Annotated in this window: 44 protein-coding genes, 3 pseudogenes, 1 riboswitch and 2 other annotated features (1 of these 50 running past the window's edge); of the genes and pseudogenes, 38 read left to right on the forward strand and 9 right to left on the reverse strand. The window is 34.7% G+C overall.

Translation table 11 applies throughout. The annotated features are described in order from the left end of the window. Positions 1-172 precede the first annotated feature (172 nt). From AC3WVA_RS11435 to AC3WVA_RS11445, 3 genes are all read left to right on the forward strand, one after another. Entirely contained in the window at positions 173-901 is a 729-nt protein-coding gene (locus AC3WVA_RS11435) for an SDR family oxidoreductase (RefSeq protein ID WP_492321998.1), read from the forward strand. A 186-nt stretch (positions 902-1,087) separates the two neighbouring features. After that, the gene (locus AC3WVA_RS11440; RefSeq protein WP_098881069.1) at positions 1,088-1,753 is read left to right on the forward strand and encodes a DUF6944 family repetitive protein; all 666 of its coding nucleotides are present in this window, start codon (positions 1,088-1,090) and stop codon (positions 1,751-1,753) included. 204 nt (positions 1,754-1,957) lie between these two features. Next, positions 1,958-2,170 carry a YqaE/Pmp3 family membrane protein gene (locus tag AC3WVA_RS11445; protein WP_078418528.1) on the forward strand — a complete coding sequence of 71 codons (213 nt, stop codon included), beginning with the start codon at positions 1,958-1,960 and terminating at the stop codon, positions 2,168-2,170. 64 nt (positions 2,171-2,234) lie between these two features. Here the strand turns inward: AC3WVA_RS11445 and AC3WVA_RS11450 are convergent, their stop codons facing one another. Next, complete coding sequence (locus AC3WVA_RS11450; RefSeq protein ID WP_075395659.1) at positions 2,235-2,441, reverse strand: KTSC domain-containing protein; 207 nt, start codon at positions 2,439-2,441, stop codon at positions 2,235-2,237. Between the two features lie 469 nt (positions 2,442-2,910). Here AC3WVA_RS11450 and AC3WVA_RS11455 point away from each other — a divergent pair, with 469 nt between their 5' ends. Next, the gene (locus AC3WVA_RS11455) at positions 2,911-5,379 is read left to right on the forward strand and encodes a transglycosylase domain-containing protein (RefSeq protein WP_492321916.1); all 2,469 of its coding nucleotides are present in this window, start codon (positions 2,911-2,913) and stop codon (positions 5,377-5,379) included. Positions 5,380-5,570: 191 nt separating this feature from the next. On the opposite strand, the pseudogene AC3WVA_RS11460 reads toward AC3WVA_RS11455, so the two are convergent. After that, positions 5,571-5,851 (reverse strand): annotated as a pseudogene (locus AC3WVA_RS11460) (hypothetical protein). A 238-nt stretch (positions 5,852-6,089) separates the two neighbouring features. Here AC3WVA_RS11460 and AC3WVA_RS11465 point away from each other — a divergent pair. The 8 genes and pseudogenes from AC3WVA_RS11465 to AC3WVA_RS11500 all read left to right on the forward strand — a co-directional run bounded on the left by AC3WVA_RS11465 (position 6,090) and on the right by AC3WVA_RS11500 (position 15,758). Further along, a complete protein-coding gene (locus AC3WVA_RS11465) occupies positions 6,090-7,235 on the forward strand; it encodes an MFS transporter (RefSeq protein WP_098881071.1) in 1,146 nt (381 codons plus the stop codon). Between the two features lie 15 nt (positions 7,236-7,250). Continuing rightward, positions 7,251-7,442 (forward strand): annotated as a pseudogene (locus AC3WVA_RS11470) (HesB/YadR/YfhF family protein). 463 nt (positions 7,443-7,905) lie between these two features. Beyond that, positions 7,906-9,027 carry a citrate synthase gene (gene mmgD / locus AC3WVA_RS11475; protein ID WP_048528943.1) on the forward strand — a complete coding sequence of 374 codons (1,122 nt, stop codon included), beginning with the start codon at positions 7,906-7,908 and terminating at the stop codon, positions 9,025-9,027. 98 nt (positions 9,028-9,125) lie between these two features. Further along, a complete protein-coding gene (gene prpD, locus AC3WVA_RS11480; protein ID WP_048528945.1) occupies positions 9,126-10,562 on the forward strand; it encodes a 2-methylcitrate dehydratase in 1,437 nt (478 codons plus the stop codon). An 18-nt stretch (positions 10,563-10,580) separates the two neighbouring features. Next, positions 10,581-11,489, forward strand: a complete 909-nt coding sequence (gene prpB / locus AC3WVA_RS11485; protein WP_098881072.1) for a methylisocitrate lyase — start codon at positions 10,581-10,583, stop codon at positions 11,487-11,489. Between the two features lie 154 nt (positions 11,490-11,643). Beyond that, positions 11,644-13,353, forward strand: coding sequence for an acyl-CoA dehydrogenase FadE (locus AC3WVA_RS11490; protein WP_098881073.1), 1,710 nt, complete (start codon positions 11,644-11,646; stop codon positions 13,351-13,353). Between the two features lie 16 nt (positions 13,354-13,369). After that, positions 13,370-14,260, forward strand: a complete 891-nt coding sequence (locus AC3WVA_RS11495; RefSeq protein WP_048528955.1) for an NAD(P)-dependent oxidoreductase — start codon at positions 13,370-13,372, stop codon at positions 14,258-14,260. Between the two features lie 37 nt (positions 14,261-14,297). Continuing rightward, positions 14,298-15,758, forward strand: coding sequence for a CoA-acylating methylmalonate-semialdehyde dehydrogenase (locus AC3WVA_RS11500; RefSeq protein WP_048528957.1), 1,461 nt, complete (start codon positions 14,298-14,300; stop codon positions 15,756-15,758). Between the two features lie 70 nt (positions 15,759-15,828). Here AC3WVA_RS11500 and AC3WVA_RS11505 read toward each other — a convergent pair whose 3' ends face one another. Then, on the reverse strand, positions 15,829-16,461 hold the full coding sequence (locus AC3WVA_RS11505) for a LysE family translocator (RefSeq protein WP_048528959.1): 633 nt from the start codon (positions 16,459-16,461) through the stop codon (positions 15,829-15,831). Between the two features lie 191 nt (positions 16,462-16,652). Beyond that, a complete protein-coding gene (locus tag AC3WVA_RS11510) occupies positions 16,653-17,708 on the reverse strand; it encodes an enoyl-CoA hydratase/isomerase family protein (RefSeq protein WP_492321917.1) in 1,056 nt (351 codons plus the stop codon). Between the two features lie 316 nt (positions 17,709-18,024). Here AC3WVA_RS11510 and AC3WVA_RS11515 point away from each other — a divergent pair, with 316 nt between their 5' ends. The 5 genes from AC3WVA_RS11515 to AC3WVA_RS11535 all read left to right on the forward strand — a co-directional run bounded on the left by AC3WVA_RS11515 (position 18,025) and on the right by AC3WVA_RS11535 (position 23,891). Continuing rightward, complete coding sequence (locus tag AC3WVA_RS11515; RefSeq protein ID WP_048528963.1) at positions 18,025-18,282, forward strand: hypothetical protein; 258 nt, start codon at positions 18,025-18,027, stop codon at positions 18,280-18,282. Positions 18,283-18,465: 183 nt separating this feature from the next. Next, the gene (locus AC3WVA_RS11520; RefSeq protein WP_071758179.1) at positions 18,466-18,705 is read left to right on the forward strand and encodes a DUF2584 family protein; all 240 of its coding nucleotides are present in this window, start codon (positions 18,466-18,468) and stop codon (positions 18,703-18,705) included. A 15-nt stretch (positions 18,706-18,720) separates the two neighbouring features. Beyond that, the gene (locus tag AC3WVA_RS11525; protein WP_048528967.1) at positions 18,721-19,878 is read left to right on the forward strand and encodes an exonuclease SbcCD subunit D; all 1,158 of its coding nucleotides are present in this window, start codon (positions 18,721-18,723) and stop codon (positions 19,876-19,878) included. Beyond that, positions 19,875-22,964, forward strand: a complete 3,090-nt coding sequence (locus AC3WVA_RS11530) for an AAA family ATPase (RefSeq protein WP_492321918.1) — start codon at positions 19,875-19,877, stop codon at positions 22,962-22,964. Before AC3WVA_RS11525 ends, AC3WVA_RS11530 begins: the two co-directional genes overlap by 4 nt. Before the next feature lie 627 nt (positions 22,965-23,591). Then, a complete protein-coding gene (locus AC3WVA_RS11535) occupies positions 23,592-23,891 on the forward strand; it encodes an ArsR/SmtB family transcription factor (RefSeq protein ID WP_000214794.1) in 300 nt (99 codons plus the stop codon). Between the two features lie 58 nt (positions 23,892-23,949). Here the strand turns inward: AC3WVA_RS11535 and AC3WVA_RS11540 are convergent, their stop codons facing one another. Next, positions 23,950-24,135, reverse strand: coding sequence for a YkvS family protein (locus AC3WVA_RS11540; protein WP_000646791.1), 186 nt, complete (start codon positions 24,133-24,135; stop codon positions 23,950-23,952). A 477-nt stretch (positions 24,136-24,612) separates the two neighbouring features. Here AC3WVA_RS11540 and AC3WVA_RS11545 point away from each other — a divergent pair, with 477 nt between their 5' ends. The 10 genes and pseudogenes from AC3WVA_RS11545 (at position 24,613) to AC3WVA_RS11590 (ending at position 41,213) form a co-directional block, all read left to right on the forward strand. Next, positions 24,613-25,815, forward strand: a complete 1,203-nt coding sequence (locus AC3WVA_RS11545; RefSeq protein ID WP_098345721.1) for an L-lactate MFS transporter — start codon at positions 24,613-24,615, stop codon at positions 25,813-25,815. A gap of 634 nt (positions 25,816-26,449) precedes the next feature. Further along, positions 26,450-27,220 carry a 2,3-dihydro-2,3-dihydroxybenzoate dehydrogenase gene (gene dhbA / locus AC3WVA_RS11550; RefSeq protein WP_098345720.1) on the forward strand — a complete coding sequence of 257 codons (771 nt, stop codon included), beginning with the start codon at positions 26,450-26,452 and terminating at the stop codon, positions 27,218-27,220. 26 nt (positions 27,221-27,246) lie between these two features. Next, positions 27,247-28,446, forward strand: a complete 1,200-nt coding sequence (gene dhbC, locus AC3WVA_RS11555) for an isochorismate synthase DhbC (protein WP_048528977.1) — start codon at positions 27,247-27,249, stop codon at positions 28,444-28,446. Positions 28,447-28,458: 12 nt separating this feature from the next. After that, positions 28,459-30,069 carry a (2,3-dihydroxybenzoyl)adenylate synthase gene (locus tag AC3WVA_RS11560; protein ID WP_098345719.1) on the forward strand — a complete coding sequence of 537 codons (1,611 nt, stop codon included), beginning with the start codon at positions 28,459-28,461 and terminating at the stop codon, positions 30,067-30,069. A 36-nt stretch (positions 30,070-30,105) separates the two neighbouring features. Beyond that, positions 30,106-30,999, forward strand: a complete 894-nt coding sequence (locus tag AC3WVA_RS11565) for an isochorismatase family protein (RefSeq protein ID WP_098881077.1) — start codon at positions 30,106-30,108, stop codon at positions 30,997-30,999. 31 nt (positions 31,000-31,030) lie between these two features. After that, complete coding sequence (gene dhbF, locus AC3WVA_RS11570) at positions 31,031-38,188, forward strand: non-ribosomal peptide synthetase DhbF (protein WP_492321919.1); 7,158 nt, start codon at positions 31,031-31,033, stop codon at positions 38,186-38,188. Next, on the forward strand, positions 38,185-38,409 hold the full coding sequence (locus tag AC3WVA_RS11575) for an MbtH family protein (protein ID WP_000184072.1): 225 nt from the start codon (positions 38,185-38,187) through the stop codon (positions 38,407-38,409). The genes dhbF and AC3WVA_RS11575 overlap by 4 nt, the downstream gene beginning before the upstream one ends. Further along, positions 38,409-39,852: pseudogene (locus AC3WVA_RS11580) on the forward strand (MDR family MFS transporter). Before AC3WVA_RS11575 ends, AC3WVA_RS11580 begins: the two are co-directional and overlap by 1 nt. 33 nt (positions 39,853-39,885) lie before the next feature. Beyond that, a complete protein-coding gene (sfp, locus tag AC3WVA_RS11585; protein WP_492321920.1) occupies positions 39,886-40,635 on the forward strand; it encodes a 4'-phosphopantetheinyl transferase Sfp in 750 nt (249 codons plus the stop codon). Positions 40,636-40,670: 35 nt separating this feature from the next. After that, a complete protein-coding gene (locus tag AC3WVA_RS11590; protein ID WP_048528993.1) occupies positions 40,671-41,213 on the forward strand; it encodes a hypothetical protein in 543 nt (180 codons plus the stop codon). Positions 41,214-41,250: 37 nt separating this feature from the next. Here the strand turns inward: AC3WVA_RS11590 and AC3WVA_RS11595 are convergent, their stop codons facing one another. After that, positions 41,251-41,523: an HU family DNA-binding protein gene (locus AC3WVA_RS11595; protein ID WP_001043907.1), complete on the reverse strand. Its 273-nt coding sequence runs from the start codon at positions 41,521-41,523 to the stop codon at positions 41,251-41,253. A 205-nt stretch (positions 41,524-41,728) separates the two neighbouring features. Here AC3WVA_RS11595 and AC3WVA_RS11600 point away from each other — a divergent pair, with 205 nt between their 5' ends. Further along, positions 41,729-42,496 carry a DUF3891 family protein gene (locus tag AC3WVA_RS11600; RefSeq protein ID WP_048528994.1) on the forward strand — a complete coding sequence of 256 codons (768 nt, stop codon included), beginning with the start codon at positions 41,729-41,731 and terminating at the stop codon, positions 42,494-42,496. Between the two features lie 14 nt (positions 42,497-42,510). Further along, positions 42,511-43,035 carry a DinB family protein gene (locus AC3WVA_RS11605; RefSeq protein ID WP_492321921.1) on the forward strand — a complete coding sequence of 175 codons (525 nt, stop codon included), beginning with the start codon at positions 42,511-42,513 and terminating at the stop codon, positions 43,033-43,035. Positions 43,036-43,135: 100 nt separating this feature from the next. Here the strand turns inward: AC3WVA_RS11605 and AC3WVA_RS11610 are convergent, their stop codons facing one another. From AC3WVA_RS11610 to AC3WVA_RS11620, 3 genes are all read right to left on the reverse strand, one after another. After that, complete coding sequence (locus AC3WVA_RS11610; RefSeq protein WP_071758189.1) at positions 43,136-44,329, reverse strand: S8 family peptidase; 1,194 nt, start codon at positions 44,327-44,329, stop codon at positions 43,136-43,138. A 226-nt stretch (positions 44,330-44,555) separates the two neighbouring features. Then, positions 44,556-45,923, reverse strand: a complete 1,368-nt coding sequence (locus AC3WVA_RS11615) for an alanine/glycine:cation symporter family protein (RefSeq protein WP_048529000.1) — start codon at positions 45,921-45,923, stop codon at positions 44,556-44,558. A 107-nt stretch (positions 45,924-46,030) separates the two neighbouring features. After that, a riboswitch (glycine riboswitch) is annotated at positions 46,031-46,150 on the reverse strand. 217 nt (positions 46,151-46,367) lie between these two features. Next, a complete protein-coding gene (locus AC3WVA_RS11620; protein WP_048529005.1) occupies positions 46,368-46,943 on the reverse strand; it encodes a hypothetical protein in 576 nt (191 codons plus the stop codon). Positions 46,944-47,075: 132 nt separating this feature from the next. Between AC3WVA_RS11620 and AC3WVA_RS11625 the strand changes: the two genes are divergently transcribed. The 9 genes from AC3WVA_RS11625 to AC3WVA_RS11665 form a co-directional block, all read left to right on the forward strand. Next, entirely contained in the window at positions 47,076-47,450 is a 375-nt protein-coding gene (locus AC3WVA_RS11625) for a hypothetical protein (protein ID WP_071758190.1), read from the forward strand. Positions 47,451-47,643: 193 nt separating this feature from the next. After that, positions 47,644-48,264, forward strand: coding sequence for a YdbC family protein (locus AC3WVA_RS11630; RefSeq protein ID WP_098345709.1), 621 nt, complete (start codon positions 47,644-47,646; stop codon positions 48,262-48,264). 186 nt (positions 48,265-48,450) lie between these two features. Beyond that, positions 48,451-49,158, forward strand: a complete 708-nt coding sequence (locus AC3WVA_RS11635) for a pseudouridine synthase (protein ID WP_071758191.1) — start codon at positions 48,451-48,453, stop codon at positions 49,156-49,158. Positions 49,159-49,283: 125 nt separating this feature from the next. Continuing rightward, positions 49,284-49,505: a binding site (T-box leader), on the forward strand. A 35-nt stretch (positions 49,506-49,540) separates the two neighbouring features. Further along, positions 49,541-49,763: a binding site (T-box leader), on the forward strand. Positions 49,764-49,807: 44 nt separating this feature from the next. Next, on the forward strand, positions 49,808-51,727 hold the full coding sequence (gene thrS, locus AC3WVA_RS11640; RefSeq protein ID WP_098347563.1) for a threonine--tRNA ligase: 1,920 nt from the start codon (positions 49,808-49,810) through the stop codon (positions 51,725-51,727). Positions 51,728-51,978: 251 nt separating this feature from the next. Beyond that, entirely contained in the window at positions 51,979-52,746 is a 768-nt protein-coding gene (locus AC3WVA_RS11645) for an ABC transporter ATP-binding protein (protein WP_098347562.1), read from the forward strand. 11 nt (positions 52,747-52,757) lie between these two features. Further along, a complete protein-coding gene (locus AC3WVA_RS11650) occupies positions 52,758-54,641 on the forward strand; it encodes an FtsX-like permease family protein (protein ID WP_098347561.1) in 1,884 nt (627 codons plus the stop codon). A gap of 272 nt (positions 54,642-54,913) precedes the next feature. After that, positions 54,914-55,945 (forward strand): alpha/beta hydrolase, encoded by a 1,032-nt coding sequence (locus AC3WVA_RS11655; RefSeq protein WP_098880978.1) that lies wholly within the window; start codon positions 54,914-54,916, stop codon positions 55,943-55,945. Positions 55,946-56,167: 222 nt separating this feature from the next. Continuing rightward, positions 56,168-57,430: an MFS transporter gene (locus tag AC3WVA_RS11660; protein WP_341013622.1), complete on the forward strand. Its 1,263-nt coding sequence runs from the start codon at positions 56,168-56,170 to the stop codon at positions 57,428-57,430. 50 nt (positions 57,431-57,480) lie between these two features. Next, positions 57,481-57,671 carry the beginning of an ABC transporter permease subunit gene (locus AC3WVA_RS11665; RefSeq protein ID WP_141539654.1) on the forward strand. The gene runs 676 nt beyond the window's last position, so the window shows 191 of its 867 coding nt (coding positions 1-191); its start codon is at positions 57,481-57,483; its stop codon lies off the right edge, out of view.

Consider the following 57,671-nt stretch of genomic DNA (forward strand, 5'->3'; position numbering starts at 1 on the left):
TCAGCTGTAAATTTAGCCATAGAAAAACTGCACCTCCAATTGTTAGACTGTGTCTAACAATTGGGGTGCAGTTCATATCGTTACTCTTTTTACTTATATAAAAACTCCTTCTAAAGTATGAAATGAGTTGATACTTTAGTAATTGGCTGAATAAAAAAGAAGATAATAAAATATTGTAAAGGAGGAGAGAGGCTTGAAACGAAATAACAGTGGGAAAAGTGTAATTATTACAGGAGTGACGCAAGGGTTAGGTCGTGCAATGGTTGATCGATTTCATGAATTGGGATGGAATATATATGGCTGTGGACGTTCAAAAGATAAAATTGAAGAATTGAAAAAATATTACGGTAATACACATGATTTTCAAATAATTGATGTTTCAGATTCTCAGCAAGTAAGCGATTGGGCAAATTATATACTTCATAGAAATAGAGCACCTGATTTGTTAATAAATAATGCATCGATTGTTAATAAAAATGCGCCACTCTGGAAAGTAACTGCTCAAGAATTCGAAAATGTAATGAATATAAACGTAAACGGTGTAGTAAATGTAATAAGAGCGTTTGTCCCAGCAATGATAGCTAGGAAAGAAGGAATGATTATTAATATGAGTTCTAGTTGGGGGAGAGAAGGAGAAGCTGAGCTAGCGCCATATTGTGCCTCAAAGTTTGCGATTGAAGGCATCACGAAATCTTTGGCACTGGAACTGCCTTATGGTATGGCTGTTGTTGCTTTAGATCCGGGCGGAAGTATTAGTACCCCGATGCTGTATTCGTGTGCACCGCAGTATGTAAACGATTCACCCACACCTGAAATGTGGTCCCATCATGCCATTCAATATATATTGAATATAACAATAGATAAAAATGGAGCTTCATTGGCATGTCCAGAATGTATGTAAATATAAATTGAAATGGCATATTTTTAGTACTGCACACTTTGTCTAAAAAAGTACCTATAAGGTGCTTTTTTGTATGATTAGCACATTATTGAATGCACAAAATTACATATAGAAAATAAATATGAGTTAAAGGATGCCATTTCTGTATTTCAAAAGTAGTAGAAAATTTCTAAATAGGTGATAAAAATGAACCCAAGCGGTTTAAAAGTGACAGGAGCATGGTTTCAAGTAGGCGGAAATCTTACAGCGGCAATTGGGACGACAAGAGGATTTATCGGAGAAGAGAAAGTTGAATCAAATCTTGTAATTGTAGGAAGCTCATTACAAGCCCTCGGATATATATTGCAAATTATAGCGAGTAATGAAACTGAAGATGAAGGTAAAAGTGACAGAGAGAATCAAAATACGTGTTTGAAAAATAAAAGTGAAATGCTTGATAAAATGGGCATTGAGTTATTTGCATTAGGGAATATATCAAGTGTAATAGGAACATATTTTAATATAAATGAGCCATTGAAAGAGAATGATTATCTTATAATTGTCGGGAACAGTTTACAATCGATTGGTGCATTTTTAGGAGTGGAAGTGGCATTGCTTGAGATAAAAGCAGTACAGAGAATTATAATATTAGGTAATTCTCTACAAAGTTTAGGTGCTGGACTTCAAGCATATCAAGGTATTATTAATATATCAAATAACGAAATTGAAAAGGAGGACAGTACGGTTGATAAGAAAAATGAGAGAATAATAGCACTCATTGGTGTTTGGATACAAGCGATAGGAACGGCTATTTCTGCTATTGGGCTAACTTTAATAGAAAAAGAAGAAAGGTTAGAAAAAATAATTATATGAAATTGTTCATATAAAGGAGATGTGTAAAATTTCAATTTTACATAAGTAGAAAAGTTGAAGTAGTAGGTTTTTTTGTATTAGAATAGAATATATAGCAGTAAAAAAGATAGTAGTGGCAAATGAAAAATAAAAATGCGAAAAAATGGTTTTATTAGCGTTAAATAGAAGAGAGATTAAAAATACAAAGCAAGGAGTTTTCAAGCGATGATGTATTTGTTGGCAATTCTGCTTCCACCTGTAGCCGTATTATTTTGTGGGAAACCATTTCAAGCAATAATTAATTTCATATTAACATTAATATTTTGGGTTCCAGGAGTTATCCATGCGATATTAGTTGTACACGATAAAAAAGCAGATCGGCGATTAAAAAAACAAATTCAAGCATATGATGACATGAATAAGAGAAATAGAAGATAGCTGAGTCTTGAAATGAAAAAAGAAAGGGGGGATTACCTCCTTTCTTTTTTCATTTTGTTTAAGTTTAAATTTTAGTATAGCGGAAAGAATTTTTAATATAAGTATTGTGATAATTCGTTTTAGAATGTGCGTTTAATAAACCGGTGTAAATGTTTTCAGGCACGTTAAAGAAATCGTACATTCCATTCTTTAATTGAATACGTAAAATCATAGAAAATGGATTATAACCAACAGCAACTAAATTTTTTGAAATCACGGGAGATAGCTCCATTATTACGCAACTCCTCACTTTTCATTTTTTATTATTTCTTGTAGATGTTGAGGTTGTAGTGTTGAAATCCTTATAAATAAAGAGTTATTATACTTATATGCAATATATTAAATGTTCGTTATACGTAATTATAAGGAAGTTCACACGAAGTACATATCGTTGTGCTATTTTTATTTCACCTTTGATTTATAAATAAGAAAATATTGACCATTTGAAAAAAAGGTATATTATTTATACGAGGTATTAAAAATTCACTTTTTACATTCTATGCTTAAAGGGGCAGCATTATTAGGAAAAATAGAAGTGAAAATAGTTTGTATAAGAAGTATTCTAAAATTTATAATCTGTGAATTAGGAAAATATTGAATGCTCCAGGTCAATATACTTTCTTAATTAAATTCAGTTTAGAAAGTGACCTCAATATTTTTAAGTAAATCAACGGGAGAATTGAAAGGCAGGAGAAAGTAACATGTCAGAAAATTATCGTTCTCGAGAGGAGCGACGACAAGTTAAAAAGAAAAAACAGCCAGCTTCTAAAACACAAAAACCAAAAGGTAAAACATCGTTCTTTCGTAAGTTTTTAATTACTTGTTTATTACTTGGTATTGTTGGTTTAGTGGCGGGGGTTGCAACCTTCTTCGTAATGATTAAGGACGCGCCAAAACTTGAGAAAGCAAAACTTGTTAATCCGTTATCCTCAAAAATTTATGATAAAAATGGCGATTTGGTATATGAATACGGGAAAGAGAAACGGACGAATGTTACGTATGATCAAATTCCTAAATTAGTAGAAAATGCATTTTTAGCAACAGAAGATGCACGTTTTTATGAGCATAGCGGAGTAGACTTCAAAGGTACTGCCCGTGCAGTTTTGGTGAGTCTTAAAGGAGATTACGGTTCGCAAGGTGGAAGTACGATCACGCAACAAGTTATTAAAAACTACTTCTTATCGATGGAAAAAACATCAAAACGTAAAGTTCAAGAAATATATTTAGCGTATAAGCTAGAACAACAATATTCAAAACATGAAATTTTAGAAATGTATTTAAATAAAATTAACTTAGGAAACCGTTCATATGGTATCGCAACAGCAGCACAAAACTACTATGGTAAAGAATTGAAAGAGTTAACATTACCAGAAGTTGCGATGCTTGCAGGTTTACCGAAAGCACCGAATAACTATGATCCAACAAAAACGGAAAATATTCAAAGAGCAACAGAAAGAAGAAATGTTGTACTAGGGTTAATGAATCGACATGGCTATATTACGAAGGCAGAAATGGAAGAAGCTTCGAAAGTTGAAGTGACAAAGGGACTTAAGACAGCAACGGAACTTCAAGCAATGCCACATACTGCATTTATGGATGCAGTAGTTAAAGAGGTAGAAAAGGAAATACCAGATGTTAATATTGGATCAGATGGTTTAGAAATCTATACAACATTAGACCCGAAAGCACAGGAATTTGCTGATAAGATTTTAAATGAAAATATTATTAATTATCCAAATGATAAATTCCAAGGTGCTTTCACATTTATGGATACGAAAACAGGTGAGGTTCGTGCTATAGGTAGTGGGCGCGGTGAAAATAAAGCAGTATTTAAAGGACATAATATGGCAATTGAATTAGACCGTGCAGCAGGTTCAACTATGAAGCCAATCTTTGATTACGGTCCTGCAATTGAATACTTAAAATGGGCTACGTATCATCAAATTGATGATTCTCCATTTAAATATTCAACTGGACAAGAACTTCGAAATGCTGACAGAAGTCATTTAGGCCCAATTACTATGCGTGAAGCGTTAAAAATGTCACGTAACGTTCCAGCAGTTAAAACTGCAAAAGAAGTAGGACTTAATAAATCAAAGGAATTCTCTGAGAAATTAGGTATTACATTCAATAAAGCGCCGGCAGAATCTACAGCTATTGGTACAAACGAAGTATCACCAACTGAAATAGCGGGTGCTTATGCGACATTTGGAAATGGTGGAAAGTATGCAAAACCGCATTTTGTTAAGAAAGTAGTTTATCCAGACGGCAAGTCACAAAGTTTTGAGCAAAAACCAAAACAAGTTATAGCTGACTCTACAGCATATATGATTACTGATATGCTTCGTTCAGTAGTGACATCAGGTACTGGTACAGCAGCAAATATAAGTTCTTTAGATGTGGCTGGAAAAACAGGTACAACAAACTATGATTCAAAACAATTAGCGAAATTTAATATTCCGGAAAGTGCAACTCGTGATAGTTGGTTTGCAGGTTATACGCCGCAATATACGATGGCAGTATGGACTGGGTATATGAAAGATGGTAAAGACGAGTATATTAGTAGTAAAAATACGAAAATTGCACAGTTGATCTTTAAAGAAATGATGAGCGAGATGGCTACAGATAAATCAAGATTTAAAATGCCAAGTAGTGTAATTCAAGAAGGTAGTGAGCTGCGTATAAAAGGAGAAAAACGTGATTCTTCTCCAAATACGAGCGTACCGGATACAACGGAAAAACCAAAACAAGATCAACAGCAAAAAACTGAAGAAGAGAAAAAGCAAGAAGAATTAAAGAAACAAGAAGAACTTAAAAAACAAGAAGAATTAAAAAAACAAGAGGAACTGAAGAAGCAAGAAGAACAAAAGAAACTAGAAGAGCAAAAGAAACAAGAAGAAAAGAAACAAAATGAACAAAATAATGGAAATGGTCAAGGAACGACACCTCCAGCAAATAACGGAGGAGGCCAAGGGAATACGACACCTCCAGCAAATAATGGAGGAGGCCAAGGGAATACGACACCTCCAGCAAATAACGGAGGAGGCCAAGGGAATACAACACCTCCAGCGAATAACGGAGGAGGTCAAGGAAATACAACTCCACCAGCGACCACACAACCAGAGACTGGCGGTAATGCAGGAGAGGCCCCTGTTAATAATGGGCAGTAAGAAAAATTTATCCCGCATTTAACGGGCAGTAAGACCCCCACCTCAAAATTCAGCGAAAGCAAAGAAGTTAGGTGGGGGATCAACTGCCCGTAAAAGCCCGATTGGTGAGGGCTGATTAAAGTTTCACTTTATAAAAATATTAAAAAGCACTTAAGATTTGTATACATTACATTCTTAGGTGCTTTTTTCGTTTAAATGTTAAAAGTACCATAGAAATTTTGGGAATAAATAGAAGGGGAATGATAAAAAACTTGAGTCTGAGGTAGTGGAGGTAACTTTGGCTTTGAAAGATAGTACTACTTGGATGTGCGCCATGATGCCAAAATGAGGGAGTAACTTGAGCTGGAATTTGATATTGTTGCCAAGTTGTAGGAAGTTCAATTCATACATCGGAACTAGCTGTATGGACGGCTGGAACGTGTATCCCAGGAGTCGAAGGAACGACGGCGGATATTCTTGAAGATACCCACATAAAAATAATCACTCCTAAGTTGTGATAATAAAGTAGTATATTCTTTTTACACATATAAAGGTACATATAGGTAGGACTTTAGGCTAATGTATACGTATAAAGTTGTAAGACCAATTTAAATTCATGGTGGACCATTTATTATAAAAAGATACATCTATTTACGGAGGGAAAAGGAACTAAGAAAATGTAAAATGGAGGTGTTAATTGCAAGAATATACGTGTTTATGGAGGAATTTTAATGGAACGATTATGGACGAAATCATTTATTCAAATGACTTTCGCGATGTTATTTTTATTTACAGGATTTTATTTACTTGTACCAACGCTGCCTCTCTTTATTAAAGAGATAGGTGGTAATGAATCACAAGTTGGACTTATGATGGGGATGTTTACAATAGCTGCAGTTATAATACGACCGATTATTGGAGGAATGTTAGATCAATATGGTAGAAGATCTTTTATTATTTTCGGACTCATCTTTTTTGGGATAACGATGTATTCTTATAATTTAGCATCGACTATTATTCTTTTAGCTGTTTTACGTGTGATTCACGGAGTAACATGGGCTGTTTCCACAACAGCTGTTGGAACAGCGATAACTGATATCATTCCAGATTCACGCCGTGGTGAAGGTATGGGTTGGTACGGGATGGCTATGACAATTGCGATGGCAATTGGCCCAATGATTGGATTATCGGTTGTACAACATTATTCATTTCACGGCCTATTCTTGTTAGCAACTCTTTTATCCTTTATGGCAGTCTTATTATCACTCATGACGAAAATGCCATTCACACCACAAAAAGAAAAAGGGAAAATACAACTGTTTGAAAAGTCCGTTTTATCCATTACGATTGTTGTTTTCTTTTTATCATTCGCATATGGAGGGATTACGACGTTTTTACCGCTATTTGCATCGTCAATTGATGTAAATCCTGGGACATTCTTTCTTGTATATGCAGTTGCTTTAACAATTGTAAGACCAATTTCAGGAAGACTATTAGATAAGTATGGAGAAGGATTTATCATACTCCCGGCACTATGCATTACAATTATCGCAATAGTTGTATTAACACTTTCAAATAGTTTAATGAGTGTAATTATCGCCGCTGCATTATACGGTGTTGGATTCGGTTCAGCGCAGCCGGCATTGCAAGCAGCGATGATTACAATTGTTGATCCGAGTAAAAGAGGAGTCGCTAACGCTTCATTCTTTACTGCATTTGATTTAGGAATAGGACTTGGTGCGATTTTACTTGGAGTTGTTTCGCAAATGTTTGGTTACCGTATTTTATTTGCAGGTAGTGCAATTTCAGGATTAATTGCTTTGATTATTTTTGTCATTTTTGTAAAACAGCGCTTAGTTAAAAAAGAATTCGCTTAAACGGGAGTAACAAAGATGAAAATTACAATTGAACATGACGCTCTACAATGGTTTAAGGAAGAATTACGAATATAACATGATTGTAATTCAATGCAGCATGGATATTCTTTAGGGATAGTTTCTAAGAAACCAGATGGGGAAATTGTATCAGTTGAGTAAGAAGTCATTCTATTTTTTGTGGATGTTGATGAACTTTGGTACTTTTAAAACTATCATTTAGTTGTAGGTTAGTACGAGGGAATGAAAGCAATTTAATTTAATTATGTAAAATAATAACTTTTTTAAAAATAAATAAGTTTTATATGAAAATTATATTGAAGAGATAGTGAAATAAATATCATGTAGAAACGAGTTGTATATGTGTACAACTCGTTTTTATTTATTTTCTTAAAAAAATCGGAAGAATGATATATTTAGCGGGATTTTTTGAACCATCCTTATATTTTGTTTTAATAAAAACTGAAAAGAAGTCTGTCCTTTCTTTATAAAATATGAAAATTATTTTTGAAAAATTGTATTATTACATCCGAAAAAGTATAGGAAACATATCATTATAAAATAAATTGAAATCTTCTAAAAACTCTGATACATTGAAATAGAAATGTAGTTTCATAGTATTGTAAAGGCTTACAGTTATGTGCACGAAGATCTATTAGGATTGGAGGAAATAATGATGAAAGCTGAAGAAAAATTTTCCCCGGGATTAGATGGTATAGTGGCAGCGGAGACGAAGATTTCGTTTCTTGATACAGTGAAAGGTGAAATTGTAATTCAAGGGTATGATTTAATCGAACTCTCAAAAACAAAAGAGTATTTAGACATTGTGCACCTTTTATTAGAAGAACATCTACCGAATGAGGATGAAAAAGCAACACTTGAAAAGAAATTAAAAGAAGAATATGCGGTACCAGAAGGTGTATTCAACGTGCTAAAGGCATTACCGAAAGAAACGCACCCTATGGATGGGTTACGTACAGGTGTGTCCGCATTAGCTGGTTACGATAATGATATCGAAAATCGCTCTTTAGAGGTGAATAAAAGCCGAGGGTACAAGCTATTAAGTAAAGTACCAAACATTGTAGCAAATAGCTATCATATTTTAAATAATGAGGATCCAATTGAACCTCTTAAGGAATTATCGTATAGTGCGAATTTCTTCTATATGTTAACTGGTAAGAAACCGACTGAACTTGAGGAGAAGATCTTTGATCGTTCCCTTGTTTTATATAGTGAACATGAAATGCCAAACTCTACATTTACAGCGCGCGTAATTGCATCAACACAATCGGATTTATACGGTGCTCTAACAGGTGCGGTTGCATCCTTAAAGGGAAGCTTACATGGCGGTGCGAATGAAGCTGTTATGTACATGCTTTTAGAGGCTGGCAATGTTGAGAAGTTTGAAGAGTTATTACAGAAAAAATTATATAACAAAGAAAAAATTATGGGCTTTGGACACCGTGTTTATATGAAGAAAATGGATCCAAGAGCACTTATGATGAAGGAAGCTTTAAAACAGTTATGTGATGTAAAAGGTGATTATACACTATATGAAATGTGTGAAGCTGGAGAGAAAATCATGGAGAAGGAAAAAGGCATTTATCCAAATCTTGATTATTATGCAGCACCAGTATATTGGATGCTTGGTATTCCAATTCAATTGTATACACCAATTTTCTTTAGCTCAAGAACAGTAGGACTATGTGCACACGTAATTGAGCAACATACGAACAATCGATTGTTCCGTCCACGTGTAAATTATATTGGCGAGCGACATGTACTTAGTAAATAAGAACAACTGGGGAGTTGTTAGCGCCGCCCGCCAGATGGGTGTTTGACCGACACCCATCATTAATAATAACGAATTTTCGACAGAAAGGGAAGGATAGCATGATTAAAACAAATGAAATTAAACAAAAAGATGCATTATTAGAAGAGATTACGGATTATGTATTAAATAAAGAGGTAACTAGTGCAGAAGCATTCAGTACTGCTCGTTACGTATTACTTGATACACTTGGATGCGGAATTTTAGCACTACAATATCCAGAGTGTACGAAATTATTAGGACCAGTTGTACCAGGAACAATCGTGCCAAATGGTACACGTGTACCAGGAACGTCATATGTACTTGATCCAGTGAAGGGTGCATTTAATATCGGATGTATGATCCGTTGGTTAGACTATAACGATACTTGGCTTGCAGCAGAGTGGGGACATCCATCTGATAACTTAGGCGGAATTTTAGCAGTGGCAGATTATATTAGCCGTGTTCGTATTTCAGAAGGAAAAGAACCGTTAAAAGTACGTGAAGTATTAGAAATGATGATTAAAGCACATGAAATTCAAGGTGTACTTGCTTTAGAAAACAGCTTAAACCGTGTTGGTCTTGACCACGTTTTATACGTAAAAGTAGCAACGACTGCTGTAGTTGCAAAAATGCTTGGCGGAACACGTGAAGAAATCTTTAATGCATTATCACATGCGTGGATTGATAATTCTAGTCTTCGTACATATCGTCATGCTCCAAACACAGGCTCACGTAAATCTTGGGCAGCAGGTGATGCAACGAGTCGCGGTGTTCATCTTGCAATGACTGCTCTAAAAGGTGAAATGGGTTATCCAACAGCTTTATCTGCACCAGGCTGGGGATTCCAAGATGTATTATTTAATAAACAAGAGTTAAAATTAGCAAGACCACTAGAGTCATATGTAATGGAAAATGTATTATTTAAAGTTTCATATCCAGCAGAATTCCATGCACAAACAGCTGCAGAATGTGCTGTGAAATTACATCCGGAAATTAAAGAAAGATTAGATGAAATTGATCGTATTACAATTACAACTCATGAATCAGCTATTCGTATTATTGATAAAGAAGGTCCATTAAATAACCCAGCTGATCGTGATCATTGCTTACAATACATTACGGCAATTGGTTTATTAAAAGGAGATATCGTCGCGGACGATTATGAGGATGCAGTAGCAAATGATCCACGTGTAGATGAATTACGTAATAAGATGGTCGTTGTTGAAAACAAACAGTACAGTTTAGACTATCTTGACCCGAACAAGCGCTCAATCGCCAACGCTGTTCAAGTTCATTTCAAAGATGGCACTGTAACAGAAAACGTGGAATGTGAATATCCACTTGGTCACCGTTTCCGTAGAGACGAAGCAATTCCAAAAGTTGTTCAAAAATTCACTGCAAATATGGCAGGTCATTATTCTAGCAAGCAACAAGAACAAATTCATGAAGTTTGTTTAAATGAAGAGAAGCTAGAAAATATGAATGTAAACGAATTTGTAGATCTATTCTTAATTTAATAATAGGGGGAATTTAGAATGGCTTGGGTTGTGAATAAACAGTCAACACAAGAGGAGCTTGCGAATCGCTTCCGAGCTTTAGTGGAAGCAAATGAAATATTGCAAATTCCTGGTGCTCATGACGCAATGGCAGCTTTAGTTGCGAGAAATACAGGATTCTCAGCTCTTTATTTATCAGGAGCAGCTTATACTGCGAGTAAAGGACTACCTGATTTAGGAATCGTGACGTCTACTGAAGTAGCAGATAGAGCAAGAGACCTAGTAAGAGCTACAGACTTACCAGTTCTTGTTGATATTGATACAGGATTTGGTGGTGTTTTAAACGTAGCGAGAACAGCGGTAGAAATGGTAGAAGCGAAAGTTGCAGCTGTTCAAATTGAAGATCAACAATTACCAAAGAAATGTGGACATTTAAATGGTAAGAAACTCGTTACGACAGAAGAATTAGTTCAAAAGATTAAAGCGATTAAAGAAGTCGCACCAAGCTTATATATTGTAGCGCGCACAGATGCTCGCGGTGTAGAAGGCTTAGATGAAGCAATCGATAGAGCGAACGCTTATGTAAAAGCAGGTGCAGATGCGATATTCCCTGAAGCACTTCAATCAGAAGAAGAGTTCCGTCTATTTAATAGTAAAGTAAATGCACCTTTACTTGCGAATATGACTGAATTTGGGAAAACGCCGTATTATAGTGCAGAGGAATTTGCGAATATGGGCTTCCAAATGGTTATTTATCCTGTAACTTCACTTCGCGTTGCAGCGAAAGCGTATGAGAATGTGTTTACTTTAATTAAGGAAACAGGTTCTCAAAAAGATGCACTTTCAAATATGCAAACGAGAAGTGAATTATATGAAACAATTTCATACCATGACTTTGAAGAACTAGATACAGGAATTGCAAAAACAGTATTATCAGAGGATCAATAGATAAAACAACTAAGGCGATGAGAATACATCTTTGGCAAAACGAACTGCTTGATGTGAAAATTCATCGCCTTCTGTTTTCAAAAATAAGAAATTCCACTCATCGTAGACGAGCATACGTAGTAGCAAGTAAGGCCGAAATGATAGGGGGATTCAGATGGAGAAAACGAAGTTACCGTGGGATGAATTTTTTTCACTTAATAAAGATGTGAATCATAGTTTCTTTACGCCAGAAGATTTTTCAGGAGATGAAGATTTAATTGCAAAAACGACAGAACAATTCGTTAAACAAGAAATTGTTCCACAAATGGAGAATATTGAACAACATAACTATAAAGTTTCTCGTAAATTATTTGGGAAAGCTGGAGAACTTGGATTATTAAGTATCGAGGTTCCAGAAGAGTATGGTGGATTTGAGTTAGGAAAGGCAGTTTCAGGGCTTGTAGCAGAAAAAATGGGATACGCTGGTGCATTTAGCGTTTCATTTAATATACACGCAGGTGTAGGTACATTGCCTTACATATATTACGGAACGAAAGAACAAAAAGAAAAATATTTGCCGAAAATTGCGTCTGGAGAATGGATTGGAGCTTATGCTTTAACTGAGCCGAATGCTGGTTCTGATGCTTTAAGTGCAAAAACGAGTGCAGTATTAAATGAAGATGGTACTGCTTGGAAGTTAAATGGTGAAAAGCAGTGGATTACAAATGCTCATATGGCAGATGTATACGTTGTTTTTGCGAAGACAAATAAAGGAATGACAGCGTTTATTGTCGAAAGAACATGTGAAGGTGTATCTATTGGACTAGAAGAAAAGAAAATGGGGATTAAAGGTTCTTCAACGGCTACTCTTATTTTAGAAGATGTTGTCATCCCTGTTGAAAATGTTTTAGGGGAAGTTGGGAAAGGGCATCACGTAGCTCTAAATATTCTAAACTTTGCTAGATTAAAGCTTGCTTTTGGAAATATTGGAACAGCAAAACAAGCAATTGGTTTATCGGTTCAATATGGAAAAGAGCGAAAACAGTTCCAAACGGAATTAGTAGATTTTACGATGATTCAAGAGAAAATTGCAAATATGATCATTGCTACATATGGAGCAGAAAGTGCAGCTTATCGTACAGCTGGTGTAATTGATGCAGCAATTCATGAGAGTGATGAAGATCTTATGAAGAAAATGTCTCAATTTGCAATTGAATGTGCACTTAATAAAGTAAATGCTTCTGAAACATTAGGTCAAATCGTAGATGAAGCTGTACAAATTCATGGTGGTTACGGTTATATGCAAGAGTACGAAGTAGAACGATTATATCGTGATGCTAGAATTAGTCGTATTTTTGAAGGAACGAACGAAATTAATAGATTAACAGTTGCCAAAATGTTAATGAAGCAAATGGAACAAATTGAAGATACAGAAGTAGAGATTGATGTAGCAAATATCGAAAGAAACCATCGTTACATTTTATTAGCGAAAAAATTGTTGAAACAATCTTTGAAAACGCTCTCTAAAACTCCAGGATTAAAAATTGATCAAGAGCAAGAATATTCACGTGTATTATCAAATATGTTAACGGACGTGTACGTCATGGAATCAGCATTTTTACGTACGAGTAAAGCTATTAGTAAAAATGGTGAAGAGAAAGAGCGTACGAAACAAATGATAACTGACGTTATTTGTGAAGAAGGCTATCGCAAAGTAGAAGAAGAGGCGATTTCTATACTTTCAGCGGCTGTTACAGAAGAACAAGATCGACACGTGATTTTAGCTGAAATTCGTCAATTATTAGTGCCTTTATACACGAACGTATTTACAAAAAAGAGAGAGATTGCGAAAGCTATTATAAATCGCGGAAAGTATATTGTGTAAATAGGAGGAAAGCGATATGAAAAAGATTGGTTTTATCGGTTTAGGTAACATGGGTCTTCCAATGTCTAAAAATTTAGTTAAATCAAGTTACACAGTATACGGTGTGGATTTAAATAAAGAGGCTGAAGCTTCCTTTGAAAGTGAAGGAGGAATTATTGGCTTATCAATCTCAAAGCTAGCAGAAACATGCGATGTGATTTTTACAAGTTTACCTTCACCTCGTGCTGTTGAATCAGTTTATTTTGGGGAAGAAGGATTATTTGAAAATAGTCATTCGAATGTAGTTTTAATTGATACAAGTACTGTATCTCCACAATTAAACAAACAGTTAGAAGAAGCTGCCAAGGAAAAGAAAGTAGACTTTTTAGCAGCACCTGTTAGTGGTGGGGTAATTGGAGCAGAAAACCGTACATTAACGTTTATGGTTGGTGGATCAAAAGATGTATATGAGAAAACGGAATCTATCATGGGCGTACTAGGCGCGAACATTTTCCATGTTAGTGAGAAGATTGATAGTGGTACAACAGTTAAATTAATTAATAATCTATTAATTGGTTTTTATACAGCTGGTGTGAGTGAAGCTTTAACATTAGCGAAAAAGAACGATATGGATTTAGATAAAATGTTTGATATTTTAAATGTAAGTTACGGTCAAAGTAGAATTTATGAGCGCAATTATAAAAGTTTCATTGCATCAGAAAACTACGAGCCAGGCTTTACTGTGAATTTATTAAAGAAAGATTTGGGGTTTGCAGTAGATTTAGCGAAAGAAAGCGAACTTCACTTACCAGTAAGCGAAATGCTATTAAATATATATGAAGAAGCAAGTGAAGCTGGGTATGGTGAAAATGATATGGCTGCTTTATATAAGAAAGTTAGTGAACAATTAATTTCTAATCAAAAATAATAGACTTATAAACATCATAAAAAAAGGAGAGAATATAATGATTACAACTGAAATTAAACGAGTAAAAAATCATATTAATGGTGAGTGGGTAGAATCTACTGGTACAGAAGTAGAAGCAGTTCCAAATCCGGCGACTGGAAAAATTATCGCTTACGTTCCACTATCTCCGAAAGAAGATGTTGAAAAAGCAGTTGAAGCGGCGAAAGCAGCATACGAAACATGGTCTAAAGTACCAGTTCCGAATCGTTCAAGACAATTGTATAAATATTTACAGCTTTTACAAGAAAACAAAGAAGAGCTTGCTAAAATCATTACGCTTGAAAATGGTAAAACATTAACGGATGCAACTGGTGAAGTACAACGCGGTATTGAGGCAGTAGAACTTGCAACATCTACGCCCAATTTAATGATGGGACAAGCTCTACCGAATATTGCTAGCGGCATTGATGGATCGATTTGGCGCTATCCAATTGGAGTTGTTGCTGGTATTACACCGTTTAACTTCCCAATGATGATTCCATTATGGATGTTCCCACTTGCAATTGCTTGCGGTAATACTTTCGTATTAAAAACATCTGAAAGAACGCCACTTTTAGCAGAGCGACTTGTAGAGTTATTCTATGAAGCTGGTTTTCCAAAAGGAGTATTAAATTTAGTACAAGGCGGAAAAGATGTTGTAAATAGCATTTTAGAAAATAAAGATATTCAAGCTGTTTCGTTCGTTGGATCTGAGCCAGTAGCTCGTTACGTATATGAAACAGGTACGAAACATGGGAAACGTGTACAAGCGTTAGCTGGTGCGAAAAACCATGCGATTGTAATGCCAGATTGCAATCTTGAGAAAACAGTGCAAGGTGTAATTGGGTCTGCATTCGCAAGTAGTGGAGAGCGCTGTATGGCATGTTCAGTAGTAGCAGTAGTTGATGAAATTGCTGATGAATTCATCGACGTACTAGTAGCAGAGACGAAGAAATTAAAAGTAGGTGATGGTTTCCACGAAGATAACTATGTTGGACCATTAATTCGTGAATCTCATAAAGAGCGTGTATTAGGCTATATTAATAGCGGTGTAGCAGATGGAGCTACTTTATTAGTAGATGGTCGTCAAATTAAGGAAGAAGTTGGAGAAGGTTACTTTGTAGGTGCGACAATCTTTGATGGTGTAAATCAAGAAATGAAAATTTGGCAAGATGAGATTTTTGCTCCGGTATTAAGCATTGTACGTGTTAAAGATTTAGAAGAAGGTATTAAACTAACAAATCAATCTAAATTTGCAAATGGTGCGGTAATTTATACGTCAAATGGTAAGCATGCACAAACGTTCCGTGATAATATCGATGCTGGTATGATCGGTGTAAACGTAAACGTTCCAGCACCAATGGCATTCTTCGCATTTGCAGGAAATAAAGCTTCATTCTTTGGTGATTTAGGTACAAATGGTACAGATGGGGTTCAATTCTATACACGTAAAAAAGTTGTAACTGAGCGCTGGTTTTAATAAAGAGTAAACAGTCAAATCAGTTATTAAATGAAAACCACCACTAGAAATAGTGGTGGTTTTCGTTTTGTTAATTACTTTTTTCAAAAGCAAGTTTAATGCCAAAACCAATTAAGACGATTCCCGTTAACCCTTGAATATAACGTTGCGTCTTCGGTTTTTTCATAAAAGCACTAATTTTATCAATTAAAAATATATAAAAAGCGAACCAAATAACTGTTAAAACGAGATAAGTAAGGCCCATTACGAGAAGTTGAATAAACGTATTATGATTCGGATTTAAAAATTGCGGTAAAAACGTTAAAAAGAAAACTGCAACTTTAGGGTTTAATAAATTCGTAAGAAACCCTTGGCGAAAGCAAGAAGTGTGTTCATCTTCATTATTCAAAGATAAATCGTTCGTATCAACACCTTCTTTATTTCTTACTGCTAAAAGGGCTTTAATACCAATATAAATTAAATATAGAGCTCCAACGTACTTGAAAATAGAGAATAAAAGAGCTGACTTTACAATAAGTGCGGATAGCCCGATTACTGCAGCTAGCGTATGAATCAAAAGTGCAATACATGTGCCGAACACTGTTTTTACTCCGCCAACCTTACCGGCAACTAATGTATTTTTTGTGGCCATTGCTGTATCTGGACCGGGTAAAATAATAAGACAAATAGACATAATGATGAAAAGAAAAAAATTTTCAATCATAGTCGCTCCTCCTTTTTTATTTTTAGAATATTTGATTAAAAATAGTGTAGCACATATTTTGATTTAATAAAATTAAATTTTATTAAAAATTATTAAACAGGAAAGAGGCTATATAGGCGTGTAATTACACGCCTATATAGCCTCAGGTTTAACCCGAATGAACGGGCGATTGGTGAGGGGTAACTCATTACTTATGCGTTCAGTAAGTTAAAGAATCGATTTACATCTTCTTCTGAAACATCACTTAACTGCTTATATTTATAATTCGGATTTTGATCTTTATCAACGACAACAGAGCGTACTCCTTCGAAGAAATCTGAATGTCTCATGAAATTTTTAGCAAGTACAAGGTCGGTAGCGAAACATTCTTCAACGGATTTATCTTTTCCATCAATAAACTGTTTTAATGTTACTTTTAATGAAACAGGGGATTTGGATAATAATGTTTCTTTCGTTTTTAAAGCAAAGGAACTTTGGTCTTTCTCCAATGAATGGACGATTTCTTCAATTGTATCGAAAGCAAAATGAGCATTCATTTCTTCTAATGAAGGAGCAAGCTCGCTTTCTAAGTTTGGAACAGTTGCAAATGTACGAATAACTTCTTTTAAACTAGTATGTACATCATCTTCTTTATGCCAATTTACACTTTCAAGTTCAGTAAGGAAATTTGGAATTGAATCAGATGTCATAAAGTAATCAGCAGCGTTTATAAATAGTACGTCAGCAGCTTTTAAAATAGATGCTGTTAAAGCAACATATCGGCCAGCAAACCCTGGAGCTTTATTTAAGAAATAAGCAGCACCGACATCTGGGAAGAAGCCGATATTCATCTCTGGCATTGCCCATTTAGTACGCTCAGTTACAATTCGATATTTCGCACCATTTGTAAGACCGACACCACCACCCATTACAATTCCATCTAAACAAGCGATAATCGGTTTTTTATATTGATAAATATATGTATCAATTTCATACTCTTCTTCAAAGAAACGTTCCGCATGCTGTAGTGCAGCTTCATTTGAACGTGCTTCATAAAGAGTTTTAATGTCACCACCTGCACAAAAACCTTTTGTGCCAGCGCCTTTTAATACGATAAGCGCAATTCGCTCATCATGTTCCCACTCTTTCAGTTTTTGCCCAATTGGTTGCAACATGTCATAAGATAAAGAATTAAGTGCTTTTGGGCGATTTAAAGTAATTGATGCAACGCCGTTTTCGCTAACAGAAAATAAAACGTGTTCAGTCATAATTCATCCTCCCTTACATTTCTTCTTATTCTTAATTCTTTATATGTACTGAAATGTCCTTTATAAATTTTGTCTAAAGTTGGCGGTACATGTTAATTTCGACACTGCATATTTTGACGAGTTATATTTGCAGGATTTTGGAGGTTGAAAATGAATATTACAACATTACTGTAATTGTAATTATTTGAAGTTATCATGATAAACAAGCTATTATATAAGTGTAAATTGTACAAAATCACTTTGGAAAGAGTATTTGAAGTAATAATAATGAAAGAAAAGTTGCTTTTCATTAGAAATAGAGAAAGGAGAAATCGGAATGCCAGTACCTTTACTTTTGTCGGTGATAATTTTGTCTTCTTTAATGATAGGAATAACTCAGTATTTTCATCATACAGATACGACAGAGGAAGTGAAGGATAAAGTACGGCTTGTATTTCCGATTTTTATCATATCTATTTCTTTTTGCATTTTATTAAATAAAGATGGGTACATTGTCGCAGTATTTTCATTTTTTGTAGCGATCGTTCTCATTACAGTTTTATATTATGTAATGAAAGACTTTATACAAAAATAAAGATGTCGCATGAGACATTTTTATTTTTGAAACTAATAAAATTTCACATACCGTATTGTATGTAAAAATAAAAAACATATAGCAATAGAAAAGTAGGCACTTCACCGTGTATTTACTTGTCAATCTTGCATAGCCAATATACTATTAATAATGTAGAGATTAGAAAAAGGGGTTGTATCTAGCATGAAATTTGAGATGCACACAAAAATTATTTCAAATGAAAAAGAAGTAAGATTACATATAGAAGAAAACATATTTCAATTAACATTGGATGGTTATCACTTATTTACAGTGCAAGAAATATTACCTTTATATAAATCAAATGAAGAAAGAATTGGTAGTGCAATGATACAAAAGTTAGAGTGGGAGAACGAAAGAACTACAATAAACTATCAACTTGTATCACTTAAATCAGTAAATTAAAAGGAGAAAGAAAATATGAAGTTATTTCATACAGCGGATTGGCATTTAGGAAAACTTGTTCATGGCGTGTATATGACTGAAGATCAAAAGATTGTATTAGATCAATTTGTACAAGCTGTTGAGGAAGAAAAACCAGATGCCGTAATTATTGCAGGTGATTTATACGACCGAGCAATTCCACCTACAGAAGCAGTAGACTTATTAAATGATGTTTTACAAAAAATAGTCATTGATTTACAAACGCCAGTTATTGCAGTTGCAGGAAACCATGATAGTCCAGATCGTATTCATTTTGGTAGTAGTTTAATGAAGAAACAAGGATTATTTATTGTGGGGCAATTTCAATTTCCATATGAGCCAATTATATTAACTGATGAATATGGCGAGGTTCACTTCCATCTCGTTCCTTATGCGGATCCAAGCATAGTGAGACATGTATTGAAAAATGAAGACGTACGTTCTCATGATGATGCGATGCGTATTTTTATGAATGAGCTTTCTGAAACGATGGATCAAGAAGCAAGACACGTATTTGTTGGTCATGCATTTGTAACTTCTGCAGGCGAAGCGGAGGAGAATACAAGTGATGCAGAACGACCACTTTCAATTGGTGGTGCTGAATACGTAAATAGTCATTATTTTGATAAGTTTCATTACACAGCGCTTGGACATTTACATCAAGCGCATTTCGTACGTAATGAGACAATTCGATATTCCGGTTCTCCACTTGCATATTCTATTTCTGAAGAAAAACATAAAAAAGGATATTATATTGTGGAACTGGACGAGCAAGGTGAAGTAACGATTGAAAAAAGGTTGCTTACACCACGCCGTAAAATGCGAACAGTAGAAGCGAAAATAGATGAATTGTTACAACATCCAGTAAGTGAAGATTACGTATTTGTAAAATTATTAGATGAAAATCCTGTCTTGCAGCCAATGGAAAAAATACGCTCTGTATATCCAAATGCAATGCATGTTGAAAGATCTATTCAAAGACGAGAATTCACAGAGTCAAATGAAGTAACTGTTTCAAGACATAAAACAGATGATTTATCACTATTAAAGGCTTTTTATAAAGAAATGAAAGGCTTAGAGTTATCAGAAGAGAAAGAACGTCTATTTGTAGAAGTATTACAAACAGTGCAAGAACGGGAAGGTGAACGAGGATGAGACCGATTCAGCTTATTATGACGGCATTCGGCCCATATAAACAGAAAGAAATAATCGATTTTGATGATCTTGGAGAGCATCGTATTTTCGCCATTTCTGGGAATACGGGAGCTGGAAAGACAACCATTTTTGATGCGATTTGTTATGTATTATATGGTGAGGCAAGCGGAGAAGAGCGTAGTGATACGAGCATGCTTCGCAGTCAATTTGCTGATGATAACGTGTATACAAGTGTAGAACTAACCTTTCAACTAAAAGGAAAGCGTTATGAAATAAAACGCCAACTTGGGCATAAAAAACAAGGGAACAAGACGATTACGGGACATGCAGTAGAATTATATGAAGTGATTGATGAAGAGAAGGTTCCAGCTGTTGACCGTTTCCATGTAACGGATGTAAATAAAAAAGTGGAAAATTTAATTGGTTTAAGTAAACATCAATTTAGCCAAATTGTTATGTTACCGCAAGGGGAATTTAGAAAATTATTAACATCTGAAACAGAAAATAAAGAAGAAATTTTGCGTCGTATTTTTAAAACAGATCGTTATAAGTTAATGCGTGAGTTACTTGATCAAAAACGAAAACAATGGAAAGACGTCTTACAAGAAAAACAGAAAGAGCGAGAGTTATATTTCCGTAATGTTTTTAAATTACCAATTCGTGATGGAGCATTATTAGAGACATTAGTGGAACAAGAACATGTAAATACGCATCAAGTAGTAGAAGCATTAGAACAAGAAACAACTGCGTATAAGGCAGAAGTGGAGCATTTACAAGTAGAACAAGATACTCAAACGAAACAATTAAAGCATGCTGAAACACGTTTTCATGCAGCGAAATCTGTAAATGAGAAATTTATAGATTTACAACAAAAGAATGAGAAATATAATACTTTACAAGAAAACCGTCCAGTAATTGAAATGAAAGAAACATCTTTTAAACGAGCGGAACAAGCGAAGCGCTTATTACCATTTGAGCAATGGTATGAAGAAGCAATGCAAAATGAGCAGAAAGTTGAAAGTTTGTTAAAACAAATAATCATCAAAAAAGAAAATATAACGAATAGCTTTGAACTTGCTCAGGAGAAATATGAAGAGGTAAAGAATAAAGAACCCGAGAGAGAAAATGCAAAAAAACTCGTTCAAAGATTAGAAGAGTTACAATCGATTATTGCGTCATTAGCTGAGAAACAGTTGAATTTACAAAATGCAGAAGTTCAAGTAGTGAAATTAAAAGAAAGTATGCAAAACTTAGAGCAACAATTAGAAGTGCATACAAATCAAAAGCAGTTAATGTCTGGTGAATTGCAGCAATTAGAACGAGCACTTGAGCAATATGTAGCTAAAGTAGAAGAACTAACGAATATGCGAGAAGATGCAAAAATATTAAAGCAAGCATATGATGTTTGGCAAGAAAAGCAAAAATTCGAGAAAGAAAAAGAAGCAGCATATAGTAAGATGCAATTGGTAGTTAACGCATATGAAAATATGGAACGCCGCTGGTTAAGTGAACAAGCTGGTATATTAGCTCTTCATTTACATGATGGTGAGTCTTGTCCAGTATGTGGTAGTACGAACCATCCGAAAAAAGCTACAGAGCAAAGTGATGCGATCGATGAAAAAGAGTTAAATGATTTAAGAGACAAGAAGAATAGTGCTGAAAAATTACATGTGCAAGTAGAGGAGAAATGGAATTTCTATCATCTTCAATATGAGCAAGTAATAGAAGAGGTTAAGAAGCGAGGCTATCGCTCGGAAGAATTAGCTGAAACATATAGTGCGCTTGTTCAAAAGGGAAAACAATTAGCAACTGAAGTGAATACGTTAAAAGCAGGCGAAGAAACGCGTAAGCAAACAACAGTGAATATAAAAAACGTAGAAGAAAAAGTAGATATACTTCAGAAACAAAAGCGTGAGGTAGAAACAGAGCAGCACCGTACAGAAATGGAGTGTATGCAGCTTCGTACGTCATATGAACATGATAAGAAAAATATTCCTGAAAGCTTACAAACCGTACAAGCTTGGAAGATTCAGTTTGAACAAGCTATGCATAATCTCAAATTAATGGAAGACGAATGGAAGAAAGTGCAGGAAGCGTATCAACATTGGCAAAATGAAAATATACGTATTCAAGCAGAGCAGGAAAGTGCTTCAAATCAATTTGAAAGTGCAAAATTGAAGAAAGAAGAGACTTTCGTGCGCTTTATGAAAGAGCTTGAGCAGAGCGGATTTACAGATCAAACTACGTATAAAGAAGCTAAATTAAGTGATATTGAGATGGATACATTACAAAAAGAAATTCAAAGCTATTATTCATCTCTTGAAGTACTTGCAAAACAAATTGAAGAGTTACATGCTGAATTAAAAGATAAAGAGTATATGGACATTACAGCGTTAGGTGAACATATAAAAGATTTAGAAATTAATCTTGATATCATTAAAGAAAAACGTCAACGTGCGCAAAATGCGGTAACATATATTTCTGATTTACATGAAAATATTAGACGTATCGATGAGCAAATTCATGAGGAAGAAAAAGCTTTCCAAGAACTTGTTGATTTATATGAAGTAATGAAAGGTGATAACGAAAGCCGTATATCATTTGAACGTTACATCTTAATTGAGTATTTAGAACAAATTGTTCAAATTGCGAACGAACGATTACGTAAATTATCAAATGGACAATTTTATTTAAAACGAAGTGAGCGAGTTGAAAAGAGAAATCGTCAAAGTGGATTAGGGTTAGATGTATACGACGCATACACTGGCCAAACACGCGATGTAAAAACATTATCTGGGGGTGAGAAATTTAATGCATCGCTTTGCTTAGCGCTTGGAATGGCAGACGTCATTCAAGCGTATGAAGGCGGTATTTCCATCGAAACGATGTTTATCGACGAAGGATTCGGTTCACTAGATGAGGAGTCATTAACAAAAGCAGTAGACGCCTTAATTGACTTACAAAAATCAGGCCGATTTATCGGTGTTATTTCACACGTTCAAGAGCTGAAAAACGCAATGCCAGCTGTATTAGAAGTAACAAAGCAGAAGGATGGGTGTAGTCAGACGAGGTTTGTGGTGAAGTAAGTTCAATTGTAATTCATACTTAAAGCATTATTTGTAAGTTTCTACTATAGAACTTATGATAAAACAAATGCCACCTCTTTATAGAGGTGGCATTTGTTTGTTATTCAAAATTAAATAATACACCTACGAGTTATCTGTAGAAAGCGGTGTATTCTCCAAGCGATTATACGTTTTAAAGGCCGAAATTGTCGAGATAACACCACCGACTAAAAATAATGCTGATCCACCGACCAAAATGATACGACTGACATACGTTTCGCGCGCTTCTTCAACTTCTTCTTGTAGCATTGTTGGTATTTGAACACTCCCTAATCAACATTAATTTTGTAAATAGTATATACAAATGTCTAAAGTATGTTAAAATCACTGGATAGTGTTATGAGGAAGTATATAGTTACATGTGAATTATTTGAAAAATCTTCATTATAAATTTATGCTAACTTCACATAGAGCACATATTAACATTGTATTATGTATATGTACCAAATAAATAAAGTGAATTGAATGTATTTCTGTTTTTAAAAATTTAAAATTCTATTATTTTTATATAAAGGTTTCACATCGGAGTTTTAAATATTTTGGAAATAGATCTAAATAAAAGGAATTCATATAAAAGGGGAATGTCTTATGACAACATATACAAGTGAAATGAAAAAAACTTTAGTTTCGGAAGAAGATGTAGATATTTTAAAAATTATGGCGCACCCAATCCGCTTACAAATTGTAAATGAATTAAGTACAAGAAAAACTTGTAATGTAACACAATTAACAGAGTTACTGAATATTCCACAATCTACTGTTTCACAACATTTATCAAAAATGAAGGGTAAAGTGTTACGAGCAGAGAGAAGAGGTTTAGAAATTTATTATCATATTAACAATTTAAAAGCGAGTAAAATTGTTAATGTTTTAGGATATATAAACTAATGAAGTATTTTCATATAAAATAGCCGCTGCTGGTGAGCAGGGGCTATTTTGTGTTGTTTTATGTATTCGTATTTAAAATTTTATAGTTTTTATGATTTACAATTGTTCGATCAAACTCAAAAGTACCACCGCTTACATTTGTAATTTCAACTAAGACCGATTCAGTATAAAGTTTTAGTACAGATCCTGTAATCTTTAAATTATTACGTTGAAAAAGTATAGTATCCCCTACGTTTGCTTTCATAGTACCTCCTCATTAAAAATAGAAATATTTTTTTATTATATATATTAAACCACGGATAGATATATTAGTGAATATTTAGTTTTATTTATCAAAAAAATTTGTGGTTTTATAAAAAATAAAGTACATCGTAGTGTGAAAAATTTTTTCTATTTTAATTGGAAAATTAAAATCTTGCAATCTAGCAATTGTATAACATAAGACATAATTTTTATAAAAAAAGATGATAAAACAGCAGTAAGTCGTATTGATGCAAAACATTATAATAGCTACTTACGTATTTAATAATTGTTTTTTTGTATTTCGTCCTTCGTTTTCTGTAACTGATTCCATGTTTTTGACGCTCCATCTTGTAAGTGCTTACATAATCGGAAACATCTTATACAATGAAGGTGTTAAATCAAAAGAGGTGGTCAATATGAATATAAAAAAAGAAAACTTAGCGAAAAGCATTGAAATAGAAAGAGGAGGCGGAAAGGTATGAAAAAATCAAATGTTAATCCATGGCTTGTTGTCCTCGGTACAGTCATAGTTCAAATGGGACTTGGAACGATATATACATGGAGTTTATTCAATCAGCCTTTAGTTAGTAAATACGGGTGGAGTCTTAACGCAGTTGCTATAACTTTCTCAATTACTAGTCTTTCCTTAGCATTTTCTACTTTATTTGCGAGTAAATTGCAAGAAAAATGGGGACTTCGTAAACTTATTATGATAGCTGGACTATCATTAGGACTTGGATTAGTACTTAGTTCACAAGCTTCCTCATTAATATTGCTGTATGTACTAGCAGGAGTTGTAGTAGGTTATGCAGATGGAACAGCATATATTACTTCATTATCCAATTTAATAAAGTGGTTTCCAAAGCGTAAAGGTTTAATTGCTGGGATTTCTGTCTCTGCATATGGTTCGGGTAGCTTAATCTTTAAATATGTTAACGCACAGTTAATTGAATCAGTTGGTGTATCACAAGCATTTATATACTGGGGTTTAATTGTTACAGCTATGATTGTCCTTGGAGCTTGTTTAATCCATCAAGCTGCTGATCAAGTTGCAGTTCAGGAAGCAAAAACTCATGAGTATACAACGAAAGAAATGTTACGTACAAAACAAGTATACTTATTATTTATTATGTTATTTACATCATGTATGAGTGGCTTATACTTAATTGGTATGGTAAAAGACATTGGTGTTCAACTTGTAGGGCTTAGCGCAGCGACAGCAGCTAATGCGGTGGCTATGGTTGCGATCTTCAATACATTAGGTCGTATTATTCTAGGACCTTTATCAGATAAAATCGGTCGTTTAAAAATTGTTACTGGTACTTTTGTTGTTATGGCAAGTTCAGTGTTAGTTCTAAGTTTCGTAGATTTAAATTACGGTATTTACTTCGTATGTGTAGCAAGTGTAGCGTTTTGCTTTGGTGGAAATATCACTATTTTCCCAGCTATTGTTGGTGATTTCTTCGGTATGAAAAACCATAGTAAGAACTACGGTATTGTGTATCAAGGATTTGGGTTTGGAGCACTTGCAGGTTCCTTTATCGGTGCACTTCTAGGTGGATTCAAGCCAACATTCATGGTAATCGGCGTTTTATGTGTCGTATCATTTATTATCGCAATTGTAATTCAAGCACCACAGCAGAAGAAAGAACAAGAAGAAGAGTATCGCAGCGTAGCATAAATATAAAAATCTTCTATAACACTTTGATTATGAAAAAGCATCCTGCTAAATAGGGTGCTTTTTTTGAGTTGTTTTAAATAGGGTATATGATCTTTGGAATTTTTTGAGATAAAAAATGAGTGAAATATCTATTTGGATTATATTGGGATATTAAAAATAATACATTATATTCTAACTATTTATTAAATCTTAAATTATAAACACGACATACGTCATTAATTGTAAGGTATATTTTCTCGATATTTTCAGAAAAATGTTGAGAAATTAAATACTTGAATTTTTGGTAAGGGTTTATATATGAGGGCATCTACATTTAATCTTTTTCAATTTTAAAAATAGAAATATGTATTAATTTTTTAAAGTAAGTACTTAGTAATGCTTTTAGATGTAATGGTATTGAGAATAACTAAAAAGTTTTATCTGAAAAATAAAAATAGGTTGACAAGTTTATTGAGAAAGATTATCATTTCGGTGTAGCGATATTAAATGAAAAACATTATCAATGAATAATATTTTGTCGAAAAGTACACTTGACCAATTAGTTTAGTAAGTGTATTATTTTTTACATCGATAATGATAATCATTATCATTATTTGTTTGATTAGATTAAATTTCAAATGAAAGGATAGAGGAAATGAACTTAGGGGAATTTGATGGAAAAACGGTTTTAGTAACAGGTGCAGCCCAAGGTATAGGTAGTGTTGTTGCCAAAATGTTTTTAGATAGAGGAGCTACAGTTATTGCGGTTGATCAAAATGAAGAGGGATTAAACAAACTCCTAACTGAAATACATATGAAAACGTTTTGCTTAGATGTGAGTGATAGTACCGCAGTTGAACAGATGGTAAATGATATTGAAAATGAAATAGCACCGATAGATATATTAGTAAATGTTGCAGGGATTTTACGTATGGGAGCGATCCACTCTTTAAGTGATGAAGATTGGAATAAAACATTCTCTGTAAATTCTACAGGCGTTTTCTATATGTCCCGAGCAGTAAGTAAATATATGATGCAAAGAAAGTCTGGGACAATTGTTACAGTTGGTTCAAATGCAGCAAATACTCCGAGAATGGAGATGGCTGCGTATGCTGCATCAAAAGCTGCAACGACGATGTTTATGAAATGTTTAGGATTAGAACTTGCAGCGTACAACATTCGTTGTAACTTAGTTTCTCCAGGTTCAACTGAAACTGAAATGCAAAGGTTATTATGGGCTGATGAGAATGGAGAAAAAAATATAATTGCTGGTTCTCAAAGTACATATAGACTCGGTATACCGTTACAAAAAATTGCACAGCCTTCAGAAGTTGCTGAAGCGGTATTGTTTTTAGCTTCAGATAAAGCGAGCCATATTACAATGCACAATTTATGTGTCGATGGCGGAGCTACATTAGGCGTTTAATAAAAAATTCAGGAGGTCACTATACTATGAATGAATTTACGGCTGTAAAGGAACTGTCAGAAAAATTACTAGAAGATTATAAGACTGAATCTTCATTCTTTTTCGCTTCACCAACGCGAACAATATTGACAGAAGGAGAGTTTACTACAGTAAAGCATCGTGAAATTGAAAGTTTTCCAGAACTAGTACAGGCGTTATTACGTAATGCAAAACAAGCTGGAAATCTGAATCCTATCGTTGTTGGTGCCTTACCATTTGATCGTAGAAAAGAAGTTCAACTTATCATACCAGAAGATAGCAGAATTTCTGAGCGTTTACTATTGGAAACAACAAACCAGTTTGAGACAAACGAGAACTTAACTTTTGAAATGACGCCTGTACCAGATCCTGAAGTGTATATGAATGGTGTGAAGCAAGGAATTCAAAAAATACAAGACGGTGATTTAAAGAAAATCGTTCTATCCAGATCGTTAGATGTTAAATCTTCCGAAAAGATTGATAAGCAAAAACTTCTTCGAGAATTAGCAGAGCATAATAAGCACGGTTATACATTTGCTGTGAATTTACCGAAAGAGGAAAACGAGGATAGTAAGACATTAATTGGAGCAAGCCCTGAATTACTCGTTTCACGTAATGGTATGCAAGTTACTTCTAATCCATTAGCGGGCTCAAGACCACGTAGTGATGATCCAGTGGAAGATAAAAGAAGAGCAGAGGAATTACTTTCTTCTCCAAAAGATTTACATGAACATGCGGTAGTAGTGGAAGCGGTTGCCGCAGCACTTCGTCCGTACTGTCATACATTACATGTTCCAGAAAAGCCATCTGTTATTCATAGTGAAGCGATGTGGCATTTATCTACTGAAGTGAAAGGGGAACTAAAGGATCCAAATACTACTTCTTTAGAATTAGCAATTGCTCTTCATCCTACTCCAGCAGTTTGCGGAACGCCAATGGAAGAAGCGAGAGAGGCGATTCAAAAAATTGAGCCATTTGACCGTGAATTCTTTACAGGAATGCTAGGGTGGAGCGATTTAAATGGGGACGGTGAATGGATTGTTACAATTCGATGTGCGGAAGTGCAAGAAAATTCACTTCGATTATTTGCAGGAGCGGGAGTTGTTGCTGAGTCAAAACCAGAAGATGAGTTAGCAGAAACATCAGCTAAGTTCCAAACAATGCTAAAGGCTCTAGGGTTAAGTGATAATTTATTGAATGAAAAATAGGAGGAAGAAAGAATGTTAACAGGTTATACAAAGTGGCCAAAAGAATTTGCTGATCGTTATCGAGAGGAAGGGTGTTGGCTTGGTGAAACATTTGGCGGGATGTTAAGAGAGCGGGCTGAAAAATATGGAGATCAAATTGCAGTTGTAAGTGGTAATACGCATATAACGTATAGTGAACTTGATAAAAAAGTAGATCGTTTAGCATCAGGTTTACTGAATTTGGGAATAAAGAAAGAAGATCGAGTTGTAATCCAACTACCTAACGTTATCGAGTTTTTTGAAATATGTTTTGCACTATTTCGAATTGGAGCTCTTCCTGTTTTTGCACTACCTTCACATCGAAGCAGTGAAATTAGTTATTTTTGTGAATTTGGTGAGGCGAATGCTTACGTTATTTCAGATAAGGCTCTCGGCTTTGATTATCGAAAATTAGCAAGAGAAGTGAAAGAGAAAGTGCCAACTTTACAACATATAGTTGTAGTGGGAGAAGAAGAAGAGTTCCTAAACATAAATGATCTGTATATAGATCCCGTTCCATTACCAGAAGTTCAGCCAAGTGATGTTGCGTTTCTCCAATTATCAGGAGGGACAACAGGACTTTCTAAATTAATTCCTAGAACACATGATGACTATATTTATAGTTTACGTGTTAGCGCTGAAATTTGTAATTTGAGTGCAGAAAGCGTCTATATGGCAGTTCTACCAGTAGCGCACAATTACCCAATGAGTTCTCCAGGTACATTTGGAACTTTCTATGCGGGTGGAAAAGTTGTGCTGGCCACTGGAGGTAGTCCAGATGAGGCATTTGCACTTATTGAAAAAGAAAAAGTTACGATTACTGCTCTCGTTCCACCATTAGCAATGATATGGCTTGATGCTGCATCCTCTCGTAATAATGATTTATCGAGCCTAGAAGTGATTCAAGTAGGTGGAGCGAAATTTAGTGCTGAGGTTGCAAAGCGTATACGCCCTACATTTGGATGTACGTTACAGCAAGTGTTCGGTATGGCGGAAGGATTAGTGAACTATACAAGATTAGATGATCCGGAAGAAATTATTATTCATACACAAGGTAGACCAATGTCTGAACTCGATGAAGTACGAGTTGTTGATGAAAATGACAACGATGTAAAACAGGGTGAAGTAGGTAGTTTATTAACACGAGGTCCATATACAATTCGTGGTTACTATAAAGCCGAAGAGCATAATGCACGATCATTTACAAAGGATGGTTTTTATCGAACGGGTGATCTTGTAAAAGTAAATGAACAAGGTTACATCATAGTAGAAGGAAGAGATAAAGATCAAATTAACCGTGGTGGTGAGAAAGTTGCTGCGGAAGAAGTTGAAAATCATCTATTAGCACATGATGCAGTGCATGATGTAGCAATTGTATCGATGCCTGACGATTATTTAGGAGAACGTACTTGTGCATTTGTAATAGCTCGCGGACAAGCTCCGGCAGTAAGTGAATTAAAAATGTTTTTAAGAGAACGCGGTATAGCTGCTTATAAGATTCCAGATCGAATTGAATTTATTGAATCATTCCCGCAAACAGGTGTGGGAAAAGTGAGCAAAAAAGAATTACGTAAAGTCATTGCTGAAAAACTTATTACAGTATAACGATAAATAATATAAAAATTGGAAGGAAGTGATTAGATGGCTATCCCATCTATTTCAGTATACAAAATGCCAGTTGAATCAGAACTACCAAAAAATAAAGTGAACTGGACACCAGATCCGAAGCGTGCGGTTCTTCTAATCCATGACATGCAAGAATATTTTCTTGATGCATATAGCGATAAAGAATCACCAAAAGTAGAGCTCATTTCAAATATTAAGGTAATAAGAGAAAAATGTAAGGAACTTGGTATACCAGTTGTTTATACAGCGCAACCAGGTGGACAAACGTTAGAACAACGAGGATTATTACAAGACTTCTGGGGTGAAGGTATTCCTGCTGGACCAGATAAAAAGAAAATTGTCGATGAACTTTCCCCTAATGAGGATGATATATTCTTAACAAAATGGAGATATAGTGCATTTAAAAAGACAAATCTATTAGAAATTTTAAATGAACAAGGAAGAGATCAACTCATTATTTGCGGTATTTATGCGCATATTGGTTGCCTTTTAACAGCTTGTGAAGCATTTATGGATGGTATAGAACCGTTCTTTGTAGCAGATGCAGTGGCGGATTTTTCATTAGAGCATCATAAGCAAGCGTTGGAGTATGCATCTAATAGATGTGCAGTAACGACATCAACAAACTTACTATTAAAAGATTTACAAAGTGTAAAAGGTGATGAGAGTGAAGGAATCACTTTACAGGAAGTACATGAACTAGTTGCACAATTACTTCGTGAACCAGTAGAAAGTATTGAGACTGATGAAGACTTATTAAATAGAGGACTTGATTCGGTCAGAATTATGAGTTTAGTAGAGAAGTGGCGTCGCGAAGGGAAAGAAATCACTTTTGCGGATTTAGCAGAGAACCCAACCGTTGTTGATTGGTACCGCTTATTATCTCCGCAAACAGAACATGTACTTTAATATAGACTACATAATAAAGGGGTAGTAAAGAATGCCTAATAGTCAAAAGGTTCGTCATTCATTATCATCTGCGCAGACTGGTATGTGGTTTGCGCAGCAATTAGATCCACGTAATCCGATTTATAATACTGGAGAATATGTAGAAATAGACGGAAATATTAATCAAGATATTTTTGAATTAGCAGTACGTAAAGTTGTAATGGAAGCAGAAGCGCTGCATGTTCGCTTCGAAGAGGATGAAATTGGTCCATGGCAAGTTATTGAAGAATTACAGTTTCAAATGCGCTTTATTGACGTTCGTAAAGAAGAAAATCCTGAAGAAGCTGCTAAAGTATGGATGAAAAATGATTTATCTATGCCAGTCGATTTGAAAACAGATACATTATTTACTGAAGCACTTATTCAAGTTGAAAATAATCGTTTCTTTTGGTATCAGCGCATCCATCACATTGTGATGGATGGCTATGGATTTTCACTTCTAAGCCAAAAGGTAGCGAAAGAGTATACAACACTTATAGAAGAAACAAATAAGAAAGAGAAGCCATTTGGTTCTCTTTCAAAGATTGTACAAGAAGATATTGAATATCGTGAGTCGAAACAATTTCAGGAAGATCGTACTTTTTGGTTAGAGAAGTTTGCAGATGAACCAGAAGTTGTAAGTTTAGCAGAACGAGCGCCGAGAACAGCAAATGGATTTTTACGAGAAACAGCTTATTTATCCAGTTCTAGCACGAAAACTTTACTAGAAGATATCAATATTTCTTTAACAAGTTGGCCAGAATTTATTGTCGCTGTAACAAGTATTTATATGCATAAGTTAACAGGTGCAAATGATATTGTTTTAGGCTTACCGATGATGGGGCGTCTCGGTTCTGCATCTATTCATACACCGAGTATGGTAATGAATTTAGTACCACTTCGTCTCACTGTAACTCCAAATATAACTATTACGGAATTAGTACAGCAAGTTTCTAAAGAAATTCGAGATGTACGTCGTCATCATAAATACCGTCATGAGGAATTAAGAAGAGACTTAAAGTTACTAGGTGAAAACCAAAGATTATTTGGACCATTAGTGAATGTGATGCCTTTTGATTATGGACTTAATTTTGCTGGGAATCGCGGGATAACACATAATTTATCAGCAGGACCTGTCGATGATTTATCGATAAATGTTTATAAACGTTTCGATGAAAATGAGCTAATGATTCATTTTGATGCGAACCCAGAAGTATATAATGGCGCGGAACTAGCATTGCATAAAGAAAGATTTATGAATGTATTAGAATTAGTGATAAATGATTATGAAAAAGATGCGTCGATTGGAAGCATAAACATTACTCTTCCTGAAGAAAATCAAAAAGTTTTATTCGAATGGAATGAAACTAAAGAAGTTGAAGAGTTAATCTCTTTACCTATATTATTCGAAAAACAAGTACAAAAAAATCCAAATAAAATAGCAGTAACTTGTAACGGAATAAATCTTACGTATAAAGAGCTAAATGAACGAGCGAATGAACTAGCACACTATTTAGTAGAAGAAGGAATAGGGCCAAATCAGTTTGTAGCTTTAGTATTTCCAAGATCAACGGAAATGGTAGTTAGTATGCTAGCAGTTTTAAAGGCTGGTGCAGCGTATTTACCAATAGATCCAGAATATCCAGCCGAGCGAATAAGTTATATAGTAAATGATGCAAAACCAGCTTGTATTATAACGCATTCATCTGTTACATCAACTCTATTTATAGAAAATGATATGAAAAAAATTGAATTAGATCGTGAAGAAACAGAACAAGCGTTAAAAGCATATTCTCATTTGAATATACCATTTAGAAATGATGAATCACTTTTAAACCCAGCTTATACAATTTATACTTCAGGATCAACCGGCAATCCAAAAGGTGTAATTGTTCCTATGAAAGCTTTAAGTAACTTTTTATTGGCTATGGATGATATGTTTTCATTACATGAAAACGATCATTTATTAGCAGTTACAACATTTGCGTTTGATATTTCAGCTCTCGAAATTTATTTACCTCTTATTAGTGGTGCAAGTTTAACAATCGCACAAAAAGAAGTAATTCAAGAACCTTCTGCGTTAACGGCATTGTTACAAAAAGAAAGAGTGACAATTATGCAAGCTACACCGACGCTTTGGCAGGCGTTAGTAACGGAATATCCAGAGAAGCTACAAGGACTAAATGTGCTCGTAGGTGGCGAAGCACTTCCAGCCCATTTAGCAAATACATTAAAAGAATTAGGTTGCTCTATTACAAACTTATATGGACCTACTGAAACGACTATTTGGTCTACTTTTAAGAACATCGACGAAAATGAAATTGGTATACCTTCTATTGGAAAACCGATTTGGAGTACAGATGTATATGTATTAGATGCAGGATTACAACCAGTACCACCTGGAGTAATTGGCGAACTATATATTGCTGGAGAAGGACTTGCGAACGGCTATTTAGGAAAACCAGAGTTAACGGCTGAACGTTTTGTTGCAAATCCTTATGGAGAACGAGGGCAGCGCATGTACCGTACTGGTGATCTTGTAAAATGGCGCAATGATGGTGTGCTAGAATATGTGAGCCGTGCAGATCATCAAATTAAAATTCGTGGTTTCCGAATTGAATTAGCTGAAATTGAAATGGTATTACAACGACATGAAAATGTTAAACAAGCAGTAGTAATGGTACGAGAAGACCGCCCAAATGACAAACGAATCATTGCGTATATCGTTGCCGAAGAGAAGGAAACGATTCATCTTTCCGAAATTCGTTCTTATGTTTCAGAAAGTTTAGCGAATTATATGGTACCATCAGCGTTTGTGTTGTTAGAAGAATTACCATTAACACCAAATGGAAAAGTTGATAGAAAGAAATTACCAGCTCCTGATTTTAATGAAATGAATAAGGAGAGAGTTGCTAGAAATCCGAAAGAAGAAATATTATGTGATTTATTTGCAGAAGTACTTGGTGTTTCTCGTATTAGCATTGATGATAATTTCTTTGAAATGGGAGGCCATTCGCTTCTTGCATCTCGTTTAATGGCAAGAATTCGTGAAACGTTAAGTGTCGAATTAGGAATTGGAAAACTATTCGGATCGCCAACTGTCGCTGAACTAGCGAAGCAACTGGATGGAGCAAAAAGTGCAAGACCAGCTATTCAGAAAGTAAGTAGACCAAGTGAAGTTCCACTTTCATTTGCACAGCGTAGGCTATGGTTCTTAAATTGTTTAGAAGGTCCGAGCCCTACTTATAACATTCCATTAGTCATTCGTTTGTCTGGAAAGTTGAACGAGGAAGCATTGCAAGGTGCTTTTTATGATGTAGTCGAGAAACATGAAACACTGAGAACAATTTTCCCTAACGTATTAGGTAGTTCCTATCAGAAAATTTTAGATATGGAAAATATAAATCTAGAAATGATTAAAACAAAAACATGTAAAAAGGAATTAGAAAGTGTGCTTGCAGAGGCGGTAAGATATAGCTTTAACCTCGATGTTGAACCAGCAGTTCGTTTGCAACTATTTACAGTGAATGAAAACGAACATGTATTGCTAATTCTATTGCACCATATTGTAGGGGATGGCTGGTCATTACAACCGTTAACGAGAGATTTTACAACGTCATATAAAGCGCGATGTAAAGGTGAAAGAGCACAGCTGGAAACACTTCCAGTGCAATACGCAGATTATGCACTTTGGCAACAGCAACTGCTCGGTAATGAAACTACACCAGAAAGTCTTATTTCAACACAATTAGATTTTTGGAAGAAAGAGCTAGAAGGTTTACCAGACAAAATAGAGTTACCTACAGATTACCAGCGTCCAGTTGAAACGAGTTACCGCGGAGAAACAATTCATTTTCATATAGATGCAGGTATGCATAGTAGGTTAGTAGAGCTTGCACGGAAAAACGGAGTTAGTTTGTTTATGGTGTTGCAAGCAGGACTTAGTGCGCTATTTACAAGATTAGGTGCGGGTACGGATATACCAATCGGTAGTCCGATTGCTGGAAGAAACGATGATGCTCTCTCTGACATAGTCGGTTTATTTGTAAATACATTAGTGTTACGTACAAATACATCAGGAGATCCAAGCTTTAAAGAATTATTAAATAGAGTGAAGCAATCAAATCTTACAGCTTACGAAAATCAAGATGTACCATTTGAACGACTCGTTGAAGTGTTAAATCCAGTACGTACTCGAAATAGTCATCCGCTGTTTCAAGTTATGTTTGCTTTCCAAAATACGCCAGAAGCAACCTTTGATGCTCCGGATATAGAAGCGAGCCTTGAAATTCAAAGCGTTGGCTCTGCGAAATTTGATTTAACATTTGAAATTAGCGAGAGTAACGGAGTTGATGGTACTCCAAACGGCTTACACGGATTGTTAGAGTTTAGTACTGATTTGTATAAACGTGAAACGGTGCAAAAATTAATAGAACGATACATTCTATTATTAGATGATGCAGCGGAGAATCCTGATCAATCAATTGGTAGATTAGAAATATTAACGTTAGCAGAGAAAAATACAGTGTTAGAAAAGTGGAATGGTGGTTTTCAAATTGTACCAGAAATGACATTATCACAATTATTTGAAAAGCAGGCTCATATAAATCCAAATGCTATTGCTGTCGTCTTTGAAGATGAAAAGTTAACTTATGAAGAGTTAAATAAAAAAGCGAATAAAATAGCTCGTTTGTTAATAGCAAAAGGAATTGGTCCTGATCAACTCGTTGCTTTAGCAATGCCGAGATCTTTACATATGGTTGTGAGTTTACTTGCGGTTCTTAAAGCAGGAGCAGGTTATCTTCCATTAGATCCAGATTACCCGTCTGATCGTATTTCATTTATGCTCCACGATGCGAAACCATCATGTGTTTTAACAAATTCAAATGTGGAAATTGAATTTGATGAGAAACTAAAAATTTTAGTTGATGATGAAAAAGTAATAAAAGAAATTGAGAAATATAGTGAAGATAATATTGATGAAATGGAGCGTGTGAAGCCGTTAACTCCATCACATGTTGCTTACGTTATTTATACGTCAGGCTCAACAGGTAGACCGAAAGGCGTTATGATACCTCATCAAAACGTAGTAAGACTTTTAGGAGCAACTGATCATTGGTTCCAGTTTGACGCAGACGATGTTTGGACGATGTTCCATTCATACGCTTTTGATTTCTCCGTTTGGGAAATTTGGGGACCTTTATTATATGGAGGGCGTCTAGTCGTAGTACCACATACTGTAAGTCGTTCGCCGAAAGAATTTTTACAACTGCTTGTTAAGGAAAAGGTTACTGTTTTAAACCAAACTCCATCAGCGTTCTATCAATTGATGCAAGCAGATCGTGAAAATGAAGAGATTGGTCAAAAGTTATCGTTACGATATGTTGTTTTTGGAGGAGAAGCACTTGAGCTAAGTCGATTAGAAGATTGGTACAGTCGACATCCTCATAACGCACCAAAACTTATTAATATGTACGGAATTACGGAGACGACTGTACATGTTAGTTATATTGAGTTAGATGAAACAATCGTCTCTTTACGAGCGAATAGTTTAATTGGGTGTAGTATACCTGATCTTAAAGTGTATGTGTTAGACAACTATTTACAACCTGTGCCACCAGGAGTAGTTGGAGAAATGTATGTTGCCGGTGCCGGGCTTGCTCGTGGATATTTAGGAAGGGCAGGTTTAACTGCAGAACGTTTTATTGCAGATCCATTTGGCAAGCCGGGTACAAGAATGTATCGTACTGGAGACTTAGCACGTTGGCGTCAAGATGGGACGCTAGATTATATAGGACGCGCAGATCATCAAATAAAAATTCGCGGATTCCGAATTGAATTAGGGGAAATAGAAGCGGTCATAATGAAACACCCTAAAGTTGAGCAAGTAGCCGTTATTGTACGGGAAGATCAACCAGGGGATAAACGATTAGTTTCTTATATCGTCGCATCAAATAATGAAATGATTGATACGAATGAAATGCGCCAATTTGCTGGAGGTAGTTTACCAGATTATATGCTTCCATACGCTTTTGTAGTAGTAAATGAGTTGCCTTTAACTCCAAACGGTAAATTAGATAGAAAGGCATTACCGGCTCCAGAATTTATCGCATCATCTTCTAATCGTGGACCAAGAACACCGCAAGAAGAAATGTTATGTGACTTATTTACAGAGATTTTAAGTGTACCTCAAATTGGAATTGATGACGGATTCTTTGATTTAGGTGGTCATTCACTTCTTGCAGTGCAGCTTATGAGCCGAATTAAAGAAGCACTTGGAGTGGAATTAAATATCGGAACTTTATTTGCAGCACCAACCGTTGCGGGATTAGCTGAGAGACTTGAAATGGGAAATGGTCAAAGTGCACTTGATGTGTTGCTTCCATTACGATCGGGCGGAGACCAATTACCACTATTTTGTGTACACCCAGCAGGTGGATTAAGTTGGTGCTATGCAGGACTTATGAAATCTTTAGGAACAGATTATCCAATCTACGGTGTCCAAGCACGTGGTATCGCTAAAAATGAAGAGCTTCCAAAAACTTTAGAGGAAATGGCGACGGATTATTTAAAACACGTTCGTAAAGTACAGCCTCACGGACCGTATCGTTTACTCGGCTGGTCGCTCGGAGGAAATGTTGTGCATGCAATGGCAGCGCAACTACAAGATGAAGGGGAAGAAGTAGAATTACTCGTTATGCTAGATTCTTATCCAGGTCACTTCTTACCGAATACGGAAGCACCGACTGAAGAAGAGGCGTTAATCGCATTACTTGCTTTAGGTGGATATGATCCAGATAACATGGATGGCAAACCACTTACGATGGAAAGTGCAGTAGAAATACTTCGTAAAGATGGAAGTGCATTAGCAAGTCTTGAAGAAGAGACAATTTTAAATTTGAAAGAAACGTATGTAAATTCAGTAGGGTTGTTAGGGAAATATGTACCGAAAGTTTATAACGGAGATATTTTATTCTTTAGATCTACTGTTATACCAGACTGGTTTGATCCTATTTCTCCAAATACGTGGCTAAATTATTTAGATGGGCAAATTGTGCAACACGATATTGATTGTAGACATAAAGATTTATGTCAACCAGGACCACTTACAGAAATTGGACAAGTATTAGCGAAATATTTGCAGAATAAGAAAGGGGTAAGTATAGTATGACGAATCCATTTGAAAATGATAATTACACATATAAAGTATTAAAAAATGAGGAGGGCCAGTATTCTCTCTGGCCTGTCTTTCTTGATGTACCTATTGGTTGGAACGTCGTACATAAAGAGGCTAGTAGGAATGATTGTTTACAATATGTTGAAAATAACTGGGAAGATTTGAATCCAAAAAGTAATCAAGTTGGCAAAAAAATATTAGTAGGAAAACGATAATGAAGGCAAAAATAAATCCAAAAGTAGTTGTAAGCATCGTATATATAACAGCGATGTTTATGGCTGCTATGGATGCAACAATTGTGAATGTAGCACTTCAAACGATAAGTAAAGAATTACAAGTACCTCCATCTGCAATGGGGACTGTTAATGTTGGGTATTTGGTTAGCCTAGCTGTTTTCCTTCCAATTTCCGGTTGGTTAGGAGATCGTTTTGGTACGAAAAGGGTATTTTTAATTGCTCTTTTCGTATTTACAACTGCGTCTGCATTATGCGGAGTAGCGAACGATATTACTTCATTGAATATTTTTCGTATTATGCAAGGTGCTGGTGGGGGGCTTTTAACACCAGTTGGGATGGCGATGTTATTTCGAACATTTTCACCAGAGGAAAGGCCGAAAATTTCTCGGTTTATTGTGTTACCAATTGCTGTGGCACCAGCAGTCGGACCAATTATTGGTGGTTTTTTTGTAGATCAAATGTCTTGGCGCTGGGCATTTTATATTAATGTACCGTTCGGAATCGTAGCGTTACTATTCGGTCTACTATTTTTAAAAGAGTATATTGAAAAATCAGCTGGTCGCTTTGATTCTCTCGGTTTTATTCTTTCAGCACCAGGATTTTCGATGCTAATCTATGCACTTAGTCAAGGGCCGTCAAAAGGATGGGTTTCCCCAGAGATTATAAGTACTGGAATAGCTGGGAGTGTATTCATGGCGTTGTTTATCATTGTAGAACTTAGAGTAAAGCAACCGATGTTAGATTTACGCTTATTAAAAGAGCCCGTCTTTAGAAAAATGAGTCTTATTTCATTGTTTTCATCAGCTGGTTTACTAGGAATGTTATTTATTTTTCCGCTTATGTATCAAAATGTAATAGGAGTTTCCGCATTGGAATCAGGTCTTACGACATTCCCGGAGGCGATTGGGTTAATGATATCGTCACAGATTGTACCATGGTCATATAAGAAATTAGGAGCTCGTAAAGTAATTTCTATTGGCTTAATTTGTACGGCAATTATCTTCGTTTTATTAAGTTTTGTAAATCACGATACGAATCCATGGCAAATACGGGCATTATTATTTGGAATAGGTATTTTCTTAGGTCAGTCTGTTGGAGCAGTCCAATTTTCTGCATTTAACAATATTACGCCACCTTCTATGGGGAGAGCGACGACTATATTTAATGTGCAAAATCGATTAGGTTCAGCGATAGGAGTTGCTGTTTTAGCTAGCATATTATCTGGGTTTGGAAGTAATGAAATACAGAATCATACACAGTCAGATTTCTTACCATATCAAGCTGCATTAATTGGATCAGCAATGTTTTTACTCGTAGCATTACTATTTTCTTTACGTATTTCAGATAAAGAGGTAATGTCAAAGAAGAAAGAAAAAATGTTATCCGTATCGAAAAAAACAGAAAGCACTTGTCAATGAATAACAATTGATATTCGTTGTATAAAGGAGAGTTTACATGATAGAAAGTAAAGTTGTAGATTCTATACCAACTCTTAATGAGAATGATTGTCAAATATGGTGGGGAAGAATTTCAGATTTACAATCATGGCATTACAATTTACTAAATGACGTTGAACGAGAGAAAGCAAATTCATATCACCATTCGGCAGATCGTGCACGATTTATAATAGGTTGTGTAATTAGTAGATTAGTTCTTGGAAAGATACTTTCTATGTCGCCAGTTCAAGTACCGATTGATCGAATGTGCCCAGTATGTAAGTTACAACATGGCAGACCACAATTACCAGAAGGCATGCCGTTGTTATCTGTTTCTCATTCGGGTGAGTGGGTTGTTGTTGCATTTACAAAATCTGCACCTGTAGGCGTTGATGTTGAACAAATGAATCCAAATGTAGATGTTATGAAAATGGCAGAGGGTGTATTAACGGACATTGAAATAGCGCAAGTAATGAAATTACCAGATGAACAAAAAATAGAAGGGTTTTTAACATATTGGACTAGAAAAGAAGCAGTACTAAAAGCGACAGGTGAAGGACTAATGATTCCACCAGTGGATATTACTGTATCAGCTCCAAATGAACCTCCAAACTTGTTGGTTTTTAAGGATAGGCAAGAGTTAGTAGAAACTACAATGATGGAAGATATAAGACCAAGTGAAGATTATATGGCTTCTATTGCAATATTTAGTAAAGAAGTAACTGAAATCACACAGTTAGACGCAGTAGCGCTTTTAAATTATAAATAAGTTTAATAAAATATCTTATAGAAGAGGTGTTCCTCATGTTAGTAGCGGAAAATAGAACAAATGAATTCACTTATAATGTACAAGCAATTAAGAGTATTTTATTTTCTAGAGATACATCATCTATTCATGCTTTAGAAAAGCTTTTGAATGATACAGTTCAGTTTGATGTTCTCGAACAAGAGATAATTGATAGACAGTATATCCCGAAAGAAGCAAAGAATTTCTTCGATAAAAACGGAACATTTCTTTACCGTGTATCCAATGTTAGTTATAAAGGAAAAGTATTATCTGAAAATCTCATTTTTGCGGATACTTCGTTTTTACCAAATACAATAAAGAGGGAGTTAGAGAGTGGAAACATTCCAGTTGAAAAACTTATAGAACAGATGGAAGTAAGAAGGAATGTATTATATGAAGGATATCAGCCATCTGGAAATATTATTGAATTGTTTGATGGATGTTCTGTTACAGCAAATGTGTATCCAACTAGAAAATATCAAATTGTAAGTAACTGCAAATGTATGTTTTATATTTGTGAAGTGTATCATGCAGAAAATATAAAGGAATTACTTATTTAAAACAAGAAACCAGCCTATAAAATGGCTGGTTTCTTGTTTATTTCACAGCTTCTTTTAACTCTTTACCTGCTTTAAATGCTGGGACTTTACCAGCAGCGATTTGAATTTCTTCACCAGTTTGTGGGTTACGTCCTGTACGAGCAGATCTTTCGCGCACTTCAAAAGTTCCAAAGCCAATCAATTGAACTTTATCGCCAGATTGTAATGCAGTAGCAATTGTGTCAAAAACAGATTGTACAGCTGCAGAAGCATCCTTTTGAGAAATATCAGCTGATTGTGCTACATTTTTAATTAATTCTGTTTTGTTCATGTTTTCACCTCATAAAAAATTTTTTTGGAATGAATGATTTAGTATAATAGATAGTAAAGATAAAGCTATTTATATTGTTAGCAAGAATGCTATATAGTTATGTTAATTTCGTTGCAAGAAACTGAATCCCTGCTAATAATTAGGGATTAATTAAGAATTGATGCATAGAAATCATTGTAATATGAGGATGAGGGGGAGTATACGGATGATTTTTCGTGAAAAAGATGAGAAAGAAAGTATATTAATTCGTCAACATGATCACGGTTTTTTAGCTGGGGAAATTGCGAAACATATAAAAAAAGATTTTTTTGAAGATGACGCATACTTAAAAGCGGCTATTGATGCAATATATGAGCATGATAGAGGATGGATAGAGCTTGATAAAGTTCCAATTTTGAATGATGCTAAAAATATCCCGTATACATTTATGGATTGTCCTAGCTCATTACGCTTTGTTTTTTATAAGATTGGTTTGAATGAAATTGAAGGCTCTAATCCATATGGAGCATTACTTTGTAGTAAACATTTTTTATCATTTCCATTAAATGAGGAAGACGAAGAGATGATGTCATTTTATACAGGGGAATTGGAACGACAAAAAAGAATTTTGAAAACGCTAACAAATGAACAGTTTGCGATGTTCGACAAACATTATAGATTATTAAAGTTTTGCGATGAACTTTCGTTATACGTATGTATGAATAAACCTGGCGTAGAAAAGGAAAATGAAATTGATTTGTTTAAAAATGGTTTTGAAGGAACAGAAATGTTTAATAACAAAGAAGAAAAACTTATTCAAGCTGAATGGGTGGGCGAGGAAACAATTCGGATTACACCGTTTCCATTTCAAACTGAATTTTATACGTATGTAAAATATAAAACTATAAATAAACGTGAAATTGAAGAAAAAGGAATTGTAAAGGCCGATAGAGAATCAGAAATAAAGAAACAAACCATTCATTTCATACAATAGGGGGGCGATTTTGATTGAAAGAGTACATGTTAAAACAGGTGGATTACCATGCTTGGGCTAATATACGATTATTCAATCGAATAAAAGAATTACCAAGCTATGAGTCTATTTTTAATGAACAGATACAGAGTGTATTTCCATCAATTAAGGATACTTTTGCACATATTTATATAACAGATCAAGTGTGGTTACATATATTGCATGGTAAAAGTATGAATGAAGCAATACAAGACCGAGAAAGTTTACGAACAGAAATCGAAAATAAATCGTTACATGAATTAGAAGAAATGCTTGAAAACATGACAAAACAATATATAGACTTTTTAATTACAATAGAGGACGTGAATGCTGTATTTGTTATCGAGAATCCATATGTAGGGAAATTAGAAACGTCAATTTTAGAGTTAGTACAACATGTCGTAAACCATGGGACATATCATAGGGGAAATATAACAGCGATGATTCGTCAACTTGGTCATTCGTCGACAATGATGGATTTTGTACTGTATTTACATATGGTTAAAAAGCAGGAAGAGTAATATTATTTGTAAGAAGGAGAGGCTTTCATTGTAGAAGTCTCTCCTTCTATTTTATCCTGCATGAATGGTAGATCGACAGATTATAATTTTACTTTATTTCTTAAGAGGCTTTATTTTCTTGTAATTGCTTAGCGTATTGTACAGCCTTAAATGCATTGACTCTACCGTTTTTCCAGTACGTACCTGTACCACTAATTTTATCAGACGTTGATTCAATAATTTGGCGGATTTGTGTATTGCTATATCCTTGATTTGCTAAAAGAGCAGCGACTCCTGCAACGTGAGGTGTTGCCATAGATGTCCCACTTAATGATTGATATGTGCTTCCTTTATATGTGGAATATATATTTGAACCTGGTGCTGCAACATCTACCCAGCTACCATAAGTAGAAAATGAAGATTTTCTATCAGACTGATCTGTAGAAGCAACCGCAATTACTTCGCTGTAATAAGCAGGGTAATTAGCTTTTGTATTTCCAGCATTTCCAGCAGCAGCAACAATGACAGAGCCTTTATTCCATGCATATTGAACAGCTTGTTGTAAAGCAGTCCCACCATTTGGAGCACCTAAGCTTAAACTAATTACTTTTGCACCTGAATCAGCGGCTTCCCTAATTCCTTGCGCTACAGCATCAAGAGTCCCACTTCCTTGATTATCTAATACGCGGACAGCATAAATTGAAGTTTGTGGGGCAACACCAGCAATTCCAACACTATTATTCGTAAGTGCTCCAGTAATCCCAGCGCAATGCGTACCATGACCATTACCATCATCTGATGTATTGTCGTTGTCAACATAATCATGCCCGTTGATTACTTTAGAAGCTAAATCAGGGTGTGAACCTTGAACTCCTGTATCAATAATAGCTACTTTTACACCAGGATCACTTCGTTGACTATCCCAAGCTTGTGGAGCTTGAATCTTTTGCAATCCATATTGATTTTTAAAATATGGGTCGTTCGGAGTCCAAAAGGCGTGAACGTAATAATTTGGTTCTGCATATTCCACATCAGGATTATTTTTATAACTTTTTATTTTTTCTTTAACAGTACCTTTTGAAAATTGAATGACTTCAAAACCTAACTTATCATCTTTAGATAAAACGTTAGCACCAACAGATTTATGAAAAGATTGGACATTACTTAAAGAGGTATTTTGTTTGAACTTAACGATTAATTGGTTAGGGACGTAATCAGTAGATGATGTTTCAGCACTTGAAGTATTTGTGTTAAAAAAGAAACCACCGATAATGAATGATAAAACAGATAGGAAAACAATGATTTTGTTTTTCAAAAGATTTTTCCTCCCTTTTCTTGGATAAGTTTTTCAGCGACACTTTAATGTCGCATTCCTTTTCAACTATATAGTTAGACCATACGATTTATGTCATTTATGTAAAAAACTTTTAGAGGAATAAAAAAGGGGAAAATCGATATAAATATATTTTTAATGATATTTACTGAGTTAGAAAATGAAAAAAGGAATGCTCATTATGTATGAGTCATTCCTTTTTTATAGATTAACTTGCCTGTTTTTTATGCCTACCTTTCAATTTCTCTGCTTGTAAAAAGCGATTTGTTTCAGCTACAACAATACCACTTAATCCAATAAGTCCAATTAAGTTTGGAATCGCCATAAGTCCATTTGCAATATCAGCAAATGTCCATACGATGCCTAGTTTTAAATTCGCACCAATAGCAATCATGACGATAAAAATTGCTTTATAATATTTAACGGCACTTTCTCCAAATAAATAAGCCACGCATTTCTCTCCGTAATACGACCATCCTAAAATAGTAGAGTAGGCAAATAATATGATCGCAATACCGAGAATCATACTACCTGCAGTACCAAATACAGATTGGAAGGCTAATGTGGTAGCTTCAACACCGGTTTTTCCTGACTTCCATGCACCTGTAGTAATTAATACAAGTCCTGTAATGGTACATACAATAAACGTATCTAGAAAAGTACCAGTCATTGAAACTAAAGCTTGTTTTGCAGGTGAATCTGTTTTTGCAGCCGCTGCTGCAATAGGGGCACTTCCTAAACCAGCTTCGTTCGCAAATACACCGCGTGCCATTCCGATTTGGATAGCTGATGCAACTGTCGCACCGATAAAACCGCCAGCAGCTGCAGTACCATTAAATGCACCAGAAAAAATAAGTGAAAATGCTTCTGGAATTTGATCGTAGTGATAGAAAATAATAATAAGACCAGCAATGATATAAAAGAAAGCTTTAATAGGAACGACGTATCCTGTCACTTTCCCGATTTTTTTTACGCCGCCTAAAATAACAATGGCGATTAAAAACGACATTACTATACCAGTTAAAGCAGGAGGGAAAGAGAAATTAATTCGCATTGCCTCTGCAACTGAATTAGATTGCACCATATTTCCGATACCGAAAGAAGCAGTTGTACCGAATATAGCGAATAAAACTGCAAGCCATTTCTTACCTAAACCACGTTCTAAATAGTACATTGGTCCACCTGAATATTCGCCATTTTCATTACTAACACGGTATTTCACCGCAAGAATTGCTTCGGCATACTTTGTTGCCATACCGAACAAAGCAGTAATCCACATCCAAAAGATGGCACCAGGTCCACCGATCGTCACAGCAGTTGCAACACCGGCTATATTTCCCATTCCAATCGTTGCCGCCATAGCTGTCATAAGTGCTTGGAAGTGGCTAATATCTCCAGAGGAAGATGTATCTTCTGATTTTTTAAAAGCTAGTTTGTGAGCGTATAATAGTTTACTAAACTGCAAACCTTTTAAACGCACTGTGAGAATAATACCAGTACCAACGAGTAACAATAACGTTGGTAATCCCCACACATAGTGATTGATTTGTTCTAATACTTTACTTACTGTCTCCATCTTTATTCTCCTTTTTTAGAAAAAATAAAAACCACTTCAAGTAAATGAAATGGTCTCTGGAGAAACAAGGGATAGAAAAATAAACCGATACAAATCGGCATTTTCTTTCGCTTGTCTCTGTCCTTTTACCTGAGAGATTATCCGCTATAGTAGCGGATTTGCTCCTTCGGTGCTCGTTTTCCTCTGCGTTATTTAAAGCGAGAGGGAGTCTCTCCAGAGATTCGTCCCCATGCAGTTCTACTTGTAAACAAGACCTGAGAGTTTCAAAGTCGGTTAACAACTTTTTGCCCCGTCGGTAGATCAATAGACCTTCTCCTGAATGGTTCATCCGAATTATAAAATTAATATCCTATACGAATTGAATGTGTATAGAATCAATAAAAACATTATAGATATAGAATTAGTGAAATGCAATCATTTTTTATTTTAAAATAGTAAAGAATTCTATTTTTTCGAAAGTCCTAATTTCTCTTCAACTTCAGTTAAAGTAGATAAAGCAATGACAATGTGTTGATCCGCAAGGCCTAAAGCATGTTTAGTATTTTCAATTGTTGCACTGTTTAGAGTAGATTTTTTGGCTCCGTCTATAATTAAATCTGCCGCGTTTTTCATAAATTTAGAAGCAGCCTTAAATTCAGTTGTGAAATAAACTAGTTGTTCTTGTATTTGTACTTCTGATATATTTTCTTTAATTTTCAAAGTATCTATTTCGCTCATAATGTTTTCATATTGTTTGGAAACAGCACTCATTGTAACTAATAGTTTATCTCTATCTATTGAATCTCCGCTCGTGTTAATTTCTTTCCAGGCAGGTAACCAATCTTTATCGATGATGTCAGTATAATTATTAGTTAATTCATTAATTTTAGGTTGCAATTTAGTTTTGAATGTTTTTGTATCAGTTGTTTCTACAGTTGCTTTTTCGTTGTTATTTTTAACATTAGAAACGTAGAAAATTGTACCGAAAATGATGAAAATAGAAATAACAACTGTCCATTTAGTAAAAAATAATTTCTGCAATATGTAACGCCTCCAAAATTTTAAAAATTATATTTATAATATATAACAATAATGTTGTTTAAAGTAGAGAAAATAGGTTAGAAATGATTTAAATTATATATTTTCTATACGCAAATAATTAAAGTTAGTAAAATGATGAAAGTTATATGTGAGAAAAGAGGATTTTTAGTGAAAATGAATAGAAGAAAACTAGTTTCAAATATTTCAATGGCTATGTTACTAATGGGTTTAATTGCATTCATATTTATGAATAAAGAATCTGAAATTAAAGATTTTCCAGTACCAATGTCAGCAATCCATATTAACGATGAAAAGGAAGAGGCTTATAAATATATAAGTGTAATGCCAATTACAAAGGCGAGTGGATGGGAGAACTTAGGGGAAAACGGGCATACTGTTAGTTTTAAAAAAGGGGAGAGGAATGTAACTGTAATACATTATCCGGGAGAACTAACGTATTATTTATTTGAGAAAAAGGTGAATATGGGAGATAAGATAAAGATGTAATTCGTTAAGAGTTATATCTTTTCTTTTGATTCTGAATTATTTGAACTAAAACCAGATAGATGGTTTGATAGATGTAGTGATAAATATGATAAGTTCTATATGTTAATAAAAAGAACTGAAGAGAACATAAAATTATTATGTAAACTAAAAGTTGTAAGTGGGAGATAAATTATATCCTAAGGGGGAACTAAAAATGTTGCTAAAAACAATCTACTGTAAGGTGGAAGAAGAGAAAAAAGAGTTATTTTCAATCGCACAAGAAAAATGGCGTGATATACAGCAATTAGATGGATTTCATGGACAATTTGGTGGATGGAATGAAGCTGAGGCATGTGTATTTACTTTATGGGAAGATCGAAGTGCATATCAATCATTTATGAATGGTGCTCACGATACAATTTATGAAAATAGTAATCAAGAGGATACGTTTCTTTCATGTGAAATTGAACTGTTTCAAACGTTGTATGATATAACTGATATGCCTTTAAAAGATGTTGTTACAGAAGGATCATTCGTCAGAGTTGCTATATGTGATGTAAAGCTGGGAAAGGAAAAGTATTTCTTACATAAACAAGAAACAATTTGGAATAAAGGGATGGAAACTGCAAAAGGGATGTTAGGTGGAGTTATTGGGAAGTCTTTAAAAACTGAAAATCGTTACATAGTGTTAACTTATTGGAAAGATGAAATGGCGCATCAAAATTATGTAGAAGAGATTTTCCCAGAGTTGTATAAACTAGCTAATATTCATGATGATTTAAAAGAGATAAGAGGTAAACAAGCTATATGTAAGGAGGAGTGGCTTGTATATTAAGTGTACAAAACGTGCATAAATGAATGTATAATAAAGATATTTTCTTATAAATGAGTAATTAATAGAAGACGTTATATACCCTTTCATGTTAATATATTTAAGTTATAATAGAAGGCTTACCCTTATGTATTGTACGGTAGAAGCAGTGTGAGCTTGAAATTTTGTTTAGAAAAGGATGTGCCTAATTTGCGTATCAATAAATTTATTAGTGAAGCTGGAAAAGCGTCTCGACGTGGAGCAGATAAATTAATTAATGAGAGAAGAGTAATTATTAACGGTAAGGTTGCAAAAATTGGTGACCAAGTAAATCCAGGTGATGATGTACGTGTAAACGGAGAGCAACTTCGTATCGCTCGAGATCACGTATATATCGCTTTAAATAAACCAGTAGGTATTACATGTACGAGTGAAAAATCAGTAAAAGGTAATATTATCGATTTAGTGAATCATCCATTACGAATTAGTCACATTGGACGTCTTGATAAAGACTCAGACGGTTTAATTTTGTTAACGAATGATGGTGATATCGTTAATGAAATTTTACGTGCTGAAAACAAACATGAGAAAGAATATATCGTTTCAGTAGATAAGCCAATTACACCTGATTTCTTAGAAAAAATGGCAGCTGGTGTGAAAATTTTAGGAACGAAAACCCTCCCTTGTGAGATCACACAGTTATCAAAATATGAGTTCAAAATTATTTTAACACAAGGGTTGAATCGCCAAATTCGCCGTATGTGTGAAGCTTTAGGTTATCAAGTATACACGTTAAAACGTACGAGAATTATGAATATCGAATTGAATAATTTACCTGTTGGACAGTGGAGAGATTTATCAAAGAAAGAGAAAAGACGTCTATTTTCAGACTTAAATTACGAACCACAAGATTGGTAAATTTGAGAAGAGGAAACCAAAAATTTAGTTTTGGTTTCTTTTTTTATTAAATAAAAAATCTTTTTTAAACACTTGCAAAAATAAAATGAATAAGATATAGTAAATAACAATTAATGGATGTACTTATAAAAGCAAAGAAAAGGACACGAGTTATTTTACCCGGTTATACAGAGAAGGAAGGAAAGCTGAGAACTTCCTAACGCAGAAAAATAACTTACCACCTTAGAGCTGCACTAGGGAAACTAAGTATCTAGTGCCGTGTAAGCGACGTTATCGCAAAAGAAGCCATTGCATTTTGTGATGGGAATCTGGGTGGAACCACGGATATAAGCATATTCGTCCCTATTTTAGGGATGAATATGCTTTTTTGCATTCAATTTCATAATAAGCGAAGAAAAGGACATGAGTTATTTTACCCGGTTATACAGAGAAGGAAGGAAAGCTGAGAACTTCCTAACGCAGAAAAATAACTTACCACCTTAGAGCTGCACTGGGGAAATGAAGTATCTAGTGCCGTGTAAACGACGTTACCGTAAAAGAAGCCATTGTATATTTACAATGGGAATCTGGGTGGAACCACGGGTATAAGCACGCTCGTCCCTATTTTAGGGATGAGTGTGCTTTTTATTATGAAATGGAGAGATGAAAAATGAAAGAACAAATGATTGAAATTAAATTTCCAGATGGTAGCGTGAAAGAATTTGTAAAAGGAATTACTTTAGAAGAAATTGCTGGATCCATTAGCAGTAGTTTAAAAAAGAAAGCAGTCGCAGGGAAAGTAAATAATCAGTTATATGATTTACGCCGAAATATTGAAGGAAATGCGGAAATAGAAATCGTTGCTATAGATTCAAATGAAGGGGTAGAAATTGCAAGACACTCCGCGGCACATATTTTAGCGCAAGCTGTAAAAAGATTGTATGGTGATATAAAACTTGGAGTAGGGCCTGTGATTGAAAATGGTTTTTATTATGATATGGATCTTCCGAGTAGTGTAAATGTAGAAGATTTACCGAAAATCGAAAAAGAAATGAAAAAAATTATAAATGAAAATATAAAAATAGAGCGAGTTGAAGTTTCACGAGAAGAGGCAAAAAAATTGTTTCTAGAAATGAATGATCATCTGAAATTAGAATTGTTAGAGGCAATTCCTAGTGGGGAAAGTGTAACACTATATAAACAAGGTGAATTTGTAGATCTATGTAGAGGACCACATTTACCGTCAACAGGCTATTTGAAAGCCTTCCAATTAACTCACGTTTCAGGTGCATATTGGCGAGGAGATAGTAACAATCAAGTGCTTCAGCGTATATATGGCGTTGCATTCTCTTCTCAAAAAGAATTAGAAGAGTATTTACATTTCGTTGAAGAAGCAGCAAAGAGAAATCATCGCAAATTAGGTAGTGAGCTGGAGTTATTTATGTTTTCTGAAGAGGCTCCTGGAATGCCATTTTATTTACCGAAAGGACAGATTATCCGAAATGAATTAGAAGCATTTTTAAGAGAAATTCAAAAAGAGTATAAGTATCAAGAAGTACGTACTCCGTTTATGATGAACCAAGAGTTATGGGAGAAATCCGGACACTGGGGACATTACAAAGACAATATGTATTTCTCTGAAGTGGATAATAAAAGCTTCGCATTAAAACCGATGAACTGCCCAGGACATATGTTAATGTTCAAAAATAAATTACACTCTTATCGCGAATTGCCAATTCGTATGTGTGAGTTCGGCCAGGTACACCGACATGAATTTAGCGGGGCATTAAATGGATTATTAAGAGTACGTACTTTCTGCCAAGATGATGCTCATTTATTTGTAACACCAGAACAAATTGAAGATGAAATTAAATCCGTAATGGCGCAAATTGATTACGTTTATAAAACTTTTGGATTCGAATATGAAGTAGAGCTTTCTACTCGTCCAGAAGATTCAATGGGGGATGATAAGTTATGGGAGCAAGCAGAGGCGTCATTAGAAAATGTATTACATTCATTGAATTATAAATATAGACTAAATGAAGGTGACGGTGCATTTTACGGACCGAAAATCGATTTTCATATTAAAGACGCTTTAAATAGAAGTCATCAGTGCGGTACAATCCAGCTAGATTTCCAAATGCCAGAGAAGTTTGATTTAAATTATATAGATGAGAAGAATGAAAAAAGAAGACCAGTTGTCATTCACAGGGCAGTATTAGGATCTTTAGATCGTTTCTTAGCGATATTAATTGAGCACTTTGGAGGTGCGTTCCCGGCATGGGTGGCACCAGTTCAAGTGAAAGTTATTCCAGTTTCGAATGCAGCCCATGTACAATATGCAGATGAGGTTGTGGATAAATTAGCACAAGCTGGTGTTCGTGTCGAAAGAGATGTACGAGATGAAAAGTTAGGCTATAAAATAAGAGAGGCACAAATGCAAAAGGTTCCTTATGTTCTTGTTATTGGGGATAAGGAAATGGAGAACGGAGCTGTTAATGTACGTAAATATGGGGAAGAAAAATCAGAAGTTGTTGAACTAAATGGATTTGTGGAGAGTATGAAAGAGGAAATAAATAATCGAAAATAGAGTTTAAAAAGAAAACACACCACTTCATAATGGTGTGTTTTCTTTTTTATCTTACAAAAATGTAAGGTAAATGTAAGCGAAATCGAGGGAACAAGTTGTAGAAAAATGAGAATATGAAGTAGGAAACAGGTTCATGTAGTCTGTGTAACCCTAATAGGATAATAATTAAAAAACTCTTCAGAATTTACATGAGAAAAAGATAAGAAATATGTGAGAAATTCATTTTATACAAAAGGGATGGAGTGAGAGAGATGTCAACAAATGTAGTTACTGTAGAAAGTGTAGAAAAAACGTATGGGAAAAGAAATGAGAATCAGTCAAAAGCGTTAAGGGGCGTATCGTTAAGTATTAAGGAAGGAGAATTTGTCGGAATCATGGGGCCTTCTGGATCTGGAAAAACGACTTTACTTAATGTGATTAGTACATTGGATCAAGCGACAGGTGGTAGTGTGACGATAGCTGGCACAAATATTACTTCTATGAAGGGGAATGCATTGTCAGATTTTCGCTCTCAAAAATTAGGTTTCATTTTTCAAGATTTTAACTTACTTGAAAACTTATCAATTTATGAAAATATTGCTTTACCACTTTCTTTGCAAGGCGTACCTTCAAGTGAGATTACTGGAAAGGTGAATGAGGTTGCAAAGAAGTTAGGGATTACTGAAATTTTAACGAAATATCCAACTGCTGTTTCTGGTGGACAAAAGCAAAGAACAGCGGCAGCACGAGCTTTAGTACATAATCCAGCAATTGTATTAGCAGATGAACCGACAGGGGCGCTAGATAGTAAAAATGCAAAAAGCTTATTAGAAGCGATGCAAGATTTACATGAAAATCACAATGTAAGTATTTTAATGGTAACGCATGATGCATTTAGTGCGAGTTATTGTGAGCGTATATTATTTATTCAAGACGGCCTTTTATATAAAGAGCTAAAGCGTCAAGGAACACGAGAAAATTTCTATCAAGACATTTTAGGTGTGCTCGCTCATATGGGTTCAGCTACTGAGTCTAAGTAGGGGGTGAGACTATGCTATTCAAATTATCACGTCATAGTATGAAAAAGATGTTAAAAGATTATATGGTTTTACTTATTGGTCTCGTTATTAGTATTAGTATTTTCTACATGTTCCAAACGATGGCGATGAATAGTGAATTTACGAAGGATAATAGTCTTATTAGTAGTATTAGACTCGTATTCTGGGTAGGTGCCATACTATTATCTTTCATTACTGTATTTTATATTATATATGCCAATTCTTTCTTACTCACATTAAGAAGAAAAGAACTCGGTATGTATATGATGCTCGGCGCGAAAAAGAAAAAAGTAGCACAGTTATTATTTATTGAAACATTCGGTATGGGTATTGTCAGCATTATTATCGGGATTTTAGTAGGGATGTTACTTGCAAGTGTAGCAGGAAATTTTTTAATGAATGGTATGGAAATTTCAGCAAAAGGTAGTTACGCATCTATATACATACCAGCAATTTTAGTTACAGCTATTTTCTTCTTAATACTATTTTTCATTACTGGCTTAATGAACAGTGTCCGATTGTTACGTAAAACCGAACTAGAGTTAATTCGTGAAGATGAAACGCTAGATGAAGTGAAGAAAAGTAAAACTCGCATTATTATAATGACAGTAAACGGTGTACTGCTAGTAAGTACAGGTTACTATTTTATGGTCAATATAAAAATGTTTGCTGAACTCGGTTTTATAATAGCGACAATCGTTACAACACTTGGAACATATTTTATCTTTAGTTCATTGCTCCCATTTTTTGTTATGAAAATTAAAGGGAATAAAAAACGAAATGAAACGGGTTTAAATAGTTTTACATATGCACAGCTACGATTTCGAGTAAATAGTTTATCAAGAGTATTAGGTACGGTAGCGATGTTAATTGCATTAGGTGCAGGTGCGATGACGGCAGGGATGGCATTTCAAAAAAATGTAGGCATTATGACAGACTTTTCTCGTGTATATGATGTTGTAATTCATGATCCAAATGATCAAGATAAAGCGGCCTTAAAAGAAATGGAAATTGTAGAAGAAAGCAAGTATAAGTATAAAGTAGATGGAGAAGCGGTTTATTATTTACGTAATGACTTAACTGAGAAACCACCACTCGTTTCCGATCACTTTGATACAAAAACTTTAAAAGAGCCTGCTCGTAAACGTGTGGCTGAACCTTTAACTGAACCTGTTTATACTGCTTTGGAAGCTCCTGAAGTAGCGAATAAGCTTCCTCGTATGCCAAAAGATTGGGAAAATGCGATTGCAAGAGAGATACAAATTACACATAATCAATTCAACGGAAAACCTGTAAGAATTGCAGATGAAGCCTATTATAAAGGAATTCAAGGAATAGAACACACTGTAACATTAGCAAAAGTAGATGATATGAAAAAGTATAAACCGTTGTTGATTGAAATAGATAAGAGACAAAAAGAACAAATTGAAAAAACAACAGGTACAAAAGTAGACATATTTACGAAAATGACAATTTATCAGTTAACGAGCAGTTTTATGAGCGGAACAATGTTTATGGGATTTTTCCTCGGAATTGCCTTTTTAGCAATGATGGCAAGTTCTCTTATGTTCAAAATATTAACAGGTGCTTCTCGTGATGTACGACGTTATGAAATGTTACGAAAAATTGGTGTGAGACGTAGTATGTTAACGAAAAGTATATATAAAGAAATTTCATATTTATTTATCTTCCCAGCAATTATTGGAATTTCCCACGTGTTAGTAGGACTTAACTTATTTAGCTTTATATTAGTTGACCCGTTTGTAAAGGTGTGGGTGCCGATAGGGATTTTCTTAGTCATTTATTTCATCTATTACTGGATAACTGTCCAACTTTATAAAGGTATGGTAATGCCGAAAGAAGAGGTAGCTAAATAGTTTAAGAACAGAGTCTTTGTTTAGAAAACAAGGGCTTTTTTCTTTATTTCTAATACATTGTGATCGAGTCTTTCTATGAATTTTATATTGAAAATTAAGAAAATGTTAAGGGTTTATATAGCTGAAAGTTAAGAAGTGTATGGGATATTAAGAATGTATAAAAGATGATGGCGAAATTAGAAAGTACAATTGTTGTTCATTCATATTATTTTGGGCTAGTTTTGCAGAACGAAATTGATGTTTTTATAAATTTAAAAGAAAGGAAACTACTTATGAAGAAGATAATAAAGTTAATAAAACTTATTGGTGCCATCACTACACTATTATTAATCGTAGCACTAATATTTCCTACATGGACTTCGCAAATAAAAGGGAAAAACAGTATAAGTACATTAGAGCAAGTTGAGATAAATGGAAGTGGTCATGAAATTATGATACGCGGCAAAGATAAGAACAATCCCGTAATTCTTTTTGTACATGGTGGACCAGGTACTTCAGAAATACCATATGCGCAAAAATACCAAAAATTATTGGAAGAGAGATTCACAGTTGTTAATTACGATCAAAGAGCGAGCGGGAAGTCGTATCATTTCTTTGAAGACTATTCGAATCTTACATCAGAACTTCTTGTAGAAGATTTATTAGCTATGACAGATTATGTTTCAAAACGTCTAGGTAAAGAAAAATTAATATTGGTTGGTCATTCTTACGGTACCTATATCGGAATGCAAGCTGCCAATAAAGCCCCTGAAAAATATGAAGCTTATGTTGGCATTGGACAAATGAGTGATACAGTAGAAAGTGAAATGGATAGTTTAAACTATGTGATTGAACAGGCACAAAATGCTGGGAATACAGATGAGGTTTCCTATTTAAATGGGTTGACTGAAAAAATTAAAAATGGTGATACATACACTCCGAGAAATTATGTTGCGAAATATGGTGGAACATCAAGACTCATTGAAAATCCAGATGGTGATAACATGGGGATGTTACTCAGTAATGAATATAACTTGTTAGACGTAATTCGTTATAATATTGGATTATTACATTCTCAAACGGTCTTATTAGAAAAGGATTTAAAAAATCCATTGCCTAATAAGGTGACTAAAATGAAGCTACCGTTTTATTTCCTTATGGGGAAATATGATTATAACACTTCATCACATGCGGCAAAAACATATTTTAATACGATTGAAGCAGAGAAAAAAGAATTTATTACTTTTGAAAAATCCGCGCATTATCCGCAATTTGAAGAGAAGGAAAGGTTTTATGAGTGGATGTGCGATACATTTGCAAAATAAATAAAGTGTATCCGGACTATAGAGAATTAAAAAAAGTTAGCGAGATATATCATTACAAAAAGCGAAGTTAAATAAAAAAGACTCTTGTATAAAAAAACAAGAGTCTTTTTTATAATGTTCTTTATACAGAAGGAAAAGATTGGATAATAGTCGAAAAATATAATATAACTTCCAAGAAATGACTAGAATAATAAAATTTTGTCGAGAGAAAGGGTTAGAAGTATGAAAGAAATGCTACAGTTATTTCGCAACAAAGTGTATGCACGTTTTTTTCTAGCAAATATTTTAGAGCGACTCGGTTCTATGATTGCTGGAGTTTCTTTAATGTTTTATTTGCTAGATCAATACGGAAAACAACCAGTTTACGCAACGATGACACAAATTATGATGGCATTACCTGCATTAATCTTTTTTCTATTAGTAGGGACAGTAGTGGATCGTTTTGATAGACAGCGTATTTGTACGGTAAGTAACATATGTTGTTCGCTCTGTAATATCGGAATTCTAATTTCGCTTTATTACGGGATGATTATACTCGTCTTTATATTTTTATTTTTGGAAAATGCATGTATACAATTTTTCTCTCCATCAGAACAGTCGATGATACAGGGAGTAGTTGAATCCGACCAATACGGTGCAGCAGCAGGTGTGAATCAAATGATGAATAGTTTGTATGCCTTGTTTGGTGTAGGAATTGCAACGATGGTGTACTGGACTTTTGGAATATACGGGAGCATTTTAGTAAATACGTTCACCTTTATTATGAGTGGTATTTTGATTCAAACGATATCCATTCCAGAAAAAGTTCGTTTGCCAAATGGGAGAACAAAATGGAAAGAAGTTAATTTGAAAATGTTAATAACAGAGTTTCAAGAAGGGATCAAGTATATGTCCCAAAATGAAACTTTAAAAAAATTACTTCTAGGATTTATTGTATTTGGATTATTGAATGGTATTTTAAGCGTATCAACAACTTACATATTAAAATACAAATTAGCACCAACAACGTATGAAAGTTTAGCGATGGTGGGCGGTGTGGTTGGAGGAATTTCATTACTAATTGGAAGTATAGTAGCAACAAGTGTAGGTAAGAAATATGCACCCAAACCTATTATTGTATTTGGTATGGCGGGCTCAGGAGTCTTTTTCGGTATGTGTTACTTTGTAAACCACGTATGGTCTTTTTATGTATGTATCGCTTTTGCGACTTTCTTTTTACCGTTTATTAATGTTGCAATCATGGGGTGGATGTATGAAATTGTAGAAGAATCATTCATGGGACGTGTTCAAAGTTTACTTAGTCCATTAACGACAGGATTCCAGCTGTTATCCCTCGGTGCGATAGCGATGTTGTTCCCGAAATGGATTCGTGCAGATACATTGTTTATTATTTTATTTGGTTTATTATTTTTTGTTACGTGTTTATATCAAGCTATTCTACCAAGTGGGCAAAAGCAAGTACATGCTGTAGCTAAAGAGATGTGATATATTTAGTTTTTTTCGAATATTACGTTTAATGGTAAGGGGAAATCGTTATGTTGATGCGAATGGTTAAGTGGTGTGGGATTACATGTTTACAATTATTAGCTGCAATCTTATGTATAATCTGTCTAGGTGCACTACCGCGTTTATTTAAGGGATTGCAAATTGATTTAATCGGTTTTTGGAACACGATTGTATTTCTTGGGGGAAAGTTACTTCAACCAGGAGAAATAACATATGGATT

This window comes from Bacillus sp. EB106-04-02-XG92, assembly GCF_058791995.1.

What these genes read in the sequence shown, in the direction of transcription:
- AC3WVA_RS11440 (WP_098881069.1), top strand. Translation starts at nt 1,088, where the DNA reads ATGAACCCAAGCGGTTTAAAAGTGACAGGAGCATGGTTTCAAGTAGGC.
- AC3WVA_RS11445 (WP_078418528.1), top strand. Translation starts at nt 1,958, where the DNA reads ATGATGTATTTGTTGGCAATTCTGCTTCCACCTGTAGCCGTATTATTT.
- AC3WVA_RS11450 (WP_075395659.1), bottom strand. Translation starts at nt 2,441, where the DNA reads ATGGAGCTATCTCCCGTGATTTCAAAAAATTTAGTTGCTGTTGGTTAT.
- AC3WVA_RS11455 (WP_492321916.1), top strand. Translation starts at nt 2,911, where the DNA reads ATGTCAGAAAATTATCGTTCTCGAGAGGAGCGACGACAAGTTAAAAAG.
- AC3WVA_RS11465 (WP_098881071.1), top strand. Translation starts at nt 6,090, where the DNA reads ATGGAACGATTATGGACGAAATCATTTATTCAAATGACTTTCGCGATG.
- mmgD (WP_048528943.1), top strand. Translation starts at nt 7,906, where the DNA reads ATGATGAAAGCTGAAGAAAAATTTTCCCCGGGATTAGATGGTATAGTG.
- prpD (WP_048528945.1), top strand. Translation starts at nt 9,126, where the DNA reads ATGATTAAAACAAATGAAATTAAACAAAAAGATGCATTATTAGAAGAG.
- prpB (WP_098881072.1), top strand. Translation starts at nt 10,581, where the DNA reads ATGGCTTGGGTTGTGAATAAACAGTCAACACAAGAGGAGCTTGCGAAT.
- AC3WVA_RS11490 (WP_098881073.1), top strand. Translation starts at nt 11,644, where the DNA reads ATGGAGAAAACGAAGTTACCGTGGGATGAATTTTTTTCACTTAATAAA.
- AC3WVA_RS11495 (WP_048528955.1), top strand. Translation starts at nt 13,370, where the DNA reads ATGAAAAAGATTGGTTTTATCGGTTTAGGTAACATGGGTCTTCCAATG.
- AC3WVA_RS11500 (WP_048528957.1), top strand. Translation starts at nt 14,298, where the DNA reads ATGATTACAACTGAAATTAAACGAGTAAAAAATCATATTAATGGTGAG.
- AC3WVA_RS11505 (WP_048528959.1), bottom strand. Translation starts at nt 16,461, where the DNA reads ATGATTGAAAATTTTTTTCTTTTCATCATTATGTCTATTTGTCTTATT.
- AC3WVA_RS11510 (WP_492321917.1), bottom strand. Translation starts at nt 17,708, where the DNA reads ATGACTGAACACGTTTTATTTTCTGTTAGCGAAAACGGCGTTGCATCA.
- AC3WVA_RS11515 (WP_048528963.1), top strand. Translation starts at nt 18,025, where the DNA reads ATGCCAGTACCTTTACTTTTGTCGGTGATAATTTTGTCTTCTTTAATG.
- AC3WVA_RS11520 (WP_071758179.1), top strand. Translation starts at nt 18,466, where the DNA reads ATGAAATTTGAGATGCACACAAAAATTATTTCAAATGAAAAAGAAGTA.
- AC3WVA_RS11525 (WP_048528967.1), top strand. Translation starts at nt 18,721, where the DNA reads ATGAAGTTATTTCATACAGCGGATTGGCATTTAGGAAAACTTGTTCAT.
- AC3WVA_RS11530 (WP_492321918.1), top strand. Translation starts at nt 19,875, where the DNA reads ATGAGACCGATTCAGCTTATTATGACGGCATTCGGCCCATATAAACAG.
- AC3WVA_RS11535 (WP_000214794.1), top strand. Translation starts at nt 23,592, where the DNA reads ATGACAACATATACAAGTGAAATGAAAAAAACTTTAGTTTCGGAAGAA.
- AC3WVA_RS11540 (WP_000646791.1), bottom strand. Translation starts at nt 24,135, where the DNA reads ATGAAAGCAAACGTAGGGGATACTATACTTTTTCAACGTAATAATTTA.
- AC3WVA_RS11545 (WP_098345721.1), top strand. Translation starts at nt 24,613, where the DNA reads ATGAAAAAATCAAATGTTAATCCATGGCTTGTTGTCCTCGGTACAGTC.
- dhbA (WP_098345720.1), top strand. Translation starts at nt 26,450, where the DNA reads ATGAACTTAGGGGAATTTGATGGAAAAACGGTTTTAGTAACAGGTGCA.
- dhbC (WP_048528977.1), top strand. Translation starts at nt 27,247, where the DNA reads ATGAATGAATTTACGGCTGTAAAGGAACTGTCAGAAAAATTACTAGAA.
- AC3WVA_RS11560 (WP_098345719.1), top strand. Translation starts at nt 28,459, where the DNA reads ATGTTAACAGGTTATACAAAGTGGCCAAAAGAATTTGCTGATCGTTAT.
- AC3WVA_RS11565 (WP_098881077.1), top strand. Translation starts at nt 30,106, where the DNA reads ATGGCTATCCCATCTATTTCAGTATACAAAATGCCAGTTGAATCAGAA.
- dhbF (WP_492321919.1), top strand. Translation starts at nt 31,031, where the DNA reads ATGCCTAATAGTCAAAAGGTTCGTCATTCATTATCATCTGCGCAGACT.
- AC3WVA_RS11575 (WP_000184072.1), top strand. Translation starts at nt 38,185, where the DNA reads ATGACGAATCCATTTGAAAATGATAATTACACATATAAAGTATTAAAA.
- sfp (WP_492321920.1), top strand. Translation starts at nt 39,886, where the DNA reads ATGATAGAAAGTAAAGTTGTAGATTCTATACCAACTCTTAATGAGAAT.
- AC3WVA_RS11590 (WP_048528993.1), top strand. Translation starts at nt 40,671, where the DNA reads ATGTTAGTAGCGGAAAATAGAACAAATGAATTCACTTATAATGTACAA.
- AC3WVA_RS11595 (WP_001043907.1), bottom strand. Translation starts at nt 41,523, where the DNA reads ATGAACAAAACAGAATTAATTAAAAATGTAGCACAATCAGCTGATATT.
- AC3WVA_RS11600 (WP_048528994.1), top strand. Translation starts at nt 41,729, where the DNA reads ATGATTTTTCGTGAAAAAGATGAGAAAGAAAGTATATTAATTCGTCAA.
- AC3WVA_RS11615 (WP_048529000.1), bottom strand. Translation starts at nt 45,923, where the DNA reads ATGGAGACAGTAAGTAAAGTATTAGAACAAATCAATCACTATGTGTGG.
- AC3WVA_RS11625 (WP_071758190.1), top strand. Translation starts at nt 47,076, where the DNA reads ATGATGAAAGTTATATGTGAGAAAAGAGGATTTTTAGTGAAAATGAAT.
- AC3WVA_RS11630 (WP_098345709.1), top strand. Translation starts at nt 47,644, where the DNA reads ATGTTGCTAAAAACAATCTACTGTAAGGTGGAAGAAGAGAAAAAAGAG.
- thrS (WP_098347563.1), top strand. Translation starts at nt 49,808, where the DNA reads ATGAAAGAACAAATGATTGAAATTAAATTTCCAGATGGTAGCGTGAAA.
- AC3WVA_RS11645 (WP_098347562.1), top strand. Translation starts at nt 51,979, where the DNA reads ATGTCAACAAATGTAGTTACTGTAGAAAGTGTAGAAAAAACGTATGGG.
- AC3WVA_RS11650 (WP_098347561.1), top strand. Translation starts at nt 52,758, where the DNA reads ATGCTATTCAAATTATCACGTCATAGTATGAAAAAGATGTTAAAAGAT.
- AC3WVA_RS11655 (WP_098880978.1), top strand. Translation starts at nt 54,914, where the DNA reads ATGAAGAAGATAATAAAGTTAATAAAACTTATTGGTGCCATCACTACA.
- AC3WVA_RS11660 (WP_341013622.1), top strand. Translation starts at nt 56,168, where the DNA reads ATGAAAGAAATGCTACAGTTATTTCGCAACAAAGTGTATGCACGTTTT.